The organism is Desulfotomaculum sp. 1211_IL3151, assembly GCF_036763075.1.
Taxonomy (GTDB): Bacteria; Bacillota; Desulfotomaculia; order Desulfotomaculales; family Desulfotomaculaceae; genus Desulfotomaculum.
Map to the genome: position 1 here is coordinate 1 of NZ_JBAIYV010000006.1, position 57671 is coordinate 57671.

At 43.4% G+C, this 57671-nt stretch carries 60 protein-coding genes, 1 tRNA gene, 3 pseudogenes and 1 other annotated feature (1 of these 65 running past the window's edge); of the genes and pseudogenes, 21 read left to right on the plus strand and 43 right to left on the minus strand.

The window, feature by feature from the left end; all coding sequences use genetic code 11:
- Both V6C11_RS00555 and V6C11_RS00560 read left to right on the plus strand, forming a co-directional pair.
- Positions 1–158 (plus strand): annotated as a pseudogene (locus tag V6C11_RS00555) (IS5/IS1182 family transposase); the annotation flags it as partial.
- A gap of 160 nt (positions 159–318) precedes the next feature.
- The gene (locus V6C11_RS00560; RefSeq protein ID WP_333529131.1) at positions 319–2043 is read left to right on the plus strand and encodes an IS1634 family transposase; all 1725 of its coding nucleotides are present in this window, start codon (positions 319–321) and stop codon (positions 2041–2043) included.
- A 118-nt stretch (positions 2044–2161) separates the two neighbouring features.
- Here V6C11_RS00560 and V6C11_RS00565 read toward each other — a convergent pair whose 3' ends face one another.
- Both V6C11_RS00565 and V6C11_RS00570 read right to left on the minus strand, forming a co-directional pair.
- Complete coding sequence (locus tag V6C11_RS00565) at positions 2162–2605, minus strand: hypothetical protein (protein ID WP_333529132.1); 444 nt, start codon at positions 2603–2605, stop codon at positions 2162–2164.
- A gap of 290 nt (positions 2606–2895) precedes the next feature.
- Positions 2896–3693, minus strand: a complete 798-nt coding sequence (locus tag V6C11_RS00570; RefSeq protein WP_333529133.1) for a MerR family transcriptional regulator — start codon at positions 3691–3693, stop codon at positions 2896–2898.
- Between the two features lie 163 nt (positions 3694–3856).
- On the opposite strand from V6C11_RS00570, the pseudogene V6C11_RS00575 reads away from it, so the two are divergent.
- The 5 genes and pseudogenes from V6C11_RS00575 to V6C11_RS00595 all read left to right on the plus strand — a co-directional run.
- Positions 3857–4015 (plus strand): annotated as a pseudogene (locus V6C11_RS00575) (GNAT family N-acetyltransferase); the annotation flags it as partial.
- 65 nt (positions 4016–4080) lie between these two features.
- A complete protein-coding gene (locus tag V6C11_RS00580) occupies positions 4081–4596 on the plus strand; it encodes a GNAT family N-acetyltransferase (RefSeq protein ID WP_333529134.1) in 516 nt (171 codons plus the stop codon).
- A 50-nt stretch (positions 4597–4646) separates the two neighbouring features.
- Positions 4647–5069, plus strand: a complete 423-nt coding sequence (locus tag V6C11_RS00585; RefSeq protein ID WP_333529135.1) for an N-acetyltransferase — start codon at positions 4647–4649, stop codon at positions 5067–5069.
- A gap of 446 nt (positions 5070–5515) precedes the next feature.
- A pseudogene (locus V6C11_RS00590) lies at positions 5516–7581 on the plus strand (thioredoxin domain-containing protein).
- A gap of 57 nt (positions 7582–7638) precedes the next feature.
- Entirely contained in the window at positions 7639–8982 is a 1344-nt protein-coding gene (locus V6C11_RS00595) for an ATP-binding protein (RefSeq protein ID WP_333529136.1), read from the plus strand.
- Between the two features lie 111 nt (positions 8983–9093).
- On the opposite strand, the gene V6C11_RS00600 is transcribed toward V6C11_RS00595, so the two are convergent.
- The 11 genes from V6C11_RS00600 to serC form a co-directional block, all read right to left on the minus strand.
- Entirely contained in the window at positions 9094–9483 is a 390-nt protein-coding gene (locus V6C11_RS00600) for an XRE family transcriptional regulator (protein ID WP_333529137.1), read from the minus strand.
- Between the two features lie 96 nt (positions 9484–9579).
- A complete protein-coding gene (locus tag V6C11_RS00605; protein ID WP_333529138.1) occupies positions 9580–11142 on the minus strand; it encodes a methyl-accepting chemotaxis protein in 1563 nt (520 codons plus the stop codon).
- A 105-nt stretch (positions 11143–11247) separates the two neighbouring features.
- Positions 11248–11976, minus strand: a complete 729-nt coding sequence (locus V6C11_RS00610; protein ID WP_333529139.1) for a metallophosphoesterase — start codon at positions 11974–11976, stop codon at positions 11248–11250.
- 109 nt (positions 11977–12085) lie between these two features.
- Positions 12086–12961 carry a glycosyltransferase family 2 protein gene (locus V6C11_RS00615; protein WP_333529140.1) on the minus strand — a complete coding sequence of 292 codons (876 nt, stop codon included), beginning with the start codon at positions 12959–12961 and terminating at the stop codon, positions 12086–12088.
- 128 nt (positions 12962–13089) lie between these two features.
- A complete protein-coding gene (locus tag V6C11_RS00620; RefSeq protein WP_333529141.1) occupies positions 13090–15300 on the minus strand; it encodes a YcdB/YcdC domain-containing protein in 2211 nt (736 codons plus the stop codon).
- A 149-nt stretch (positions 15301–15449) separates the two neighbouring features.
- A complete protein-coding gene (locus tag V6C11_RS00625; protein ID WP_333529142.1) occupies positions 15450–16025 on the minus strand; it encodes an ANTAR domain-containing response regulator in 576 nt (191 codons plus the stop codon).
- Between the two features lie 14 nt (positions 16026–16039).
- A complete protein-coding gene (alr, locus tag V6C11_RS00630; RefSeq protein WP_333529143.1) occupies positions 16040–17152 on the minus strand; it encodes an alanine racemase in 1113 nt (370 codons plus the stop codon).
- A 121-nt stretch (positions 17153–17273) separates the two neighbouring features.
- Positions 17274–18824, minus strand: coding sequence for an NAD(P)H-hydrate dehydratase (locus V6C11_RS00635; RefSeq protein ID WP_333529144.1), 1551 nt, complete (start codon positions 18822–18824; stop codon positions 17274–17276).
- A gap of 7 nt (positions 18825–18831) precedes the next feature.
- Positions 18832–19209 (minus strand): holo-ACP synthase, encoded by a 378-nt coding sequence (acpS, locus tag V6C11_RS00640; RefSeq protein ID WP_333529194.1) that lies wholly within the window; start codon positions 19207–19209, stop codon positions 18832–18834.
- Positions 19210–19374: 165 nt separating this feature from the next.
- Positions 19375–20319, minus strand: a complete 945-nt coding sequence (cysK, locus tag V6C11_RS00645; RefSeq protein ID WP_333529145.1) for a cysteine synthase A — start codon at positions 20317–20319, stop codon at positions 19375–19377.
- A gap of 285 nt (positions 20320–20604) precedes the next feature.
- Positions 20605–21690, minus strand: coding sequence for a 3-phosphoserine/phosphohydroxythreonine transaminase (serC, locus tag V6C11_RS00650; RefSeq protein WP_333529146.1), 1086 nt, complete (start codon positions 21688–21690; stop codon positions 20605–20607).
- 606 nt (positions 21691–22296) lie between these two features.
- On the opposite strand from serC, the gene V6C11_RS00655 reads away from it, so the two are divergent.
- Both V6C11_RS00655 and V6C11_RS00660 read left to right on the plus strand, forming a co-directional pair.
- Positions 22297–23307 carry a multiheme c-type cytochrome gene (locus V6C11_RS00655; RefSeq protein WP_333529147.1) on the plus strand — a complete coding sequence of 337 codons (1011 nt, stop codon included), beginning with the start codon at positions 22297–22299 and terminating at the stop codon, positions 23305–23307.
- A 1-nt stretch (position 23308) separates the two neighbouring features.
- Positions 23309–24016: a formate dehydrogenase subunit gamma gene (locus V6C11_RS00660; RefSeq protein ID WP_333529148.1), complete on the plus strand. Its 708-nt coding sequence runs from the start codon at positions 23309–23311 to the stop codon at positions 24014–24016.
- Here the strand turns inward: V6C11_RS00660 and V6C11_RS00665 are convergent.
- The gene (locus V6C11_RS00665; protein ID WP_333529149.1) at positions 24000–24209 is read right to left on the minus strand and encodes a hypothetical protein; all 210 of its coding nucleotides are present in this window, start codon (positions 24207–24209) and stop codon (positions 24000–24002) included. The genes V6C11_RS00660 and V6C11_RS00665 overlap by 17 nt on opposite strands.
- A 165-nt stretch (positions 24210–24374) precedes the next feature.
- On the opposite strand from V6C11_RS00665, the gene V6C11_RS00670 reads away from it, so the two are divergent.
- The 3 genes from V6C11_RS00670 to V6C11_RS00680 are packed head-to-tail and all read left to right on the plus strand — an operon-like array spanning position 24375 to position 26368.
- Complete coding sequence (locus tag V6C11_RS00670) at positions 24375–24848, plus strand: DUF2975 domain-containing protein (protein ID WP_333529150.1); 474 nt, start codon at positions 24375–24377, stop codon at positions 24846–24848.
- A 10-nt stretch (positions 24849–24858) separates the two neighbouring features.
- Positions 24859–25080 carry a helix-turn-helix domain-containing protein gene (locus V6C11_RS00675; RefSeq protein WP_333529151.1) on the plus strand — a complete coding sequence of 74 codons (222 nt, stop codon included), beginning with the start codon at positions 24859–24861 and terminating at the stop codon, positions 25078–25080.
- Between the two features lie 40 nt (positions 25081–25120).
- Positions 25121–26368 carry a DUF4153 domain-containing protein gene (locus tag V6C11_RS00680; protein WP_333529152.1) on the plus strand — a complete coding sequence of 416 codons (1248 nt, stop codon included), beginning with the start codon at positions 25121–25123 and terminating at the stop codon, positions 26366–26368.
- A gap of 381 nt (positions 26369–26749) precedes the next feature.
- Here V6C11_RS00680 and V6C11_RS00685 read toward each other — a convergent pair whose 3' ends face one another.
- A complete protein-coding gene (locus tag V6C11_RS00685) occupies positions 26750–27043 on the minus strand; it encodes a hypothetical protein (protein WP_333529153.1) in 294 nt (97 codons plus the stop codon).
- Positions 27044–27706: 663 nt separating this feature from the next.
- Between V6C11_RS00685 and V6C11_RS00690 the strand changes: the two genes are divergently transcribed.
- Positions 27707–27782, plus strand: a tRNA-Met gene (locus V6C11_RS00690).
- A 69-nt stretch (positions 27783–27851) separates the two neighbouring features.
- Here the strand turns inward: V6C11_RS00690 and V6C11_RS00695 are convergent.
- Together V6C11_RS00695 and V6C11_RS00700 are read right to left on the minus strand one after the other, a co-directional pair.
- Positions 27852–28070, minus strand: a complete 219-nt coding sequence (locus V6C11_RS00695; RefSeq protein ID WP_333529154.1) for a hypothetical protein — start codon at positions 28068–28070, stop codon at positions 27852–27854.
- A 113-nt stretch (positions 28071–28183) separates the two neighbouring features.
- A complete protein-coding gene (locus V6C11_RS00700) occupies positions 28184–28645 on the minus strand; it encodes a hypothetical protein (RefSeq protein ID WP_333529155.1) in 462 nt (153 codons plus the stop codon).
- A gap of 450 nt (positions 28646–29095) precedes the next feature.
- On the opposite strand from V6C11_RS00700, the gene V6C11_RS00705 reads away from it, so the two are divergent.
- Positions 29096–29617 (plus strand): tyrosine-type recombinase/integrase, encoded by a 522-nt coding sequence (locus V6C11_RS00705; RefSeq protein WP_333529156.1) that lies wholly within the window; start codon positions 29096–29098, stop codon positions 29615–29617.
- Between the two features lie 97 nt (positions 29618–29714).
- Here the strand turns inward: V6C11_RS00705 and groL are convergent, their stop codons facing one another.
- The 3 genes from groL to V6C11_RS00720 form a co-directional block, all read right to left on the minus strand.
- Complete coding sequence (groL, locus tag V6C11_RS00710) at positions 29715–31343, minus strand: chaperonin GroEL (protein ID WP_333529157.1); 1629 nt, start codon at positions 31341–31343, stop codon at positions 29715–29717.
- Between the two features lie 56 nt (positions 31344–31399).
- A complete protein-coding gene (groES, locus tag V6C11_RS00715) occupies positions 31400–31684 on the minus strand; it encodes a co-chaperone GroES (RefSeq protein WP_333529158.1) in 285 nt (94 codons plus the stop codon).
- A gap of 307 nt (positions 31685–31991) precedes the next feature.
- Positions 31992–32480: a MogA/MoaB family molybdenum cofactor biosynthesis protein gene (locus V6C11_RS00720; protein ID WP_333529159.1), complete on the minus strand. Its 489-nt coding sequence runs from the start codon at positions 32478–32480 to the stop codon at positions 31992–31994.
- Positions 32481–32591: 111 nt separating this feature from the next.
- Between V6C11_RS00720 and fdhD the strand changes: the two genes are divergently transcribed.
- Positions 32592–33380, plus strand: coding sequence for a formate dehydrogenase accessory sulfurtransferase FdhD (fdhD, locus tag V6C11_RS00725; protein WP_333529160.1), 789 nt, complete (start codon positions 32592–32594; stop codon positions 33378–33380).
- Positions 33381–33433: 53 nt separating this feature from the next.
- Here the strand turns inward: fdhD and V6C11_RS00730 are convergent, their stop codons facing one another.
- The 4 genes from V6C11_RS00730 to V6C11_RS00745 form a co-directional block, all read right to left on the minus strand.
- Positions 33434–33817, minus strand: coding sequence for a winged helix-turn-helix domain-containing protein (locus V6C11_RS00730; protein WP_333529161.1), 384 nt, complete (start codon positions 33815–33817; stop codon positions 33434–33436).
- Between the two features lie 8 nt (positions 33818–33825).
- Positions 33826–35760, minus strand: a complete 1935-nt coding sequence (locus V6C11_RS00735) for a molybdopterin biosynthesis protein (protein ID WP_333529162.1) — start codon at positions 35758–35760, stop codon at positions 33826–33828.
- 24 nt (positions 35761–35784) lie between these two features.
- Positions 35785–37017, minus strand: a complete 1233-nt coding sequence (locus V6C11_RS00740; protein ID WP_333529163.1) for a molybdopterin molybdotransferase MoeA — start codon at positions 37015–37017, stop codon at positions 35785–35787.
- 117 nt (positions 37018–37134) lie between these two features.
- Positions 37135–37314 (minus strand): hypothetical protein, encoded by a 180-nt coding sequence (locus V6C11_RS00745; protein WP_333529164.1) that lies wholly within the window; start codon positions 37312–37314, stop codon positions 37135–37137.
- Between the two features lie 140 nt (positions 37315–37454).
- Here V6C11_RS00745 and hemZ point away from each other — a divergent pair, with 140 nt between their 5' ends.
- The gene (gene hemZ / locus V6C11_RS00750) at positions 37455–38921 is read left to right on the plus strand and encodes a coproporphyrinogen dehydrogenase HemZ (protein WP_333529165.1); all 1467 of its coding nucleotides are present in this window, start codon (positions 37455–37457) and stop codon (positions 38919–38921) included.
- 11 nt (positions 38922–38932) lie between these two features.
- On the opposite strand, the gene V6C11_RS00755 is transcribed toward hemZ, so the two are convergent.
- From V6C11_RS00755 to V6C11_RS00825, 15 genes are all read right to left on the minus strand, one after another.
- A complete protein-coding gene (locus V6C11_RS00755; protein WP_333529166.1) occupies positions 38933–39508 on the minus strand; it encodes a 5-formyltetrahydrofolate cyclo-ligase in 576 nt (191 codons plus the stop codon).
- 60 nt (positions 39509–39568) lie between these two features.
- The gene (locus V6C11_RS00760) at positions 39569–40000 is read right to left on the minus strand and encodes an ACT domain-containing protein (protein ID WP_333529167.1); all 432 of its coding nucleotides are present in this window, start codon (positions 39998–40000) and stop codon (positions 39569–39571) included.
- 24 nt (positions 40001–40024) lie between these two features.
- Positions 40025–41329, minus strand: coding sequence for a phenylacetate--CoA ligase family protein (locus V6C11_RS00765; protein WP_333529168.1), 1305 nt, complete (start codon positions 41327–41329; stop codon positions 40025–40027).
- 201 nt (positions 41330–41530) lie between these two features.
- Positions 41531–41773 (minus strand) — a binding site (T-box leader).
- A 267-nt stretch (positions 41774–42040) separates the two neighbouring features.
- Positions 42041–43063 (minus strand): tRNA (adenosine(37)-N6)-threonylcarbamoyltransferase complex transferase subunit TsaD, encoded by a 1023-nt coding sequence (tsaD, locus tag V6C11_RS00770; protein WP_333529169.1) that lies wholly within the window; start codon positions 43061–43063, stop codon positions 42041–42043.
- A gap of 80 nt (positions 43064–43143) precedes the next feature.
- Positions 43144–43617 (minus strand): ribosomal protein S18-alanine N-acetyltransferase, encoded by a 474-nt coding sequence (gene rimI, locus V6C11_RS00775; protein ID WP_333529170.1) that lies wholly within the window; start codon positions 43615–43617, stop codon positions 43144–43146.
- A gap of 8 nt (positions 43618–43625) precedes the next feature.
- The gene (gene tsaB, locus V6C11_RS00780) at positions 43626–44330 is read right to left on the minus strand and encodes a tRNA (adenosine(37)-N6)-threonylcarbamoyltransferase complex dimerization subunit type 1 TsaB (protein ID WP_333529171.1); all 705 of its coding nucleotides are present in this window, start codon (positions 44328–44330) and stop codon (positions 43626–43628) included.
- A complete protein-coding gene (gene tsaE, locus V6C11_RS00785) occupies positions 44311–44820 on the minus strand; it encodes a tRNA (adenosine(37)-N6)-threonylcarbamoyltransferase complex ATPase subunit type 1 TsaE (protein ID WP_333529173.1) in 510 nt (169 codons plus the stop codon). Before tsaE ends, tsaB begins: the two co-directional genes overlap by 20 nt.
- A gap of 172 nt (positions 44821–44992) precedes the next feature.
- Entirely contained in the window at positions 44993–45400 is a 408-nt protein-coding gene (locus tag V6C11_RS00790; protein WP_333529174.1) for a response regulator, read from the minus strand.
- Positions 45401–45525: 125 nt separating this feature from the next.
- On the minus strand, positions 45526–46683 hold the full coding sequence (locus tag V6C11_RS00795) for an amidohydrolase (RefSeq protein WP_333529175.1): 1158 nt from the start codon (positions 46681–46683) through the stop codon (positions 45526–45528).
- A 26-nt stretch (positions 46684–46709) separates the two neighbouring features.
- Positions 46710–47414: a gamma-glutamyl-gamma-aminobutyrate hydrolase family protein gene (locus V6C11_RS00800; protein WP_333529176.1), complete on the minus strand. Its 705-nt coding sequence runs from the start codon at positions 47412–47414 to the stop codon at positions 46710–46712.
- Positions 47415–47599: 185 nt separating this feature from the next.
- Positions 47600–47950, minus strand: coding sequence for a type II toxin-antitoxin system PemK/MazF family toxin (locus V6C11_RS00805; RefSeq protein ID WP_333529177.1), 351 nt, complete (start codon positions 47948–47950; stop codon positions 47600–47602).
- Between the two features lie 7 nt (positions 47951–47957).
- Positions 47958–48233, minus strand: coding sequence for a CopG family ribbon-helix-helix protein (locus V6C11_RS00810; RefSeq protein WP_333529178.1), 276 nt, complete (start codon positions 48231–48233; stop codon positions 47958–47960).
- Positions 48234–48297: 64 nt separating this feature from the next.
- Positions 48298–48813 (minus strand): acetolactate synthase small subunit, encoded by a 516-nt coding sequence (gene ilvN, locus V6C11_RS00815; RefSeq protein ID WP_333529179.1) that lies wholly within the window; start codon positions 48811–48813, stop codon positions 48298–48300.
- 123 nt (positions 48814–48936) lie between these two features.
- The gene (locus V6C11_RS00820) at positions 48937–49311 is read right to left on the minus strand and encodes a zinc ribbon domain-containing protein (RefSeq protein WP_333529180.1); all 375 of its coding nucleotides are present in this window, start codon (positions 49309–49311) and stop codon (positions 48937–48939) included.
- Positions 49312–49327: 16 nt separating this feature from the next.
- Complete coding sequence (locus V6C11_RS00825) at positions 49328–49783, minus strand: N-acetyltransferase (RefSeq protein ID WP_333529181.1); 456 nt, start codon at positions 49781–49783, stop codon at positions 49328–49330.
- A gap of 191 nt (positions 49784–49974) precedes the next feature.
- Here V6C11_RS00825 and V6C11_RS00830 point away from each other — a divergent pair, with 191 nt between their 5' ends.
- On the plus strand, positions 49975–50304 hold the full coding sequence (locus tag V6C11_RS00830) for a YmaF family protein (RefSeq protein WP_333529183.1): 330 nt from the start codon (positions 49975–49977) through the stop codon (positions 50302–50304).
- Positions 50305–50360: 56 nt separating this feature from the next.
- Here V6C11_RS00830 and V6C11_RS00835 read toward each other — a convergent pair whose 3' ends face one another.
- The 3 genes from V6C11_RS00835 to V6C11_RS00845 all read right to left on the minus strand — a co-directional run bounded on the left by V6C11_RS00835 (position 50361) and on the right by V6C11_RS00845 (position 53283).
- Positions 50361–51002, minus strand: coding sequence for a rhomboid family intramembrane serine protease (locus V6C11_RS00835; protein WP_333529184.1), 642 nt, complete (start codon positions 51000–51002; stop codon positions 50361–50363).
- Positions 51003–51436: 434 nt separating this feature from the next.
- Entirely contained in the window at positions 51437–51769 is a 333-nt protein-coding gene (locus V6C11_RS00840) for a hypothetical protein (RefSeq protein ID WP_333529185.1), read from the minus strand.
- A gap of 80 nt (positions 51770–51849) precedes the next feature.
- Entirely contained in the window at positions 51850–53283 is a 1434-nt protein-coding gene (locus V6C11_RS00845; RefSeq protein ID WP_333529186.1) for a glucose-6-phosphate isomerase, read from the minus strand.
- Positions 53284–53533: 250 nt separating this feature from the next.
- Between V6C11_RS00845 and V6C11_RS00850 the strand changes: the two genes are divergently transcribed.
- The 3 genes from V6C11_RS00850 to V6C11_RS00860 are packed head-to-tail and all read left to right on the plus strand — an operon-like array spanning position 53534 to position 54709.
- A complete protein-coding gene (locus V6C11_RS00850) occupies positions 53534–53833 on the plus strand; it encodes a spore coat associated protein CotJA (RefSeq protein ID WP_333529187.1) in 300 nt (99 codons plus the stop codon).
- A gap of 30 nt (positions 53834–53863) precedes the next feature.
- On the plus strand, positions 53864–54118 hold the full coding sequence (locus tag V6C11_RS00855) for a spore coat protein CotJB (protein ID WP_333529195.1): 255 nt from the start codon (positions 53864–53866) through the stop codon (positions 54116–54118).
- An 18-nt stretch (positions 54119–54136) separates the two neighbouring features.
- Positions 54137–54709, plus strand: a complete 573-nt coding sequence (locus V6C11_RS00860) for a manganese catalase family protein (RefSeq protein WP_333529196.1) — start codon at positions 54137–54139, stop codon at positions 54707–54709.
- 90 nt (positions 54710–54799) lie between these two features.
- Here the strand turns inward: V6C11_RS00860 and V6C11_RS00865 are convergent, their stop codons facing one another.
- Positions 54800–56209, minus strand: coding sequence for an NAD-dependent malic enzyme (locus tag V6C11_RS00865; RefSeq protein WP_333529188.1), 1410 nt, complete (start codon positions 56207–56209; stop codon positions 54800–54802).
- Positions 56210–56426: 217 nt separating this feature from the next.
- On the opposite strand from V6C11_RS00865, the gene trkA reads away from it, so the two are divergent.
- On the plus strand, positions 56427–57671 hold the 5' portion of the coding sequence (gene trkA / locus V6C11_RS00870) for a Trk system potassium transporter TrkA (RefSeq protein ID WP_333529189.1). The gene runs 105 nt beyond the window's last position; only the first 1245 of its 1350 coding nucleotides appear in the window; its start codon is at positions 56427–56429; its stop codon lies off the right edge, out of view.

Below are 57671 nucleotides of genomic sequence, written 5' to 3' on the forward strand. Positions count from 1 at the left end.
TCCCGGTCGACGATTCGGTGAGACTCTTAAACAGTATGCTGGAAAGGATGGATTACAGAAAGTTGCATGCTACGTACTCCCGGCTGGGGAGAATCGAGAGATCACCGGAAAGCCTTTTTAAAATCATCGTTTACGGATACATGAACGGCATCTATTCCCATAGTTTTGCAGTTACCTTTTAATATACAGTGTCCTAAACCCAGTAATCACAGGTGTTTAGGGCTTTTTTATTTTGCAAATTAATGCAAATATATATAGCGCATTGGCGCGTATTGTGGTATAATAGGATATATTGTTTAAGAACGGTAGGGATTACTTATGTATCTTAAAAAAACACCACAAAAATCCGGGAGAATCTATCTTTCCATCGTTGATGGTTTTTACGACAAACAAAAAGGCTATTCCAAACAAGTAACTATAGAAAAGCTTGGGTATCTTGATGATCTCGAGAAAAAATATGACGACCCCATTGCGTTCTTCACAGAAAAAGTCAACAACTTAAAAAAGGAAAAACACCTACAAAAACTACCCGTTTCTATCAGCTTTTCCCCCGACGAAAAGATTGATAATACCATTACCTACCGCAAAAATTTTGGTTATTCTGTCCTCAGCCAAATCTATCACGACCTTGGGATTCATAACTTTTTGATTAACAGGCAACGTAGTACAAAAATGGAGTTTAGCTCCAATAACATTATGAAACTTCTTGTTTTTTCAAGGCTTCTTAATCCATCCTCTAAAAAAAAGACTTTTGATGCCAGAGACCGCTACTTTGATAATACCGACTATTCCCTTGATGATGTATATCGCTGCCTTACATTTTTTAATAAGCACAGCAGCTCACTTCAACTATGGATAAATGATAAGATTAAACAGTTGTATGGACGTGATTCCAGCCTGGTTTATTATGATGTTACTAATTATTATTTCGAAATTGATGATCCTGACGAATTAAGAAGAAAAGGGGTTTCTAAGGAGCATCGCCCCAACCCGATTGTACAGATGGGTTTATTCATGGATGCTGCTGGAATACCTATTACCTTTCAGCTTTTCCCTGGTAATACTAGTGACTGCCTCACCTTAAGACCTAATTTGTCACGTATTCAAAAAGATTACAACCTGGGTAAGGTAATTGTGGTGGCTGATAAGGGAATGACCACTGGGGATAATATTTACTATACCCTTTCCGGTAAGAATGGATATGTTTTTAGTATGTCAGTACGCGGGGCAGATAAGGAACTTAAAAATTATGTTCTTAATGAAGAAGGCTATGAATGGTATGGTTCTGAATATAAGCGAAAGTCCCGTCTATACCCTAGAACAATTCTTGTAACAGCTAATAATGGTAAGAAGATTAAGAAGGTTGTTGATGAAAAGCAGGTCGTTTTTTATAGTGAGAAATATGCAAAAAGAGCAAAGGCCGAACGCGAGGCTACGATTGCAAAAGCATTGGAACTTATCAATAACCCAAGTAAATTTAACCGTGCCACTTCCTATGGTGCTGCAGGATATGTAAAGAATATCAAGTTCGACAAAGATACCGGTGAAATTACAACACCGCAAACAACACTAAAGTTTGATGAAGATAAGTTATGTAGAGACGAAGCCCTTGACGGATACTATGCCATAATAACCAGCGAATACAAGGAATCTGCGGATCGCATCATTGAAATATATCGTGGATTGTGGAGGATCGAGGAATCGTTTCGTGTTACCAAAAGCGATCTGGAAGCCCGTCCAGTGTACGTTTCTAAAGAAGATCACATACAAGCTCATTTTCTCACCTGTTTCATAGCACTTGTTATTGCAAGAATTATCGAAGTGAAGCTTAAACATAAATATGGCATAAGACGGATACTTGAGAGCCTTAGTAAGGCGGATTGTACACATATGAAACAGAATTTTTATTTGTTTGATTATTACGATGATGTTCTAAAAGATGTAGGGGAATTATTTAATATTGATTTTTCCAAAAGGGTACGGAGCCTTGGAGAAATAAAAAAAGTTTTTGCCGGTACCAAAAAGGGTAAAAATACGCTATGATTTTCAGAAAAAGCAAAACAGGGCGTGTTGCAAAACGTTTATTTGAAAACGTAGGGCGACACGCCCTTGATCGTACTTGAACTAATTGCAGCATTCATTTGTAAAAGCCAGAACTTCTTCAGTGCCCTCGAACCTGTCCCCGGTGGGGTAGTGGCATCAATATGGGTGTCGCTATAGAAGGTGAAGTAGTCGCTGGCTCGCTACCAAAAAGAACTGCAGTGGCACCCATGAAACCAGAATAGGTGTAGGTCAGCCCATTACTACTTTCGCAGCCAGGCACGTTGACGGTTACTTGTACTGTTTCTAAACTCGTTGATGGAGGAACGGTAGCGGTAATTTCTGTATCGCTGACCACAGAAAAGGCAAGGGCAGGTTCCGGTAAGGACACAAGACTATCTAGATTCACCTGCAAAGTCAGTTCGGCTAACGTTACAGGAACTTTGGCTATCACCGAACCACCAACCGTAGTAACGGGTAAGGTGATACTGGTGCAACTTGGTTCGGTTTTATTGATCACCTTTACACAGATCACTTTTGCGATTGAGTACTTAAAGGGTGACATAGCTACCCCTCCAAGTATTAGTTTATATTAGCAGGTTATTCCATGATGGTTTCAATGGTTACTGTATGAATGCCTAACACACAAGGACCTTCATTATGGAAAGTCCTTGTGTGTTCCCTACAGCTTTTTAGCAAAGTCTAATTGTACTGGTTATCAATGGCCGGGCAACAGGCCAAGCATCCCAACAAAGAAGAGGCGCGAGCCGAAGCGCTAAGCAAAGAGAAGCTTTTGTAAAGCCAAGGCAGGGAGACTCCGCAGCTTCCCCCTGCCTTTCCTGCTATCCCGCGCAATTACTTTTTGATGGGAAAATAAATTTCGGTTACATATTCACTGGGCGGAACATTGTCGTCGCAGCCTTTGACATACAACTCAAAGGGCGGTCCGGCAACGACATACCCTTCTCTTTCAATCCATTCCATAAGCGCCGTATAGCAGGGAGTGAAATCGTCATAGGGGCCGATATGGGTGGCAAAGCAGCAAAGCCCCGGAGCAAGCTCCCGCAACTGCTCGCCGCTGCCGCCCGCTACCTCCACCCCAACCTCGATATCCGTGCATTCATGATTGAATTCCACGTCATGGTAGACGGACAGGAACGGTCCGGCAGGCTTCAACCGCTTCTTTTCCAACCCAGCGCATAATGCGCCAAAGGCTTCTTCAAAATCCCGGACACTCATTTTCCGTCTTAAGGAATAAATGGTTTTGGGGTGAATTTCCACGGTTTTCACTAAATAATTGGCTTGCATGATATTCTCACACCTTTCTATTTTCTCAATGTCCTGCTCCATTTGCAGCAGGAGGTGCCGCTGATCCTCGATTTGCCGCAGGAACTCCTCTTTTTTGGCTTGCAAGAGTTCGGCCAGGCGACTGTTGTCCCTGGCGGCCAGAACAGCAGCAATCTCAGGCAAGGAAAACAGATACCGCTTCAGCCTCGAAATCAGCAGCATGTCCCGAAGCTGAGAAACCTCGTAATAGCGATAGCCGGAGTCCCGGCTGACAAATCCGGGCTTGAGCAGCCCGATCTGATCGTAATAGCGAAGCGTTTTTGTCGACACCCTGCTGATTCTGGAGAATTCTCCGATTGTTAGCATAGAATCACCACCTCGATGGCATTTGAACATGTTCTCATTGGAGTATACGGCTTCCAGTTAGGGCAAAGTCAAGCGCTCTTTCATATTTTTATAAAATTATTTATCCATCCGACAAAGAGGAAGGGCAAAGGAATTTGCCTATGAATAGTACAAGTATAGTGACCTGTTATTGCTGGCGGACGAGCAGGACGATATGGTAGATGAGTATCTTGAGTGAGGTGAAATATTTGTTTTGCATGACGAAGGAGTTAAAGCCGAATGCGTAGTCACAAAAGAAGCGACTGGGACTTATGAAACAAAAAATATTGCGGTTCAGCCGGATTGCCGATATGATTTATCTGAAAAGGGAACGATGAAACCAAGCTTGAAATTGATTGAGGTGATTCTATGGTTATAAAGCGAGCAACGATTCAAGACGTGAAAACGATCAGTCATATTCATGCTTCCAGTTGGAAAGGCGCTTATAGAGGCATGATTCCCCAACAGTATCTTAATGAATTACAAGATGATTTTTGGGTAGATGCTTTTCAAGGCTGGATTGAGGCTAATACCGTAACTGTACTGCTTATTTATGAACAAGAATCAGCCGTTGGCTGTATTGCCTACGGAAAGTCAAGAGATAAGAAATTGTCTGAATGGGGAGAAATTATTTCGATTTATCTTTTGCCGGAGTATCTTGGAAAAGGATATGGGCATAAACTCTTGAAAGCCGCCCTGGATGATCTGGAAATTGACGGATATAACGACGTTTATTTATGGGTTTTAGAAAATAACGAGACAGCTAAAAAATTTTATGAGCGAAACGGCTTCACGTTCAATAATGAGAAATACTCCTTTGAAATAATGAAGGAGCCTTTTGAAGATATGCGTTATGTTTTTAGTTTCAATAGCATCCAAGTATAAACATGCTTAGAATCAAATGAAGTTGAATTGTTTATAAAATAGGGGTAAATATGATTAGAAGGTTCAAAATTGATGAATTAGACATAGTTATGAAAATATGGCTTGAAAGCAACATAAAGGCTCATGATTTTATTAGCAAAAGTTACTGGCAGGGTAACTATGAAATGGTTAAAGAGATGTTGCCAAATGCAACAATATTCATTTACGAAGATAACAGTATAATTCAAGGATTTGTTGGGTTGATGGAAGGTTATATTGCTGGGATATTTATTAATACAAGTAGTCGATCCCAGGGCATAGGAAAAGCTTTACTTGATTATGTCAAGGCTAACCACTCTGAATTGTCGTTGCAAGTTTATAAAAAGAATGTTCGTGCGATTAAATTTTACCTAAGAGAAGGTTTTTCGATTTCAAAAGAGCAAATTGATGAAAGTACTGGTGAAGTAGAGCTTATAATGAATTGGACAAGATGAATAGCAAGTTATCCGAGCTTGGCCTATATTTTTCTCTATCAAAAATAGGGAGTGTACGGAATTTTGTGTAATTGGTTTGTTGTCGCATAAATTTGGGAAGGCTTATGATGGCTCTTACCTGTCGGGAGGGTAAGACAAATGCTGAGGAGCAACCTGAGCGCCCCACAGGGTTCTGCCGGAGATAGCTGAGGATATTACTCCTAGCTTTCTTCTTTTTATAGATATAATACTTTGATTTTTTCTATTGCTTCCAACGAAATTATTCTGTACTAAATCACCACTTAATAGCTTTCCAATGTCAACTTCTATCAATTGTAACCAATAAATATAATTATTTAAATCAACGCTCCGTAGAGTTCAGAATAAATCATAATTTATCTTCAAAAATTAAATACCATAATATTGATGAAGCAAAGTATAGCCTGAAATAATGTAAAGGTGTATAAATTATAAATAAGGGACAATCTGTGTTGCAACATGCCTATAATCCTGTAAACTGGTTTTCATGGAGTTGCCATGCTTTTGAAAAGGCTAAGCAGGAAGATAAACCTATCTTCTTATCTATTGGGTATTCCTAGCGTTGGTTATAGTTAAGGCTACTTGACATTGGTGCCACGTCATGGAGCGGGAATCCTTTGAATCGGAGGATGTGGCAAAGGTTTTAAATCAACACTTCATTTCGATCAAGGTGGACCGGGAAGAACGACCGGATATTGACCAAATATACATGAACGTATGCCAGGCACTAACCGGGGCAGGCGGCTGGCCTTTAACCATTATCATGACCCCAGAACAAAAGCCATTCTTTGCAGGAACCTATTTCCCGAAACACTCGAACGATGGCCGTCCCGGTCTAATAGGGATTTTAGAGCAAATTTCAGGCATGTGGCAAGGGGAACGCTCCCGCTTGCTGGAGATTGGCGATAAACTCACCCATCATATGCAAGCGGAAGCCACAACCGCACCCGGCCAACTGCCTGCGGATATCCTTGATCAAACCTACCGCCTATTTGAAAAGAATTATGATCAAAGCTACGGTGGTTTTGGCAACGCACCCAAATTTCCAACTCCTCATAATTTAATGTTTTTATTACGTTACTGGTACAAAACCGGCGAAAAAAAGGCTTTGACCATGGTGGAAGAAACCCTGGATGCCATGCACCGGGGCGGCATTTATGACCACATGGGCTTTGGTTTTGCCCGCTATTCTACAGATAAAAAATGGTTGGTGCCGCATTTTGAAAAAATGCTCTATGATAATGCCCTGCTGGCCTTTGCCTTTATGGAAACCTACCAAATCACAAAGAATCCCCGCTTTGGACGAATTGCCAAAGAAATTTTTACCTATGTTTTAAGGGATATGACATCTCCAGAGGGTGGCTTTTATTCCGCCGAAGATGCAGATTCCGAAGGCGTGGAGGGAAAGTTCTATGTCTGGCAGCCAGAGGAAATTACAGAATTACTCGGTTCCATAGATGGCGAACTTTTCTGTGGATACTATGATATTACAGCTAAGGGTAATTTTGAGGGTGCCAGCATACCAAATTTAATCGGTCAGAATCCTTTGAAGTTTGCTGAGGAATTAGATATTTCTTTAGAAGATTTAGTGGAAGGCCTGGAAATCTGTCGGAAGATATTATTTGAAGCACGGGATAAAAGGATTCATCCCTATAAGGATGATAAGATCCTAACCTCCTGGAATGGTTTGATGATTGCCGCCCTAGCCAGGGGTGCCCAGGTATTTCAAAGTAACCTTTATTTAGGGGCTGCTGAAAAAGCCATGGGCTTTATCTTTGATAAACTACATAGACCAAATGGTCGCCTAATGGCCCGGTATAGGGAAGGTGAAGCAGCCCACAAAGCCTATTTGGATGACTATGCCTTTGTTGTTTGGGCACTGCTGGAACTCTATCAGGCCACCTTTGAACCCCGATATTTGCAAAAGGCAGTGAACCTGACCGAGGATATGCTTGACTTGTTCTATGATAACGACCATGGCGGTTTCTATTTTTATGGTAAAGACAGTGAAGAATTAATCAGTCGCCCTAAAGATACTTACGATGGAGCCATCCCCTCGGGTAATTCAGTGGCCACAGTCAACCTTCTAAAATTGGCTCGGCTAACTGAGAACTCCCGCTACGGAGAACTAGCAAAGCAACAGCTACAGGTCTTTGCCGAAGATCTGGCAAGATATCCGGCTGGTTACTCTTTCTTTATGATGGGTGCCTATTTAGAGCAGGAACCCCCTCTGGAAATAGTACTGGTGGGGGCCAAAGAAGATCCTGTATTAAAACAAATGATGATCACCCTACAAAAAAGTTTTTTACCCAATGCCTCTGTAACGGTGCGTTATGATGACAATTTTGCCGACCAATGGGGTGAATTATTGCCCTTGATAAAGGATAAGACTCTCGTGGCCGGTAAGACTGCGGCCTATGTTTGTCAAAACTTTTCCTGCCAAGCCCCCGTGACAAAACTTGCTGAGTTGCAAAATCTAGTGTTAAAAAAATAAAGGTCCCCGGTTAAAAAAGGTAGAATAAACTGGATAGAACACTTTAGGGGGCATAAAATGGATAAGAGTAAAATCGTCAAGCTTCATCACGCACTAAACTGCCTGACTCTATTTCAGGGGATCACTGAAGACAAAGCAATTCAGCACCTTAACAAAATAATTAGCACGATCATGGCTAAGGATGTCTCCTCACCTGTGGATTTATTGGTAGATTACCACAAACTAATCGGCATTTTACTGAAAGAAACCGTAGATCCACAACTTCCAAAAGTGGGTAACCCCTGGCAGAACCATTTTTTAAATCAGGTTCTGTTTAACGATAATTTATATGCTCGGGAATTTGTTGCCCGGCAAAGCCTAATTTCCACTGTTGAGGAAGCCTTTTTACACGACCTTAGAAAATTGCAAGTTATTTGTCTGGAAGGTATGCAAATTTTAGAAGATTTCTTTGGTCAGACACCGGGTGTTTTTCCAGCCACCACCAACCCATTACCCAACACACCGGGAAACCATCCCCTATCCGATCTGCTTATGGAGCTCAAGCAAAAGCTTCTTTCCGGTGAAAGCTGGTCCGATCAGCTAGCCGCCTTTAAAACCTTTTATCAAGCAGCCGGCTTTGGCCAATTTGCCCTTTACCGGGCCTTTCGCTGGGAACCAGGGCCTGCTGGCTTCCACTTGGCTGGGATTGAAAAACCCGATCCCATCCGGTTACAGCAATTAATTGGCTATGAACGTCAAAGAAAACAGGTTTTATCGAATACCGAGCGGTTATTAAATGGACAAGGTGCCCATCATTTACTTTTATATGGGGACAGAGGCACAGGCAAATCTTCTACAGTTAAGGCACTGCTCCATGCATATGGGCCAAAGGGCTTACGCCTGGTGCAGGTTTCCCGTCAAAATTTAGCTGGACTGCAGAGTTTAAGCAGGTATTTAATTAAAGTGCCCCTAAAATTTATAATCTTTATTGATGACTTATCCTTTGAAGAATCCGAAACGGATTACAAAGAATTTAAAACCCAACTGGAAGGCAGCCTTGAACAGCAACCAGCCAACGTCTGCATTTATGTAACTTCGAACCAACGTAATTTGGTAAAAGAATATTTTAGTGATCGACACACCAAGGTCGTTGATGGCGAGGTGCATACCGGGGATACCTTGCAGGAGAAGCTATCTCTAGCTGATCGTTTTGGCATAAAAATTACCTATATGGCCCCAGACAAAGAAGCTTTTCTGGAAATCGTTCGGCAGTTGGCCCTGCAGGAAAAGCTTAACATTGATGAGCCAACCTTAGAACGGCTGGCCCTAAAATGGGTACTCTGGCACAATGAACGCTCAGGCCGTACTGCCAGGCAATTTATCGACCATATTAAAGGCAGGGATGATTTGGATATTTTCTAATACCCGATTATCAATACTTGTCATCTAGCGAATGACAGAACAAGGGAGTGTTGCTTGCTACTTATAAAGTAGTTTGCAACACTCCCTTTACACATGGCTATTTAGCTGTGGCTAAAAATCCATTTGACTTTCCTGTTCCAACATAACACTGATCATGGCATCCAATTCCTCATCGGTTATGTCTCTTTTGGCCTGCTCTTTGGTAACCCTAAGAAATGGGGCAAGCTCACCATTTAACAATTTTTGCTGATCAAATACATTTAAGCGGGATAGAATTCTTTTCGGGCCAACAACATCATCCCCAAGAAAATAATATACATTAATGCCTGTGGCAAGGGAGATGGCTTGCACAATGGCGATATGGGAAGTTTTCTTGGGGTTAAATTGCTTTAGTCCTTCAATATCCGCCAGCTCTAGCATGGTTCTGCCAGCCAGTTCTTGAATAGACATTTTTCTTAGTTCAAGCATTTCTTCAACCCGTGGAAAAATATTTTTTGCCAATGCAGTTCCTCCTGACAATTTTGTAGTGTTCATTCTTATTTTAATGGTAGGAACCTGCCACTGCAACCCTTGTAGAGGAATACCTTACCTTATGACTTAAACCTTGAACATTTTTACTAGGTTCTGGAATTCATTGCCCATGCGAGCCAAATCCTGCGATGCACTGGCAATTTCCTGAACGGTGGCACTGGCTTGCTCCGTTGCGGCAGCAAGGTTCTGGGCACTGTTGCTATTCTTTTCGGCCCCCTGAGCAATTTCCTTAATGATAATCACAGTTTGCTGCACCTGGTCTAATATTTCTTTTAATGACTGCCCCGCAGAATGAACAACCTGGGTTCCTTCATGGACCTCCTGAACACCCAATTGCATATCCTTAACAGCTTGCCCAGTCTCCTGTTGTATTTGACCAATGATTAGACTAATTTCTTTAGCAGCCTGGGAGGATTGTTCGGCCAACCGCCTTACCTCTTCAGCAACCACTGCAAAACCCCTACCTTGATCTCCTGCCCTTGCTGCCTCTATGGCTGCATTAAGGGCCAGTAAATTGGTCTGATCTGCAATACCAGTAATGACCTCCGTAATTCTACCGATCTCCTGGGAGCGATCACCCAGTTTAACAACCTGTTCGGAGCTTTTGTCCACCTTTTGAACAATGGAGTTCATTTTATCCACTGCTTGATTTACAGCTAGGTTACCCTTTTGGGCTGCCTTTTCCACTTCCTGAGAAACACCCACCGCATTGTCTGCACTGGCTGCTTCCTCCGTTGTTATACTGGCCAATTCCGTTGTGGTACTGGTAATTTCCTCAACCGCAGCACTTACTTCTTGGCTGGCCGCCGAGAGTTGCTGACTATGGGCCGCCAGATTATTGCTCTTATCAACCACTTGCCTGGTCATGTCGTGCAGGTTATCCACCATGGTATTAAAGGCTCTGCCCAGTTGTGCCAATTCATCATTACCAACAACTTCTACCCTTTGGGTTAGATCACCCTGGGCAACAAGACCCGTTTCCTGCAGCATCCGGTTGATTGGTCTGGTAACTGCCCTGGAAGATAATATACTAAACATGATACCCATCAATATAGCAATTACTCCAAAGACCTGGGCAATTTTTTTGGTTTCAACGCTTATTTGCATGGAACGATTTTCAGCATCTTTACTTTCTTGTTTTTTATAATTAACATAGGACGTTACTTCTTTCTTTAGTTGGTCGGACAGTTCATCATAACGTTCTTCTTTAATTTTTTTTGCCTGGTCATTTTGTCCATTCTCCACAAGGGGAATTATTTCAGACATAAAAAGTGTACCCAATTGCTTATTTAATTCATGTACTTTGGTAATTCTATCCAAGTTAATTTTTTGCCTGGTTAGTTTAATGAGTTCTTCCTCTTTTGACAATGTGAAATTCAATTTTTCTTCATAATTTTCTTTGTCTATCGCCTCTCCTGTTATTACATACTCCTTGGCTAGACTATTTTGCTCCTCAATATACATGTCAATGTCTAAGCCTTGCATGGTACGAACGTTATGCTGTTGTAAACCTTCAATTTCCTGAGTAATTTGGTGTACTTTGTAAACCATGGCACCTGCTAACAAACCTGCAAACAACAGGATAACACAGTAACCCAATACAATTCTTGTGGTTAATTTTAATTGCACATGCTCCCCTCCCCGTTCAACTTTTAAAACTTTGATAGGAAATATATGACAAAACCATATCTAAAGCAAGTAATTTTTTCAACTGTTTTGAGTCCTTTTTCATAATTATTTTTCAGTAATCAAAACCGGGTTAAAATTTAAAAAATCAGCACTAACCAAATGAAATTTTATCCCCCAGATTTCATCCGGCAATCGGTAGTTTTTTGCCCGATCATGCAGGTGTCCATAAACTACTCTGTTCACTTTAAATTCGCAAAGAATATTGATAAATTCAGAGGGTTCGTGGGTTTCGTTGGTGGGCATAAAATGCATCATTACAATAATTTCATCGGGATTTCCTTGAATACTGCGTAGGGAGTTTTCCAAACGGATTAGTTCCCTTTTGTAAATCTTCTCGTCTTCTTCGGTAAACTGGTGACTATTGGGGCAGGTCCAGCCCCTGGTACCACAAATAACTGTATCCCCCACAACCATATGGTCATTTTGAATTAATTTCACATTTTGAGGTACGAATTTGCGGGTCTTGGATATCCCCTGCCACCAGTAATCATGATTCCCTGGTATAGCAAAGATGGTTCCTGGCAGCATCCCAAGAAAATCTACATCATAGCGTGCTTCTTCTAACCGGGTGGCCCAGGAAATATCCCCAGGCATTAGTATGATATCTTCAGGAGCTATCTTTTTACACCAATTATGATAAATTTTTTGGTAATGCCTGTGCCACTCTTGGTTAAAAATATCCATCGGCTTGTGCAATTTTACCTCATCCCAGTTTTGGGGATTTACCGGATTCTTAAAGGAAAGGTGCAAATCACTGATTCCATAAAATTTCATTGTACATTTCCCCTTTCCCCGCAAATTCCACTATATGGCAACTGGACATATACATTTTTTGGTACTTGAGCATATCTTATCTCTCTGGTTCTGGGGTTGTCAACCAGGGTTATAAAGGAATTTGAAATTTATTTATAAACCAGTCATCATTGTACTTTCTCCTTTTTAAATACCTTTCCCTCTGTTTTAAAATATTGCTTTCCAATACTAATTCGGAAACCAACATACCAATATCCTTTAAATAGTTGTACATATTAATAACTTGCCCCGCCCTTTGCCAATTAAAATGACTGAAGGCCATACGAATACCATTATAAGCATATTCCTCCATGGTAATAGGATAGGGATGCTTACTACGAAAATGGTGTTCTACAACCACCGCCGGATCTACTTCAACCCTATAACCAAATAGCCAGAGCTTCATTGAGAACTCTGCATCTTCAAAACCATAGGTTCGAAAGCCTGTTTCAAATCCTTCGACGTCATTAAATACCCTCCTTGTTACCGCCACACAGCCCCCCGGTGCAATGGGTACCTCTGTAATTTCACCGGTGCTGGGCAACCACTGAGCCTCCAATTTTTTATTCCAGGTCATACCATAGCCAATGGCATGGGTCATACCCATATTGGCAATTCCCGGTGAAACAGCGCCCGCGCCCCGTTCCAATAGGCCCTCAGCCAATATTTCCAGCCATTCCGGTTCCACAGTTATATGCGCATCACAAAACACCAGTATTTCACCGGTGCATTTCTTAACACCTAGATTTCTAGCATTGGCAGCCCCAACGCCATTAGTATTAATAAGTTTTACGCCCGGATAATTCTTACTCTTATTTAAAAATGCACAGCAACCGTCCGTGGAATCGTCGTTAACAACAGTAATATCAAAGGGAATCCTGCAAGGTGTTGACAAGATGGATTCTATCGTTTCCTTAATCCGTTTTCCTTCATTCTTACATGGTATAATGATCGACACTTGGGTCATGTTTTTCCCCCCTAATTGTTCTTTTTATCATTCTATGACTGGGGGAACGCTGTTTATTATTCAACAAAAATTTAAAAAGTGAGCGTCACTTGCTACCCAAAAGCAGCTTTGCGACACTCACTTAACAATTATTTTTGAACTTTTAACATCCGAACCAGGGAGATGGCTGCATGACCCCGGCTGACATTTTCATTCGGAACATAGTTTCCTTGATTGTCAGTCTGGAGACCCAGTCCAAGGCTCAGTGCTGCATAACCCCTTAATTGGTCCGGTACCAGCTGGGCATCTCTGGTTGGCAGGGTATATATCTGGGCAAGCTTGGCAACGCCATCATAATCCAAGGTATTAATCATCAGTTTTGCCAATTCCAGCCTGGTTAGTTCCTTAGCCAAATCCTTGGTGTCATCCGGCTGAATAATACCTAGGCTGACCGCAGCGTTAAGGAGACGCTTTTTCTCTTCCTCCTTGTCCTTACCTTCCTTTAACAAATCATAGGGTCCTGACACATACCAACCCCGGCTGGCTACTAACATTTCCAATGCCTCAATCTTAGTTATATTGCGGTCTGGGTAAAACTTTCCATCGGCGGCTTTGACAATATTAGCCTTAGCCAATTGCTTAATGGCCTCTGCCCCAGGGTGGCCACTGATATCTGTAAAATCAGTCGTTTCTTTGGGAGCAATGACGTCGCCCCTGGTATTTAGGTATTGTCCGGATTTAGCATCCAGCAGATAAGAAGGGCGATCCTTCAGCCTGTATACCAGATTAACCTTTGGTTGATTGGCACCCCTGTCGGTATTGATATACTCCAGCCCCAGGCCACCGCCACTTAAAAATATGGAAGAAGCCTTGGCGTGGCCTATCTCTTGAGATTTATCGGGAAATTTAACATCCCACCAGTTCATTTGGTAGTTGGTAATCTCCCCAGTATTGCCGTCAACTTCAATTTCAAAACCATTGTTTGTAAAAGGTATCCCATTTACAACCCGGAGGTAGGAGAAATGATAGTTTCGCGTAATCCCTTTTTCCAGATAATCACTGTTCAGGCTATTATCCAGCTTTATCTCTGCCAGTCGCTTCGGCTGCTGCTTTTTAATAAAGTCTTCAGCCTTTTGTCTGGCTTGCTCCACGCTAACGGCAGGTGCCGCTGTCTTTCTTTCATCAAAGCCCTTTTTCCAAATATTATAATAAACAAGCTCACCGGTTACAGCATTCACTGCCGCACTGATACTTTGCACATCTGTTGTATTTTTTTCATTGTTCCAGTGGAAAGTCCATTGTTTTTGTTCTGGATATTGATAATCCTGATTTAGCCTACTTTCCATCAGCTTTAATTCAGCGGGCACGGAAACAATATTTTTCACCTTGTCCATGGCCTTTTCTGCACTGAGAAGGTTCTTTATTTTATCAACTTCTGCCTGCTCCGCTGGTGTCATTTCATTTCTGCTGGCACTTTCCTTTTTGGCTTCTCCACCCATAGCACGGTCATAACCCTCATATAATTGACCCTCAACAACCTTACCGGTAAAGGCATCAACCATTAAATTGGCACCTTTTTTCACTCGATACACCAACTTGACCGGCGTATCCTTGGCACCGTTTGTCCAGGGTCGGTAATAAACCAGCTCTATGTTTTGGCCGATGACCTTTTCGGCTTCAGTTGGTGAGATCCTGCCAGCGGCAGAGGGGAAGCTGGTCTTTTCGTCCCAGTTAAGACCAAAACCTAACAGTTCACCCGTGTCGCCGCTTATACGAATATAGATATTGTTGCCGGGAAAGACAATACCATTGGCAACTCGGTTAAAGTTATAATAGTATTCCACTGGCCCCCTATCGCCAAAGCCATAAAAGGGTTGATCCTGATTCGAGACCAATTTTATTTGGCCAGCGTAAGCAGGCAATAATTTTTGTATCCATTCCTTAGCAAATTTGGCCGATTCATCATAGGAATAACGGGGTAAACCACTGTACTTTTGGCCCGGGGGCAATTCTTCCCAACGATCCATGCCGAATATTTCCCCAGTTGCAGCATTAACCCGCACGGAAATATTTCCCCGGGGTTCGGCACTGCGTGTCCAATTAAGATGCCACTCGGCTCTCTCGCCGTAGGTATTAAAGCCACTTTCAAACCGCTCATAGTCATTGGAAATAGTAAAGGTATCCTTCGCCTTAGCGATGGCCTGATCCAAGGGAAACTTAGCCTTAGCCAGGTCTCCGTCAACTGATGAAGGTTTTGTAGCAATGACAGCGGACCTTTCCTCCGCAAAGGCAGCAGGATTAAACATTAAGCCACCGACAAGACAACCAGCCACAATTGCACTGATTATTTTTTTAGCCAAGCATATTCACTCCTTAACCGATCTTTATTATATAGACGTTCCACCTATCCTTCGTGTAACTGGTTAGCCAAAATATTCTTTTAGGAAAAAAAGACAAGGGTTCAATCCCCTGTCGCTCCCTCTTTAGCCATCTTTCAGTTTGCTAACAGCTAAGGGCATTTGCCGTAGGTGTTAATAACGGCCTCCGCAACGGATTTAATGGAAGTTCTTTTCTTCATTGCTGTATGCTGAATGGCCTTATAGGCTTGTTCTTCGGAAAAGCCCTTTTGTTTTATCAGCAGCCCCTTCGCCCGCTCAAGAATTTTACGGGTCTTTAGGGTCTCCTGCAATTCATTAAGCTGCTGCTGCAGCTGTGAAAATCGCTTATATGAGGAAACAGCCGCTTCGATGGCGGCATAAACCTGATCCTCCAGGTAGGGTCGCATTAAAAATGCCGCAGATACATCCCTTGCCCTTTCTACAAGGCCCTTATTACCTTGTGAAACCAACAAAACCACCGGGGCCAAGTTTTCTTCGCAAATAATTTTTGCCACCTGCATACCATCCAACACGGGTAGGTAATCATCTAACAGGACAACCTCTGGTGATGTAGATCGAACCGCTTTTAGCGCATCCATGCCGCTGGTTGCCTCTGCTATCACCCGATAACCAAGGCGTTTAAGAGTTTGCTTCAATTGATGTAATTCTGTGTTGTCGCCGCAGGCCATGACAATCCTTCTGTCCATAGTTCATCTCCCGGTCAACTCATATATACCCTTGGTACCCTGCTACCTACCCAGCAGACCACTTCATAATTAATGGTTCCCAGCCATGCTGCCATTTGCTCAACTGGTAATGCAGCAGCCCCAAAAATGACAACTTCATCATGAATTTGTACCCCAGTAATCTTACCGACATCAATCATGCATTGGTCCATGCAAATTCTACCAATCACCGGGGCCCTCTTACCTTGAACTAGAACTTCTCCCTTAGAGGATAATAACCGGGGATAGCCATCTGCATAACCAATGGGAAGGGAAGCAATCACCGTTTCCCTGGGAACGGTGTAGGTACAGCCATAGCTAATCTTTGTGCCAGGTCCTACATGCTTAATATGGGCAATGCGTGTCTTTAAGGTCATGGCAGGTTGCAACGCAATCTTATTTTTGTCTACCTCTTCGGATGGATAAAGGCCATACATAATAATCCCGGGCCGCACAAGATCCAAATAAGTCTCTGGGCATTCCATGATGGCTGCACTGTTGGCACAATGCCGTAAGGAGAAGCTGATTCCCATTTCCTGAAGCTGCTGCAATACAAACATAAACCTTTCAAATTGCCCGCGGGTATAGCTTTTGTCCTCTGCATCGGCGGTTGCAAAATGGGTATAGATCCCCTCGGCATTTAGACCCGGCAGGTTGTAGGCTACGGCAATTGCAGCTACCCCTACCCTATCGGGGGTAAAACCAAGCCGCCCCATACCGGTATCTACCTTAAGGTGTACAGTGGCTTTCATTCCTTTGCTGCAAGCCACAGCAGATATTTGCTCGGCTAAATCGGATCTAAACACGGTTAAACAAATATTCAGATCCAAAGCATCACTAATTTGCTCCGGAGAAATGTATCCTAAAATTAGTATCGGCACTTGGATGCCAGCCCTACGCAGTTCTTGAGCCTCTGATAATCTTGCTACACCAAGCCTTGTGGCTCCTGCAGCCAATGCCGCCTGGGCCACCGGCACAGCACCGTGTCCATAGCCATTGGCCTTAACCACAGCCATAATTTCCTTATTGGGTCCAATTACTCTGCGGACCTCTCTAATATTATGTCTGATGGCTTCTAAGTTAATCTCTGCCCATGTGGGTTCCAACATTGATAAACGCCACCATCCTATTTTTTCCTTTATTTTAGCATAAATAAAAAGAAATTGCTTGCCACCGACCAAGCAATGTCTGTATTTCCTACATAACCCTGCGTTAGTAATTTAGATCAACTTAACTTTCTATTTCTTTAAAAGCTGCGGATAAATAATTTACAATATCTCCGGCCAAAGTACTGGCTTGGCTTAACTCTTGGGCTGCCAAATCTCCGGCAGAACCATGCAGGTACGCTCCGGCAGCGGCTGCCTGGAAAGGAGTAAACCCTTGGGCTAGCAAACCTGTAATCAAACCAGTTAACACATCACCGCTGCCACCAGTAGACATGCCAGGATTACCCGTAGGGTTGATACCAATCTCTCCTGCGGGGGAAGCAATGATGGTCTTTGCCCCCTTTAGTAAAACAACGGATTGCCACTTCTTTCCTGCGGCACTGGCTAGCTCAAGCCGCCTTTCCTGTACTTCAGGACTGGTTAACCCTACTAAACGAGCCATTTCGCCGGGATGGGGTGTCATTATAACGGGTACCTGTAGGCCTTCCAAAACGGCAGTATCCCCTGCCAGAGCGTTTAAGGCATCTGCATCCAACACCACGGGAATGGTCAGCCGGGTCAGCAAATTGCGTACAAATTCCACTGTCTCTGGGTGTGTGCTAAGTCCTGGACCAAGGGCCAGGACATTTGCGGCTGCACAGGCCTCTAAAACTGGTTCTACCGCAGTGACTGCCAGGGTTCCCGCCTCGGTTTCCGGCAATCCACTGGTCATTGCTTCATCCAAGGTGGCGGCCACTAAAGGCTGTATACTTTTAGGTACCCCAAGGGTGACCAACCCGGCACCACTCCTTAATGCTCCCCGGGCTGTCATACGGGCAGCCCCAGACATATTTCGAGAACCTGCCACAATGAATACATGGCCATAGCTTCCCTTATGGCTATCCTGCTTTCTGGGCTTAAACCATTGGGAAATCAATTGTCTGGTAAGTAATTGTCTGGAGATATTCTTATTTTCGATTAAATCCTTTGGTAAGGAAATATCCACCACGTGCAGTGTACCGGCAATGGATGCACCTGGTTCTAACACTAAGCCTAGTTTTGGCAGTCCAAAGGTTACGGTATGCTCTGCCTTCATGCAGGGGCCCTGAGCCTTTCCAGTGTCGGCCTCCAGGCCTGAGGGAATATCCACCGCCAGTACAGCAACCGGACTGGTATTGACCAGATTAATCACCCTGGCCACCTTTTCATTTACTGTACCACGGAACCCCGTGCCATACAGGGCATCAATAACTAAATCGGTATTTAATAAAGCCACCTTGACAATGTTGATACCATTAACCTGGTTGACTTGATAAACAGGTTGTCCCATCCTTTGCCAGACGGTTAGGTTAACCTTTGCATCCCCCTGAAATTCCTCAGGATCTGCCATTAGCAGGACCTTTACCTGAGCACCCAAGTTGTACAGATGTCTCGCAATTACCAGTCCATCCCCGCCGTTATTCCCTTTGCCAACTAGAATCGTGAATACCTTATCAGCAACCTGGGGAAAGATCCTTTGAATGATCCTAATCACCTGCAAACCCGCATTTTCCATTAGAACAATGCCAGGTATACCGTACTCCTGTATGGCCTGACGATCAATTTCTCTCATCTCTGCCGCTGTCACTACACGCACAATTATCCTATCCTTCCTTTTCTTTGCCAACTGCCACCGCAAAGGCAACAGCCCTGCCACGGTCATGGGAAATACTTACCAATACCCGATGAATACCCCTTTTTTCTGCTATTTCTAAAGCTGGGCCGGAAAATTTCACCTCTGGCTTGCCTAGGTAATTGGGTAAAATCTCAATATTGGTCCATCTCATTTCCCTTAGGCCAGTCCCCAGGGCCTTCATTATTGCTTCTTTGGCCGCAAAACGCCCGGCCAAGGAGTGTATTTTTCCTTGACAGTACTTCTGTTCCGCCGCAGTAAAGACACGGTCTAAAAACTGCTGTCCAGAACGGCTGACGGCCAACTCAATTCTTTCTATTTCAATAATATCCGTACCGATCCCCTTCATCATACCACCTTCCCCCCTGATATTTCCACATGACCTGGGATAGTTCCTTTCGCAAACGATGACATGCTTTAGCATAAAAAGTTAAATTTTGTTACTTTTTACTAGCAAAAATCTAAAAGGGTTCCTCCTATAAGAAGAACCCCCCTTTGCTAATTATTGATTTGATTAAAAACCTTCCTTCGGTGACTCTTCCTTAAACAAATCCGTAGATAAATAACGTTCCCCCGTATCGGGCAATAACACAACCACCATTTTCCCCTTATTTTCTGGCCGACGTGCCACCTCCAGGGCAGCATACATTGCTGCTCCGGCAGAGATCCCCACCAGAATTCCCTCTTCCCGGGCTAATCTTCGGGCGGTTTCCATGGCCCTTTCACCCTCTACCTGAAAAACTTCATCTACCATTTCGAGATTAAGTACCTCAGGAATAAAACCTGCCCCAATGCCCTGAATAGGGTGTGATCCCGGCTTTCCTCCAGATAATACCGGCGAGGCAGCTGGTTCCACTGCCACAGCTTGCAAGGAAGCTTTTTTCTCCTTAAGATAGGCACTGATTCCAGTAATGGTGCCGCCGGTTCCTATACCGGCAACAAATATATCCACATTCCCACCCGTATCCTCCCAGATTTCCGGGCCAGTAGATTCCCTGTGGGCCCTGGGGTTGGCTAGGTTGGCAAACTGCTGCAGAATCTTGGCATTACTCATTGTTGCCACCAATTCCTCAGCCTTGGCGATAGCACCCTTCATACCATCAGCCCCAGGGGTCAGGACGATTTCTGCCCCGTAGGCCTTTAATAAACTGCGCCTTTCCTGACTCATGGTTTCCGGCATGGTAAGAATTAATTTCATGCCCATGGAAGCACAAGTCAGGGCTAAACCTACCCCCGTATTACCACTGGTGGGCTCAATTAAAATTGTATCCTTGTTGATGGCACCGCTCTGTAAGGCATCGGAAATCATAGCATAAGCAATTCTGTCTTTCACACTACCGCCCGGATTAAAGAATTCCACCTTGGCCAGTACTTCAGCATCTATTTCCCTCGTAATGTTATTTAGCCTGACAAGTGGTGTATAACCAATGGTCTCTAAAATACTGTTGTACACCGGCATCTTAAACCCTCCATAACAAAATTTATGTACCCTTAGGTTAGTATTGCATATTAACCAAGTAATAATCCAGCATGATCTATGAATTTTAATTCGTTATCTGTTAGATTATATCCATATTTTATCACTAACAATTAGTTTGAAAATCCCTAATTGAACCCCCACTCTATATAAATAGAAAAGCCGACCCAAACGCATGTCCGGTCGGCTTTAATTGTATTTTATATAGCAATATTGTCAATATTTCACTTGAATTAACTGTAATCTCTTCAATATTTTGGTGTTCATCTATTTAAGATTGTTTGCTTCAAATTCTCTCATTAATTCAACCAACTTCTCAACACCTTCAATCGGCATTGCATTATAAATAGATGCACGCATGCCTCCAACCGTTCTATGACCTTTTAGGTTCACAAAACCTGCAGCTGTGGCTTCCTTAACAAATTTGGCATCCAGATCTGCATCACCAGTTACAAAGGGAACATTCATAAGGGAGCGGTCTTCTTTGACAACCGTACCCTTGAATAACCGACTCTGATCCAGGAAATCGTAAATAATCTTTGCTTTCTTCTCGTTGTATTCCTTCATTGCTGTTAGACCACCGGATTTTTTCAGCCACTTGAAAACCTTACCGCAAATATAAATTCCATATGCAGGCGGCGTATTATATAAGGACTTTGCATCGGCATGGGTCTTATACCGCAACATGGTTGGCGTACCCGGAAGCACATCCTCTGTGATTAGATCTTCTCTGATAATTACAATTACTACACCTGCGGGCCCTACATTTTTCTGAACCCCTGCATAAAGAACACCATATTGGGTTACATCTACCGGCTCTGATAAGATACATGAGGAAGCATCGGATACCAATATTTTGCCCTTTGTATTGGGTATCTTTTTAAATTTAGTTCCGTAAATGGTGTTGTTCTCACATATATAAACATAGTCAGCATTCTCTGAAATCGGGAGGTCAGAGCAATCAGGGATATAGGAAAAAGTTTTATCCTCACTGGATGCAATTTTATTAACCTTCCCAAATTTCTGGGCTTCTTGGTAAGCCTTTTTGGCCCATTGCCCGGTAACGATATAATCTGCAACACCGTTTTTCATCAGATTCATAGGAATCATCGAAAATTGAAGGCTCGCACCACCCTGAAGAAACAACACTCTGTAGTTGTCGGGAATATTCATTAAATCTCTTAAATCTTGCTCTGCAGTAGTAATAATTTCCTCAAAGGGCTTTGAGCGATGGCTCATTTCCATAACAGACATTCCTGTACCGTTATAATCCAGCATTTCATTGGCAGCTTCTTTTAAAACTTCTTCCGGCAATACGGCTGGGCCTGCTGAAAAATTATACACTCGTGACATCTTCGGTTCCCCCTAGTTATAAGTATTATTTTTAATCCTTCATCATTGCTAGCTCTGAATTTTTTGTGGTAATTCATCCTTTTTCTCTTAAAGAGTAACACAGCAATTCTAAAGCGGTTATTCTAGATTATATTGGAATAAGTTAGTAAATTCAATGTAATTTCTACAATATTTTTATGCTACTCGTTGTGTTTTTTGTTGGGTGTTAAAAAATGTGTCCATTTGAAGCTATGGGCACCGGAATTAAATGGAGCAACCGCTTTTTCCAGTAGCATTGGTTTAACCGGAAAGGAAAGCACGATATCATCCCAGGAGTAGTATGCCGCTGCTGAGTGATTTGCATTACCATTGACTAAAGTTACTACGTAATTGATGTATATGCAACAAAGGCAGTGAGTTTCGCCCTTGTTTCTATGTCACTCGATTCAGATTGTACAGATATTCCCCTGACGCTATAAACTCGAAGCAAACCGTAAGCACCATCCCCTCGGTTTACCCAGAACTTTGCCAGTGCCAGTGAACTTAGCTATAAAAATATCCGTCCTGGTTATAATAAATCCAACTATTTAAAATGGATACTTTTCTATGCCGGAAGGGGACAATAACTTGAAACGAAAATGGGCCTTTTTTCTAACTTTAATCACTGGTTTGGGCTTATTACTATTATCAGGATGTGCTGCTGATGAGGAGATTATTGAAAATGCCTCCTATATCGGTTCGGATGCCTGTATCAGTTGCCACCAAAATATTGCCGATCACTATGGCATGACAACCCACGCCAAAATTTTTACAGGCATCGATAAATATCCCGTAAACTGGAATCAAAACGTCACTATCTGGGCTAGTGCCGAGGGGGAAGATCCCCAAAGTACAGAATTGAATTTGAAAAACTCCCTAGGGGTAATGCTGGATCACTATGTGGTCAGTAAGATAGATGGAATTCCAGGTTTTCACAGAATAGCTGCTTTAGAGAAAACCGATACTGGTTATGAGCTGCAACCCCTAGATATAAAAGATGGGAATGACAAGGAGTGGGTGGCCAAAAGTTATTCTAATTGTGTAGGTTGCCATAGTCCTGGATTAAGCGTTACAGGAGTAGGAGCAAAAAACCTTGAATCCGGGCTAAGTTGTGAGACCTGCCACGGGCCCGGAGCTGTCCATGCCCAAACAAAAAAACCAGAAACTATTATTGCGAATCAGAATGCCTGTATTACGTGTCATACTCTTGGAGAGCCAGCGCAAGCTGAAGATGGGGATTTTTTGATTGCTGATACCCATTACGGGGTTCGGAATTGGTTTGTTTCTGACCATTACACCAGCGGTTATTTAGCTTGTTTAAGTTGTCATACTCCCCACAGCACGAATAAACAGGGGAACATGCTAAAACAAGACTCCTTTAAAGACAACTGTGCTACCTGTCATGGACGGATGAAATTTAATCAAGATGAAATTATGTGGAAAAACCCTACCGATCTTCGCGGTCATTTCACCCGGGATCATAGTTTTGGTAAACTCCTATATGAAGATTTAGGGGATAAGCCAGAAACTAAGGAAATTGAAATAACGAACCCCGAAGCGATTAAAACAATCAAAAACTCATCCAAAGGGGGTGAGTAAAATGATTACCCTAAACAATCTTTATATCCAATATATTGGGTTGTTAATATTAATAGCAATCGTCGGAACGCTTATGATAACGGTGGCTCATTATATTGCAATTGGCCCTAATGCAAAAGGTTTAGGTAAATTAAAGCCGGAAATACAGAGACTTAATTTTCTGGAAATATCGTCCCATTTTATAAGAATGGCTAGCACGATCATTTTAGCCATTACGGGTATAGCCTTTGCTGTTTACAACACCCTCGGTCTAAGTTATCAATTTATTTTACATATCCACCTTTTCTTTGCTGTACTCTTTGCCCTTTCTTCATTCGTATCCATCCTAATCTGGATTAGAGATAATACCTTTAAAAAATATGATTGGGAATGGTTTAAGGTAATGGGGGGATATCTAACCAAAAAAGAAATCCATCCTCCCGCCGGCAAATTTAACGCAGGACAAAAGCTTTTTTACTGGCTTACCACTTTTTTAAGCATTTTTATCATATTTTCCGGCTATTTATTAACTTACCCTGCTCAATTCTCTGTCTACATGGTATTATGGGCATCCATTATTCATGGTGTTTCAGCGGTTATGCTAATAGCGGTGGTTATAGGTCATGCTTATTTAGGTAGCTTTGCTAACCCTGGAACAATTGGGTCTATCGCCCATGGTATGGTAGCCAAAGAATGGATTAAACTTCATCATCCTAAATGGGGCGATTGATGCGTGTGAGAATGTTATAAATTTTGCAGCTAATGCCTAGATCACTAAAAGGATTTAGGATGTTGATAACCATCTCTTTATCATCCGTTATCTTAATCCAATTCGCTGACCGTCGGTGTTCATACCGACGGTTTTTCTTTTTAGACATGATACCCTCAAGTCCATTTTTGGTTACCGCTTCCCAGAGCAGCAATCCCTTACCGCCTACTCTATTTTGGTATACGTTCCCTGCTCTTTATCTTTTTAAATAAAACGTCTATTATAACAATAAAAATTAAACTATAAACAATAATATTTTATTGTAAAACAATAAATACCGTGTTAATATTAAACTACTAAAAATGAGCGAGGTGCTTTTATGAAACCTGAAACACTCTTTTTAAAGATTGCTGTTATTCTTATGGGCCTTCCAGTCCTTGTCTTGTGCCTATTGGGGTTGTTTTGGTTAGCTAAAGATACCGTAAATCCAGATTATGCCCCTATGCTATATCCCATTGTAATCGGTATGTATAGTGCGTCGATTCCTTTTTACTTTGCTTTGTATCAAGCGATTAAGCTATTAAGCCATATTGACAAAAACAAAGCATTCTCGGAATTATCGGTTCAGAATCTAAAGAATATAAAATACTGTGCAATCGCAATCAGTACCTTGTACGTGCTAATCATGCCATTTGTCTATCTCTTCGCCGAGCAGGACGATGCTCCGGGTCTCCTTATAATCGGAATGGTCATTATCTTTGCTTCAATGGTGATAGCAGTCTTTGCTGCTGTTCTTCAAAAGCTATTAAAATATGCCATCGACATAAAATCAGAAAATGATTTAACGGTTTGAGGTGAATAACATGGCCATTATAATCAATATTGATGTGATGCTAGCTAAAAGAAAAATGAGCGTAACTGAACTTTCGGAGAAGGTTGGAATAACCATGGCTAACCTATCCATCTTAAAAAATGGAAAGGCAAAGGCGATTCGATTATCAACTCTAGAGGCAATTTGTAAGGCTTTAGAATGTCAGCCTGGAGATATTTTAGAATACAAAAGTGACGATGACCGTCAAATATAATAACGTATGGTTAATAAACAAGGATTAGGGAGGTATAACCGTGGACATTAGCAATTTGATTATAGAAAATATTGCTAACCCCCATGAGCTGGAGAGAATATATAGAAAAGAACCCGAGGCTTTTAAAAAGTCTATCTCATACACCTGGAAAAAGAACCCTAATTCGCAGGTTCTTGCGGTTTGGTATGAAAGATTGTATTTCAAGGAGACAGTAAATCCAGAAAAACCTTCCTTGTTTCGGAAGGATTTCTTATCCATGGGCATTTTAGCAATTCTGGCCGGGATAAGTACCCGGGTAATTTTGCATTTTGTCGAACAGCAAGCAATAGCCCCTATTAACCTTATTTTTGGTATCGTTCCCTTTATTGCTGCCTATTTTGTATATAATAATACGCCTAACAAAAAGGTTCTTTACACCCTTGCATCGTTATTCCTAATCTCTGGCTTTTATTTTAATATGCTGCCATTGGAGCAAAAAGACAGTATTATCCTGGCTTATTTACACCTTCCTATTTTCTTATGGGTACTATTAGGTTTAGCATTTACAGGAAATGAATATGGCCTAGGCAGTGCAAGATTAGCCTACCTTAAATTTAATGGGGAATTTTGCATACTCTATGCCAGCATGGCAATCAGCGGCATGCTACTAACAGCATTAACCATGCAGTTGTTTAGAATGATCGGCATGAATATATCTGAATTCTATTTTGAAAATGTCGTTTTATTTGGAGCCGCCGCCCTCGCTATTGTGTCGACACACCTGGTATCAAGGAACCTTAAACTTGCTAAAAATATTGCACCATATATAGCCAAAATCTTTAGTCCTCTTGTACTGGTTACTTTGTTGGTCTATCTTATAACGGTTATTTGGGTTGGTAAAAATCCATTCTCGGACCGCAATTTCCTTATCGTCTTCAACGGAATACTCCTAAGTGTATTGGCCATCACCATATTCTCCATTACCGAAAGCAGCACAGACGAGAAAAAGAACATTTCTAGTTATATAAATTTTGCCCTAATCGTTCTTGCGCTTGTCATTGACAGTGTGGCGTTATCAGCCATCGTGTTCAGGCTTTCTTCTTTTGGCATTACACCCAACCGACTCGCTGTGTTAGGAGTAAACATCCTTATCTGGACCAATCTAATTTGGATTATGCTCTCCTATATGCGTTTTCTACAAAACAAAACAGGACCTTTAACCATCCAAAATGCCGTTACCACATATTTGCCTATCTATGGACTCTGGGCAGCTTTCGTTACCTTTACTTTTCCTTTAATTTTTTCTTAGAAAAGTTAAGACAGGCACTGGTTTGGGCCAGAAGAATATGTTACTGGAATTCTATTTAATTAAATGACCACATCAGCATAAGCTGATGTGGTCATTATTGTGACCAATGTGGTCAAAATGTGATCATAGAGCAATCTAAGAATTCTTCAACCCTTGATTTTACCGGGTTTCAGGCATTTATTATATCATGCCGCCCATCACATACGAGCTGTAACAATTATTATGTGAGTGCGTTAAAAGTGCTGAAACAAAAGGATTTGTTAATTTATTACTGTAACATCTACGATGATTTTTAATATGTATTTCATAGCCTGCGTGAGCATTTTGTGAGCATTTAAAATTCGGATTATCATTGCTAATTAAGGGCTTAAGCTATTCTATTTATGTTTTCTTTTTAAACATCTGCCGTTCCTTTTCCCGCATCTCTGCCAACACATCAGCCACCGGCCTTCCGTATATCCTAGAGTGCCTTTTGGTTAAGAAAGAATTATCCTGACTCTCATATCTATTCCCCACCAGATCGGGAGCGTTAACTAAAAACGGTTCCCGGTACTCTCCTTTTCCATCTAACCAGCTAGCAATATACTGAAACCTTGCGGTTCCTTGCATGGCCGTCTCAGGCGTAAAGGTTGGGTAAAGGTAGTTCTCCGTTCTCCAGTCGTTGATACACGGCATCGTTTGTATTCTTGAATATATGCCAGTTAAGCGAACTACTTAAAAGAATCTCCACAAAAGCACTCGGTAACCGCTTGAAGTTGAGGAACAGAAACAGTGGTGCTACCAGATACTTAGGCCCCTCTGCCAGTAGACGCTTGCAAAAGTGTATTAGCCCGGGCGACAAGAATTGGTGGGGCTCATTAAGCACCAACCACGTAGGAGCTCCTACTCCGCCCATAGAAAGTTTAGTTAACAAGAAGAATACTCCTGGGTCTATTATATCTTTTTAATCCACTTAACCATACCAAAATACAAATTGCTGATATAATAGTAACATCATACAATACTACAAATATTTCTAAGTACGTATTTTTAATCTCTATCATAGTTCATTCTCCTCGTAAATAATATTAAATTTCTAATATGGTTTAATCCTTCAGCACTATCTTTTTATTCGGTCATTATTGAATGAAAGTGAAGGCGAATAATTTAAACTTCTCTTACATCTCTACACCCTTGCATGTCAAGGAAACAATTAGAAACCGCCATCACTGGCGGCTTTCTCTTACAAAGATGACACCCTTCTATCTATAGTTTGCTTTCGTACGACAAGTTGAATCATTATGCACTACCACGCTAAAGTTGACAAATAAAAAATCCGTGATACAATTAACAAGTTGCCGCGGGATAGAGCAGTTGGTAGCTCGTCGGGCTCATAATCCGAAGGTCGTAGGTTCAAGTCCTGCTCCCGCAACCAAGAAAATTAACCCTGCCGAATGGTGGGGTTTTTGTATTTATCCTGGCATAAGAAAAGAGCCCGGAGGCTCTATTTTACAATGTAACTATAGATAATATTCCTCTTATAATACCTTACCTCTCCTACAAATAACTCTCCTGGCTTTTTTAGATTAGGTAATCTAGAGTCTAAGTTGCAATTAATCTCTTCTATTTCTGCTACTTTAAAGTAATTTGCGTGATCTCCAGTTAAAATACCTGAGCAAATTTGTCCATCAATAGTCTTTATAACTATACGGCTCCCTATCATTTAAAGCACCTCCCCTCCCGCAAATTTCGGCAAAAGGAGAACAATTTCCTGCAAAACAAAAACTGCCATCACCTGGCGGTTCACACTACTACTTATGCCATTATAGGGCCTTTTTAACTACCAAATGTTGCATATTTGTCGCATGTTTCATTTGCTAACCCTAACTCTATTGCAATGGCAAGTAATATCCCATTTATCCAACGATATAATGTCGCCCTATCGCAGCCAATTTCTAGTGCTATACCAGCATCAGTTAGTCTTCTTGGACGTTGCCAGTACTTTAGTACTACCAGTTTAACCTTTTCTTCAGGTAACTCTCCAATAACTATATTAATAGCTTTTATTACCTGCTCCATTCTTTTTATTCGCTTGTTAGTAAGAATGGCAATTGCTTTGGCTTCAGCTGGTCTCCCAATACGATGGGTAAATGCACTTGTATTACCACCAACATCATCAACCATCGTAGGTGCTCCTTCTGCAATATCCTCTTTAAGCTCTATTAATTCCATTTTCGTCTGAGGATAATCCCTAAGTTCTGCCTTTATATATGCTTTAATCTCCTTTTTTAGTGCCATCTTCCCCCACCCCCACGATTATGATATACTGAAATTACTAGATCTCAGCTCTGCCCATGCGGGTGGGGCTTTTGCTTATTCCGGTTGAGTTCCTATAAGTTTTACCTTATGTGGTTCATCACAATATCTGTATTTTACTTCAGACCTCTTCGGATGTAGAATTTAACCATAGCAAGAAACAAATGACTCAAACCGAAAAGAGGTGCAACAAAATGCGTAAACTAATCGAAGAACTTCTCTTCATTGCAGATGTTGCTTTTGAATATGCATGCAATAAGCGCAAATAGACTTACTACTAAACTCCTTCCTGATTTAGGGAAGGAGTTTTTTGTTGTAACATCATAGATGGAATGTTCACTAATGTTATTAAAATGTTACAGGGATTAAAGATTTTGTATTGAATGAGACAAGAATAACAGTTTTGATATCTTATGTTTTTGAGGTGTATTAATGAAACGAACAATAATTATTTTATTACTGCTTTTTACCTTGACTGGTTGCAAGGAAAATGTCAAATCTAATGAAATGTACTTCTTAACAAGTGCCAAAGAAATTACTTTTGAAAAGTATAGTACCGTCATGGGCTTACCAGAGAATCAAATTCTAATAACAAATGACCCTACCGAAATTAGTAAAATTATTAATTCTATCCTAAGTGAAAAAGACTGCGATGAAGATTATATCTTTGCAAGGATTCAAAAGCATCCTGGATTACCGGAATATATTAAGAAGATAGAATACAGGATGGAAAGGTTGTTAAAGCTGGCTGGTTTAGACGAGAGCCTTACCCCCCACTCCTTGCGTCACACTCATACCTCATTATTGTCAGAAGCTGGTGTGGGCCTGCCTGAGATCATGGAGAGGTTAGGGCATGAGGATGACGATACCACCAAGAAAGTATATCTGCACGTTACAAAAACAATGAGAAAAGAGGCTGCCCAAAAGTTCAGTAAACTAATGAGCAACCTCTAATCTGTAACATCTTTTCATAGCCTGCGTGAGCATTTTGTGAGCACTACGGGCTACTTATATCGTTGGCACCAGTAATTACACGGGTTTTAAGGCCGTTTTACATCATGCCGCCCATTCCACCCATGCCGCCCATACCGGCCATTGGGTTGCCGCCGTCTTTTTCGGGCTTATCGGCGACTAGTGTCTCGGTGGTCAGAACCATGGCTGCGATGGAAGCAGCGTTCTGTAAAGCGGAACGAGTCACTTTGGCAGGGTCGATAATACCGGCAGCGATCATATCAACATATTCTTCGGACATGGCATTGAAACCTTTGCCAGTGGTACGAGCTTTTTCTACTACTACAGAGCCTTCAAAGCCTGCGTTGTTGGCGATTTGACGTAGGGGCTCTTCCAGGGCACGCTTGACTAGATCTACACCAGTTTTAGCGTCACCTTCCAGTTGAATGCTGTCTAGGGAAGAGATGATATTTACAAAGGCAGCACCACCGCCGGGTACGATACCTTCTTCAACAGCTGCACGAGTAGCGTTTAGAGCATCGTCGATGCGCAGCTTTTTCTCTTTCATTTCAACTTCAGTGGCTGCACCAACTTGGATAACAGCTACACCGCCAGCCAGCTTGGCCAGACGCTCTTGTAGTTTTTCGCGGTCAAATTCGGAAGTGGTATCTTCGATTTGCTTCTTAATTTGAGCGATACGTCCCTCAATACTAGCTTGCTCTCCGGCACCGCCAACAATGATGGTTTCTTCTTTCTTAACCCGAACTTGACGAGCAGTACCAAGCATTTCTAGGTCAGCCTTGTCTAACTTGAGACCGATATCTTCGGTAATTACGGTACCACCGGTCAGAATAGCAAGGTCTTCTAACATAGCCTTACGACGGTCACCGAAACCAGGAGCCTTAACGGCTACTACATTAAGAGTGCCGCGAAGTTTGTTCAGCACCAGGGTAGCCAGTGCTTCACCTTCCAGGTCTTCACAAATCAGCAGTACGGGCTTGTTGCCGGTTTGTACAACTTTTTCCAAAACGGGCAGCAGTTCTTGTACGGAAGAAACTTTCTTATCGGTGATTAAGATGTAGGGATCGGTGAGAGCCGCTTCCATCTTATCCGTATCCGTGATCATGTAAGGAGAAATATAACCACGGTCGAAGTTCATACCTTCAACAACCTCTAAATTGGTCCCAATACTCTGGGATTCCTCAACGGTAATAACGCCGTCTTTACCCACTTTTTCCATGGCTTCGGCAATCAGGTTACCGATGGACTCATCGTTAGCAGAAACGGTAGCAACCTGGGCAATCGCTTCTTTGCTCTCAATGGGCTTGGCCATTTCTTTAATTTCTTCAACGGCCTTTTCTACTGCCTTTTCAATACCACGCTTGATAATCATGGGGTTAGCACCGGCGGCTACGTTCTTGAGACCTTCACGTACCAAAGCTTGGGCCAAAACAGTAGCAGTGGTGGTGCCGTCGCCGGCAACATCGTTAGTCTTGGTGGCTACTTCTTTAACCAGCTGCGCACCCATGTTTTCAAAGTGGTCTTCCAGCTCAATTTCACGGGCGATGGTTACACCATCATTGGTAATGGTGGGAGCACCAAATTTTTTCTCAATGACTACGTTACGACCCTTGGGTCCAAGGGTTACTTTAACAGTTTCGGCCAGAGCATTAACGCCTCTTTCCAGTGCCCTGCGAGCTTCTTCGCGGAAAATAATTTCTTTAGCCAAGGTTTTGACCTCCTTAGAATCTTAAATACTGGGTAAGTACAAAAACAGAAAATAAATTATTCAATAACAGCCAGAATGTCCATTTCACGCAGGATTAAATATTCTTCTTCGTTTAGTTTAATTTCGTTGCCAGCATACTTGGAGAAAAATACTTTGTCCCCTGCTTTTAAATCAAGGGCAGCACGCTGACCATTTTCCAACAGACGACCGGGGCCTACAGCCACGATTTCACCCTGCTGGGGTTTCTCCTTTGCAGTATCAGGCAGTACAATACCGCTTTTAGTTTTTTCTTCCTGGGGCAGTGCCTTAACGACTACCCTGTCACCTAATGGTTTAATCACAAAAAACCCCTCCTTTGAAATATTTAAGGTTTTTAGAATATACGGGTAAGATTTTTGTTAGCACTCATCTGTGTTGAGTGCTAACACCTAATAAATATAATATAGAACAAGAAATTTAAAATCAAATACCCCGTAAAACAAATACAACCAATTATGTTGCTTATAATCCATAATACGGGTATTTATCTTTTAATTTCTCCTTCTACATTACATTTACATTGGCTTTTATCTATTATTTCCCTCACTAGGTATTTTTGCCCTATTCCTGGTTATTTTATGCAATGTTTTTAACAAATTTTAGATTATTTTAAAAATGTCCGCATTCCCCACCACGGCCTGTCAAGATCTCCAGGCCATGGGGCAATACCGGTAAAATAACCTCCAGGCATTCCCTTACTCCTTTTACGCTGCCAGGTAAGTTAATAATTAGGGTTTTACCTCTGGTGCCACTGACTGCTCTGGATAACATAGCCTTGGGGGTTTTTTTCAGGCTTTCAGCCCGAATGGCTTCTGCCAATCCTGGCACCTGCCGAGCGATAACGGCAAGGGTAGCCTCCGGCGTATTGTCTCTGGGTCCCAACCCGGTTCCACCCGTGGTGAGAATCAAGTCCATACCCGCCTGATCAGCAAATTCGACGAGCGTATTTTTTATAACCTCCGGATCATCCGGTACAATGCAATATTGTTCCACATTCCCTAAACCCTTGACCATTTCTCTTATTGTGGCACCGCTAATATCTTCCCTTTGCCCCTGGGACCCTTTATCACTCATGGTGATAATTCCTATTTTGTACATTTGCTCCCACCTCACGTTTTGATCTAATCTTCACATATTGGCTGCGTTGGGGTACAATAAAAGTAACTGAATTTTGCTTTATTATGCTTTTACCTTCTAGGGGGTTATCAAATGGTCAAGCAATCAAATAAAACAACTTCTCAAATTATACGTATTAAAGGCGACAAAATAATAACCACCGAAGACTTTCTTGTGCGGGAAGTACCCATAACACTGTTTCTAAATGATAAAGAGTTTGTTACAATGGTTTGTTCTCCTCAGGCAGTGGAAGAATTGGCCATCGGGTTTCTTTGCTCGGAAGGCCTTTTACAATCACTGGATGAAATTAAAAACATTTGGTATGACGAAGAAAACGGCATTGTTTACCTGGATGCGCCAGGTATCGAGGCCGAGTCTAAGTTTCTTAAACGAAACATAACCAGTTGCTGTGGCCGGGGACGACCCGTCTTTTACTTCGTCAACGATGCAAAAAGCATGAACAAGGTAACCACCGATCTAATGATAACACCCGGCATGGTCTGGGATCTCTCTGACCGTCTAGAGGAAATGTCTACCCTTTTTCAGGAAACAGGTGGTGTTCATAATGCCGCCTTATGTACCCCCACCGAGGTTGTTTATTTCTATGAAGATGTAGGACGTCATAACGCTGTGGATAAAATATTTGGTCGTTCCTTTTTAGACAAAATTCCTTTGGAGGATAAGATCCTGGTCTTCAGCGGTAGAATTTCTTCGGAAATCGTTATCAAAATTGGCAAAATGGGATTGCCTGTAATTATCTCCCGCTCTGCCCCGACAGATCTAGGTTTAGAAATGGCCAAGCAGTTAGGCATCACCGTGATAGGCTTTGCCAAGGGAGAAAAAATGAATGTCTATACCTATCCCGAGCGGATTTTGGGATAGCTTTGGAGTATTACTTATGGATCGGCCATGGGCCAATGGGCGTGTGCCATGGCTCACGGCCCATTCCCAAAGCACTCATCAAAAGTCTCCTGACAAACCCTTTCCACCTTTTCCCGAAACTCACCAAAGCACTTAACTAATTTGTTGCCTTCAGGTGTCAGTGTAGCACCGCCGCCGAGATCCCCGCCAACTTGGGTTTCTACTAGCAAAACCCCCCAGCTTTTTTCTGCCCTTTTGATTTTTCCCCAGGCAGCCCGGTAAGACATACCCATTCTTTTAGCTGCCTGGGCTATGGACCCATAATCGTGCACATTCAAAAGAAGATAATAGAGCCCATCGCCAAAATTGGTCTCCCCCTTTTCCAGCCACACTTTACAGCCTGGTCGAAAAGGTTCTGCCGGAGGCCGCTTCAGGTTGTCCGGGTCATTCTTCTTCATACTTCCTCCTAGATCCCCTGACGATACATAACCCCACCGCAATCCCGCAGGTCATAGCCACCCAAGGCTGCCACCTGGTGTCTGAACTCTGGGGTTGCAATCACTTCCAACAATCGTTTGATATAAGGGGTATCCCAATATTCACCTGGAATACAAAGGTCATAACGTTCTTCCACCACTGGCACAAAATCTAAATCCAATGCCTTAGCCGCCGCCAGGATACCCAATGAGGCATCGGCGGCACCACTGGCCACTGCCGCTGCCACTGCCATATGGGTATACTCTTCGCGGTTGTAGCCATAAATGCTATCTGGATCAATATTAAGTTGCTTTAGACGGTAGTCCAACAAGATCCTGGTACCGGCTCCCCGCTGTCGGTTAATAAAGCGAATCCCTTCCCGGGCCAGATCTTCTAAACCTTGAATCTCAAAGGGATTGCCCTTAGCCACCATCAGGCCCTGCTGACGGTAGACTAAATTCACCAGAACGACCGGACGATCCCCCAACAATCTTTGAATATAGCTCACATTGTAATCACCCGTCTCTTCATCCAATAGATGGGTTCCAGCACAGTGACATTCGCCCCGCTTCAAGGCCGAAAGACCTCCCAAACTGCCTACATTGGCACTGGAAAGGCTGGCTTCGGGAAACCTGCGGCGCAGATGATTGGCTAAAATATCCAGGGACATATCATGACTTCCGATGACCACCGTGGTCTGTCTTACTTCTTCCAGTGGCCGCATCAGTTCTACCTTAACGGATTCCCCCGCTCGGTAACCCTCCGAAAGCCTGGGAACTCTTAGCATGCCATCGGCCCGAACCAGGGACATGATGACCCCCGCGCCCCTAGAGATGGGAGTGGCGATTAACTTCTCACCTACCTGACCCATCTTTACCCGGATGAATTCCTCTACCCCCATGGGAGATGGCATCTTGCGTGAAACAATGGCCTCGGCGGTGACCGGATTGGGCGGGATCGAGCCTAACATTTTATAAATAATGGGACGAACAAATAACTCCATGGCCAGATAGGCTGAAACCGGATAGCCGGGTACACCAATTACGGGCTTGCCATGGATTTCACCCAATATAACGGGTTTCCCCGGCTTTATGGCCGCACCATGGGTTAGCAGTGTGCCCAGCTCCCGCACCAGCTCCGCGGTATAGTCCTCCCGTCCCGCGGAAGACCCCGCATTAATAACAACAACATCTGCCTTTGCCACTGCTGTAAGAATCGATTGCTTTAATTCGCCCCAGTCATCAACAGTAATCGGCCAACGCAGGGGTTCACCGCCCCAGGTTTCAACTAGGGCACCAAAAACCCTGGTGTTATACTCTACTATATCACCGGGCTTGAGAGCCCCCCCGGGTTGAACCAATTCTGTACCAGTGGGCAATAAAGCCACCTTGGGTTTGGGATGAACTTTAATTTTACCGATGCCCCCAGCCAAAATTCCCCCAATATCCATTGGTCGAATTTTATGATTCGCTGGCAGAATCATCTCGGTGGCCACCACATCTTCCCCAATGGCCCTCACATGTTGCCAGGGTGCCGCTGCGGAGGTTATTTCAAAGACATCCTCTGCCACAAAGTGAACATCTTCAATCATAATCACTGCATCACAACCAGCAGGGATCGGATCGCCCGTATCCACCACCTGAGCTTTCTCACCCAATTGAATCGTCTTAGGTGCAGCATCGGAGGCCCCAAAGGTAATGGCGGAATCCACCGCAATACCATCCATGGCCGAAGCATTGTAATGGGGTGAAGAATGAAAGGCAAAGATAGGTTCTGCGGTAACTCGCCCCAAAGCTTTCTCGGTAACAATCTCCTCTGGTGCAAGGGGAGCCAAAGTGCCTTTTTCCCTGAGGTGCTGGAACAAACCCTCTAATGCTTCTTCCCACGGGCGATCATCCAGATATACATCACGTTTATTTCTCATGGCTTAATCTCCTGTTCTTTTTATCTAAAAAAGCCATACATCTAGTAATTCCCCAGCTTCTACCCCTTCTTTACCCAGGGGAATGTGGGCCACGCCGTCAGCTTTCACCATGGTACTGATCAGTCCTGACTTACCCAACACAGGATCAGCCACGACGGTGCCATCATCCAATCGGCGCAGAGCAACCCTTACAAAATCCTCTCGTCCGGTGGCGGAGTGTATATTTCGAGTAATGGCTGCCCGTAAGGGATAACTTCTATCGGTCACCCTGTGCAGGGTTCCCTTAATGATCGGTCTTGCTAATAGGTCAAAAACAACCATGGCTGAGACTGGATGACCTGGTAAACCAAAGACAACCTTCCCCTCCACCACAGCCCCAATCGAAGGCTTGCCCGGTCTTATAGCAATACCATGGAATAATAGCCCCGGATTGCCCAAGGTTTCGATAACCTTAGCCGTAACATCCCGGGCACCCACCGAACTGCCACCGGAAATCAGCACCATCTCATTTTCCTCGAGAGCGGTTAACATAGCCTGTTGCAAAGCAGCAAAATTATCTTCAATAATTCCGTATAGAGTGGGGCTCCCCCCAGCCTCTAAAACCTGCCCATAAAGGGCATATGAATTGATATCTCTCACCTTGCCGGGGCTAGTGGGTTTTTCCGGGTCAATTAGCTCGTTTCCAGTGGATAGAATACCAACCTGCACAGGTTTTGTCACCGCTACCTCTGTAACACCTACCGCCGACAATAGGCCCAGATCCTGGGGGCGCAGTCGGTGACCTGCCCTTAATACAACACTACCCTTGGTAACATCCTCCCCCCGCCGCACCAGATTGTCTCCGGGTGCCACTGGTTTGGTCACACCAATGGTTCTTTCATCTAACTCCTCTGTATATTCCACCATGACCACTGCGTCAGCACCGGGGGGCAGCATGCCACCTGTGGGAATAGCCCAGGCTTGTCCCGATCCGATGGGACCCAGGGCCTCTTGCCCCATCAATACCTCTCCGGTCACATCCACATAGGATGGTAAACTTTCAGAAGCCCCAAAGGTGTCTCTGGCCCGCAGGGCATAACCATCCATCGTAGAGCGATCAAACCCCGGGACATCCTCTTGGGCAATAATATCTCGGGTTAATATTCTATTTAATCCCTGTAGAAGTGGTACCGTTTCTTCACTCTGCCAGGCAGGCAAATGGGAAGCTAAGGCACCTCTGGCCTGCTGCACGGTGAGTACATTAAATAATTCCGCCAAAATGATTCCTCCAAAGTCTATCTTGAAAAATGGCCATGGGCCATGGGCTTTAAACCATCATCTATGTCATCCTCTGATGGTGTTGTCAGGATGCATGGGAATTTCCCTAGATTTAGTTTAAAAACAACCCAATTCGCAAGCCTTTATTTTTATTTTTAACTCATCACAAATATCCCCCACAACCTTTGGGGGTACATCATTATCACTGGCAATCTTTCTAGCAGCAGTACAGGAGAGTTTACCTTCCTTTGCTGTTGCTTTAATACTTTGTAGGATTTTTTCTTTTTGTTCATCCATTGTGAAATCTCCCCTCATATTGGAATGCAGCCTATTTGTGTTATTATTACAATACAATGTCAAAATATCCTGCCGATTCCAGTAAGTGCTATGTTGTTTTTGCATAACGATGCCGTTATTTGTAAAAAGGAGAGAGAAACTTGATTATTGGACTTTCTAATACAGCCTTTGAATATAGGGGAACGATTCAGGACATTATTTGGTTATTTTACCCAGGTGCCATATTCGTTGAGTCTGAGGGAGATTTTTCGCTCCATTTAAACCTAGGCCAGGCAAAAAAACTTTGGGCAGAGGCCCAACTATTTGCGAATGGTTCAGCCCTGGCCCAGAGGGAAGAAGGACTACCCCTGGCAGCAGAGGAAACCCCCAATGAACTAAAACGACTGGCCCGTTTGGCCGTGTATAGGCTATTGTCTTCCTATAGCAAAAGAAGTCCCTCCCCCTGGGGTATTATGACTGGCATTCGACCCACCAAGGTGGTGCATCGCTTACTTGATCTTGGCTGGGACCAAGAGACAGTAAAGACTTACTTACAGGATCATTATGCCCTTCGCGCAGATAAAGCAAAACTAATCACCTCCGTAGTGGCGGTGCAGCGTCCTTTACTTTTATCAAAGGAACAAACTAAAAAATTGCTTGGTATCTACATCGGCATTCCGTTCTGCCCTTCCAGATGCCTTTACTGCTCATTTCCTTCCTACTCCATTAAGCGTCACCGGGACATGGTAGACCCTTTTTTTAAGGCATTGCTTACAGAAATAAAAGTCATCGGAGAAACAATAAAATCCCAGGGGCTTCTTGTGCAAAGCATCTACCTGGGAGGTGGCACGCCAACCAGCCTAAATTATGATCAGCTTCAGCTGCTGCTGCAGGCTATCCAGCAGCATTTGAAAACCCCCGGCACCCTAGAAATAACGGTGGAAGGAGGACGTCCTGATACATTAAACGATGATGTTTTTGCCCTGCTAGCTGATGCCGGGGTAAATCGGCTGAGCATCAATCCCCAGAGCATGAACCAAAAAACCCTGGATGTAATTGGCCGTGCCCATACCGTTGAGGATATTTATCGTTCCTTCGAATCAGCTAGGAAATATCCCTTCTCTACTTTAAATATGGATTTAATTATTGGTTTGCCCGGGGAAACAGTTAAAGATGTGGCTAGGACCATAAACCGTGTGCTACAGCTTAAACCAGAAAATATAACAGTCCATGCACTGGCCCTCAAACGGGCTTCTAACCTCAAGCAGCGTTTGGCTGAATTTCCTCTGCTGCAGGCCGAGGAGGCAGTGGCCATGTGGCAGGAAACTGCCCAGGGTGCAGCAGCCCTTGGCCAACGACCCTACTATATGTATCGTCAGAAGCAAATGGTTGGTAATCTGGAAAACATCGGCTATGCTCTGCCTGGCCACGAATGTATTTATAACATTCAAATGATTGAGGAACGACAAACCATTATTGGTCTGGGAGTTGGAGCTGGCTCCAAGTGGCTAGACCCGGAAACCTTAACCTTAGTAAATGAGTATAATGCCAAGGACCCCAAGCAATATGTGGAACGGCTGGATGAATATATTGTGCGTAAACTAAAACATCTCAAGGAAATCTTCTAAGGGACAAAGCCCTAACACTCAATGATCCTCTTTTCCGTGATAATATATTGCACTGGCTGATCGTACTGTCCCATCCGGTTTGAAAAATCTTGCTTAACTTGCAATTCATAGGCCAAAGCCACGGTAACGGCACCTTTTTTAAGGCGGGGTATGAAACGGTCATAGTACCCGCCGCCGTAGCCCATGCGGTTGCCTTTATGGTCAAATACTGCCCCCGGCACAATAACGAAATCAATCTCCCATGGGTCAATGGGTCGTACCTTATCTGGTGCAGGTTCTAAAATACCATAGGAACCACGGGTAAGGTCGGAAGGGTAATTCACCAACTGAGAAGGGGTCATGGAGCGGTCTACTGTGTTGGCCACAGGAACCACGACCCTTTTCCCAACACCCAAAGCATGCTTAATTAAGCTATTCGTTTTTACCTCATTTCGAAAGTCCAAGTAAACCATGATTGTACCGGCCCCTTGGTAAAGATTCATCCCAAGCAATCTTTCTATCACCTGGCCGCTTTTTTCTATAACTTCCGCTTGAACAAGGGCACTACGTGCTTCCAATACCTGTTTTCTAATTTTATTTTTCTCCATCCTCGTAACCTCTGTTATTAAATAGTATAAAATCCTCCCCCTTTGGGGGAGGATTTTATACTAAATTTGATATACCTTATCACCTGGTACCACACGGACCCCATTCTCCTCTAGTACATGAATGGCCTCATCCACTTGCTCTACCCGGAAGACAATTAAAGCCGCACTGGAATTTTGCGTAACAAAGGCATATAGGTACTCAATATTAATCTCTGCCTTTTCAAGATACCGTAGAATTTGGCTCAAGCCGCCTGGCTGATCCGTAACCTCTACTGCTATGACATCGGTGGAACTAACGGTAAACCCGCCTTCCTTTAAAACCTGATAGGCCAATTCGGGCTTGTTGACAATCAACCGAAGAATACCAAAATCCGTGGTGTCAGCAATGGAAAGAGCCCGAATATTAATGCCATTGTTCCCCAGTACTTCGCTCACATTGGCCAGCCGACCCTTCTTATTTTCCAGGAAAATGGATATTTGCTGTACTCGCAAATGAATACCCCCTTCTTTTTAATTTTACGCTTCCCTTTTATCAATTACCCTTTGGGCCTTGCCTTCACTTCTCGGTAAACTTCTAGGCTCTACTAGTCTTATTTTAGCAGAAATACCCAACACACTTAATATGCGCTGCCGCAATCTTCTTTCCAAAACCTCCAGGCCTGCCACCTTATCCGAAAACATTTTCTGGGATAACTCTACTTGGATCTCCAGATCATCCATGCCCGCTTTGCGATCTACCACAAGAAGATAATGGGGCTCTGTTTCACCAAATTCCAGCAGCACACTCTCAATTTGAGATGGGAATACATTGACACCCCGGATAATCAGCATATCGTCGGTGCGGCCAGTTATGCGCTCCATACGCAGGTGGGTTCTGCCGCAGGCACACTTTTCTTGATGCAGGGCTGAAATATCTCTGGTTCGATAACGGATGACAGGGAAACCCTCTTTGGTCAAGGTGGTGAAGACCAACTCACCCTTTTGACCATAGGGAACGGGTTGCTCGGTCTCAGGATCAATAATTTCTGGGATAAAATGATCTTCAAAAATATGGAGTCCATTTTTACAAGGACATTCCACAGCAACTCCAGGACCTAATACTTCACTTAAACCATAGATGTCATGGGCCCTAATACCCAGTTTTTCTTCCAGTTGGGCCCTCATATTATCAGACCAAGGCTCTGCACCAAAGATACCAACCCTTAGCCGCAGGTTTTTTAGATCAATGCCTGCCGCATGAATTTCCTCTGCCAGATACATCGCATAAGAGGGTGTGCAGGTTAGAATGCTGGCACCAAAGTCTTGTAAGAGCATAATTTGACGAGACGTATTGCCGCCGGAAATGGGTACGATGGTAGCTCCTAAACGTTCAGCACCATAATGAATTCCCAGTCCACCCGTAAAAAGCCCATAGCCGTATGCATTTTGCAGCACATCTTCTTTCGTGCCACCGGCAACCGTAATGCAACGGGCCACCAAGTCAGACCAGATATCCAAATCCTTTTTGGTATAGCCTACCACGATGGGTTTTCCTGTGGTTCCAGATGAAGCATGCATCCGTACAATTTCACTGCGGGGTACCGCAAAAAGGCCAAAGGGATAGGTATCCCGTAGATCTTTTTTAGTAGTAAAGGGCAGATTTTTTAGGTCAGCCAAAGAATTTATATCCCCAGGAGAAATTCCTTTCTCTTGGAAGGCCTGACGGTAAAAAGGAACCGAAGTATAAACCCTTTCCACCAGCCTTTTCAGCCTCTTTAACTGAATGTCTGCCAGTTGATCCCGCGACATTGTTTCATGATGAACATCCCAATATAAAGCCATCTCCTATACCCCCATTTTACCAAATTTTTATAGATCTTATTAAATTAAATAAGAGAACTCTTAAAAAAATAAAAAAATCCCCGTCCCAGCAAGGGACGGAGATACATCCGCGGTACCACCCTAATTGGCCATAGGCCCTACTCACAGATACGGGAGCAATCACCCCGGTAAAGACACCAACAAAACAAAAAACCCCAATCCCAAAGGGACGGAGTTGTTTCCGTGGTACCACCCTACTTGCTAAGAGCCACTTTACCGGTACGGGATATGATCCGATACCTTTTCCCTTTTAACGGCAGGAAGCCCCGTCTGCACCTACTATTCTTTCAGCACAGAAACTCCGGAGGGAACTTCAATCAACCATACCATAAAGAAGCTTCCAGTCTCGACTTCTTTTCCCTGTAAGGCTGGGAATGATTTACTTTTCTCCATCATCGACTTTTCATATCAACTTAAACATTAAGTTACCATAATCTTAGCCCTAAGTCAATAAATTTTACTGTTCGGTTGCTGTGCTTTAATATACACAAGAAAACCCCTTATTTTATAAGTTATTAACAGACTTATCCACATTGTCCACAGGCTTTCTTCCACCGAACAGTGGATAAAGCATCTTTTGGCCGTGGTCCGTGGGACTTGAGCCCTGGGCTGTAAACCTTGGACCTTTGCCTTTGTGGATATATTTTTTCCGTCAGCTTTTTTAATGTACAGCTAGTATTTCTCCTCCCCCAGCGGCAAGCCTGGGACGGCATTTAGGGTTAATGGTGCAAAATCACCCCGGAGGTATTTATAGTAACCTGCACAGGCTATCATGGCTGCATTGTCCGTACAAAGATTGAGGGGTGGAAAAAACACCTGATAACCAGCTGAGGCAGACCTCTCCTGAAGTAATTGCCGCAGCCCTTGGTTTGCTGCCACACCACCCGCCACAACAATGGTTTTAACACCCGTTTCATTGGCTGCCTGGATGGTTTTATCCACTAGGACCTCCACCACTGCCCTTTGGAAGCTGGCAGCCAGGTCGGCTTGGTTTATCTCTTCGTTTAACATCTTGGCTCTATTTAGATAATTAAGTACAGCGGATTTTAGACCGCTAAAGCTAAAATCAAAACTCCCCTCTTCCAGATAGGCCCGGGGAAATTTGATTGCCTCAGGATTTCCGGTTTTGGCCAGTTTATCAATTAGCGGCCCCCCAGGGTAACCCAACCCCATGGAACGGGCTACTTTGTCAAAGGCCTCTCCCGCTGCATCATCACGGGTACGTCCTAGAAGTTTATATTCGCCGCGACTGGGCAAATATACTAGATCGGAATGCCCCCCAGATACCACAAGGCAAAGCAGTGGAAACTGTAACTCAGGCTGGGCTAAAAAGTTGGCCGCAATATGTCCTTCTAGGTGGTTAACACCAATTAAAGGAATATCCAGGCTATAGGACATCGCTTTGGCAGCGGCCACCCCCACCAGCAGCGCCCCCACCAACCCGGGACCATAGGTAACGGCCACCGCACTAAGCTCCGTGGGACCTATTCCCGCTTTGTCCAACGCCTCAATAATAACCGGGTGAACATTTTCCAGATGTTTTCTGGAAGCCACCTCTGGTACTACACCACCAAATTTTTTATGTATCTCAATCTGGGAAGCTATTATATTGGAACGCAGGTCGATCCCATCAACTAGTACCGCTGCGGAGGTTTCGTCACAGGACGTTTCAATACCTAGGATTGTTATGCTCATACTTTCCTCCAATGTTTTTTTATAATTAAAGGTGCGAACCCCTTTCCCTGCCGGAAAGGTCCCTCGCTAATAGCTAAGGGCTATTCAGGGCCATAATCTGGGAATTTCACAAGATCCATCCACATAATAATGGCGTCCTCGTTTGTATCCGTATAGTACTTTTTGCGGAGCCCTCTTTCCTTAAAGCCCAGTTTCTCGTATAGCTTACGGGCTATATAGTTTGAAGGCCTTACTTCTAAGGTCATACGCACGGCACCCCTCATAACTGCCTGACGCATCATTTCCAGCATTAAAACCTTACCTAGCTGATTCCCCCGGCAATTAGGCTGAACAGCAACATTTGTAATATGTGCTTCGTCAAGAACAAGCCACATACCAGCATATGCAACCACTTTTTCTTCTTTGTCTAAAGCTACCTGATAGCAAGCAAAATTATTTTGAGTAATTTCATAGGTAAAGGATTGCTGGGTCCAGGGCGTTGGAAAAGACACCTGCTCAATTTTCAGAACTCCCGGAATATGTTCAATTTTCATCTCCACCAGCCTATAATCCATAGCTTCACCTACTTCCCGCATTTTGCGGCTAACTTTACCTCCGCTTCGGATAAACGGATATAGTCGGCCTTAAGTTCCAAAGGCAATACGCCACCCCCAGCTACCATTTCCAGGTAGCCTAATTCAGCCACCGCAGCACCCCTGGGCAGTTGGCTAGCCTGTGGGCCAAATGCTGCCCGATCCCCCATTAGAGTTTGTATTTCTTCTTGATAAACTGGCACAGCATCCCCTATAAAAGTGATCTTCCCCGGCCATTTATCTAACCTTTGTACTAACTCGGAAATACGAATGGCCAGGGGCCCCGACAAATTCTCCGGTCGCCCAACTCTCCCCTTAAAGATATTGGCATAAACTTCATTTTTACGTGCATTTAGTATTGGACAAAGGATTTGATCCCTGGCAACCAAAGGCAAAGCCAAGGCTTCTAAGGTGGACACCCCAATAACCGGGATTTGCCAAATCCAAGCAAGGGTTTTAGCTGTGGTCATGCCGATTCTCAAACCTGTGAAGGAACCAGGCCCAGCGGAAACCGCCACCCCATTTATTTCCTTAGGGGTAATTCCTGCTTCCTCGATAACAGCCTTAATCATAGGCAATAAATTAACTGAGTGGGTGCGTCGGTTGTTTACCAGACGTTCCGCTAAAATTCGTCCATCCTCTACCACAGCTACCCCAGCCACTGGTGTTGCTGCCTCAATTCCTAGAACAAACAAGTTTAGTCAACTCCTCTACTAGCTGCAAATAACGACTTCCCACAGGTTCAAAACAAATGCTGCGGACTGACTCAGCATTTGAACCCCTAAATAAATTTATATTTAACCTTTCCCCAGGCAGAACCTCCTTTACCCTTTCAGCCCACTCAACCAGGCACACACCTTGTCCATAAAAATAATCTTCATAGCCCAAATCCTCCATATCCTCTGGACCACCCAAACGGTAGACATCAAAATGATAGAGAGGCAATCTTCCTTCATATTCGTTAATTAAGGTAAAGGTCGGACTTGTTACGGTATTGCTAATGCCTAGTCCCTTGGCCACTCCCTGAGAAAAGGCTGTTTTCCCTGCCCCAAGGTCTCCGTTAAGACATAGGATATCTCCAGCCATCAAAAAAGCCGCCAACTTTTCCCCTAATAATTTTGTTTCCTCCGGAGAATGGGTTTTGATATTAAACTTTTCCATCGTTTCTATTTCACCTTCATTCATTCCATCTAAAATCTAAAACCTACCCGACCATAAAGGGCATCCCCTATCTATTTTTTCCAATCAGCCGAACACATAAAATCAAAAACCCCTTTATTGACAAACTATGGTTATTATATCCAAGATCCGAATCCTGTCAAAGCAACTTTTCCATAAAAAAATAAAACTATGCTACTTACGCATAGTTTTCAATACAACTTTGTTGATAGGAATCCTCATTCATCGGTAATTTATCCAACAAATTTTTAACCTCTTCGACATCGAAGGGTTTACTCATACACTTCATAGCACCCTTTTGAATAGCAATGGTTGCTGTATCTTCGGCACTATAGGCTGTCATCATAACTACTTCTGTCAGAGGAGCAATCTTTTTAATTTTGCCGAGGGCCTCTAACCCCCCCATAATAGGCATTCTTACATCCATGAAAACTAAATCTGGTTTAACCATACGAACTTGATCCACCGCTTCGACACCGTTTTGTGCCGTATAAACCCTGTGCCCCGATTCTTTTACCAATATTTCGAGTAGATAACGCACCCCCGCTTGATCATCTACAATTAAAACATCCAGTTTAGGTTTCATTTTTCTACTCCTCCCGACATTATGTGACATAATTCCATATTAGGTACATATTACCATTTACTACTGTGTTTCGACGGGAGTTTGCCAAATCCTTCTAAGAAATAAATTTTTTTAGGAAATTTTTCCTATATCGCCAGTACAGGACAGCCATTTACAAAAACCCTTTCAACTTGATGTTTTGGGTCAAATAATGGTTTGTCAGTAATAATAACATCTGCATCTTTGCCAGTTTCCAGTGATCCCACCCGATCGTCAATGTTCAATAGTTTAGCTGCGTTTATCGTAATCGCCTTGAGGGCCTCCTCTTCTGGCAGTCCTCCTTTGACAGCTAGGCTGGCCGATAAACTTAGCAAATTAATTGGTACAACCGGATGATCCGTCATAATGGCAAAGGGTATCCCCTTATCATATAAAGTCATGGCCGTTGCCAAACTTCTGTTCATCAGTTCAACCTTGGCTCGGTTACTAATGATGGGTCCCACGATAGCCTTCACGCCGGCTGCAGCTAACTGGGGTGCAATTAAATGCCCTTCCGTACAGTGCTCTATCACCAGTTCTAATTGAAATTCCTTAGCAATTCGAATGGCGGTCATAATATCATCTGCCCGATGAGCATGAACGCGCAAGGGGATTTCCCTCTGTAATACCCGAACAACAGCCTCCATCTTTAAATTCCTCTCCGGGGGCAGCGAGTTTTCCTTAGCTGCCCTGTGGATCTTTTCCTGGTAGGTTTGGGCCGCCACCAAAGTTTCCCTAAGCAGGGCCGCCGAGGCCATCCGGGTAACCGGCATCTTATTACCGTTTCCATAAACCCGCTTCGGATTTTCACCGAGTGCACATTTTAGTCCTGCAGGAAAACGTATAATCATTTCATCAACGACTATTCCTGCGGTTTTCATAATAACCATTTCGCCACCTATGATATTGGCACTGCCAGGCCCCGTAACCACGGTGGTAACCCCCCCTGCCAGGGCATCCAGAAAACCTAGATCAGCCGGGTTTACTGCATCGACGGCCCTCAAATGGGGTGTTACGGGGTCCGCTGTTTCATTGGTGTCGTCCCCTTCTATGCGATAGGTTTCCTCCATTATGCCAACATGGGTGTGCGCATCAATTAGCCCTGGCATGACAAATTTACCTGTGGCATCAATGATTTCAGCTTGCTTGGGCAAATCTATATCGGATCCCACCTGCAGTATTTTCCCGTCATCGACTAGGACAATCCCTTTGGGTATAGTCGGTCCGTTCATGGTATACACTGTTCCATTGATAATCGCCAGCATCAATACTCCCCGCCTTCATAAACCAGTTAGTTATTTTTTGAAGCCTGAATAAAGCGCTTAAACAATTCAAAAACACGTTCATTTTTATACCACATGCATTCTGGGTGACACTGTACCCCCAGTACAAAAGAGTGGTTTAAACTCTCAATCCCTTCCACTACACCATCTAGGGACCGGGCATTAACAACAAAACCTTCCCCCACTGTACCAACAGCCTGATGATGATAGGAATTGACCACGATTTTCTCCCCCCAAATCTCCGCCAAGCGACTGCCAGGTAATATATTGATGGTATGTGTACCATACCATTTGGGGGCTTGTTGACTATGTTTTACCGGGTCTTGAATCGCCGTCCCGATATCTTGCAGAATGTTACCCCCGACCGCAATATTAAGTACCTGAATGCCTCGGCAAATGGCCAGCAGCGGTAAATCCTGGGCCAGAGCCAGACGGGTAAGGGCCAGTTCGAATTTATCCCTTGCCGGGCAAATCTCTCCCATATTTGGTTGCGGCTCCTCACCAAATAAAAGAGGATCAACATCAACACCACCCGATAAAATAATGCCGTCCATGGACTTTAACAAGGATTTTGCGTTGTTTTCCGACAAAATGGAAGGTAAAATTACTGGCAATCCCCCAGCTGCCTCCACAGCCTCTACGTAATACTGTCTTAATAATATATTGTGGTTTTGCTCATCATAGGAACTGGTAATGCCAATGATCGGAACCATCTCAAACCTCCTTTTGTAGCCGTCAGCTTTTTTTGCTTATGAAAACTTCGTTATTCTTCGCTGTCGCTCAGGATGACATGAATTGGCTAATAGCCGAAATACCCCTAGCCATAAGCTAACAGCCAATGACTAACGGTGATGGTTAATAAAAATACACCCCTTAGCGGAGTGTATTCATTACACTGTTAGATTTCCACCAGCCCAAGGCTAATTTCAACTGCTTGATCTACCTTATTCATCAAATCATCGTTTAAGGAGGATACTTTCTCAAATAGCCTGCTTTTGTCAATGGTCCTTAGTTGTTCCAAAAGTACCACCGAATCCTTCTCCAACCCACTAACTTTGGCAAGAATTTCTACATGGGTAGGCAGTTTTGCTTTGGCAATTTGCGAAGTAATAGCAGCAATAATGGTAGTGGGACTATATTGGTTCCCAATATCATTTTGTAAAATTAATACCGGCCTAATGCCTCCCTGTTCAGATCCGACCACAGGGCTAAGGTCAGCATAAAAAACATCTCCCCGTCGGATTTGCATGAAAGTTTTATCCCTCCGCTTTGGCCAGCCCAAAACCACTGGAAACATTTTCGATATGCTGGTATTCTATGGCCAACGTCAGATTCAATTTAGCCATTTCCAAATAGCCTTTTTTCATTTGCTCTCTTAAAAGGCGACGTTTACGCTCAGCAATATATAATTTCATTGCCTCCCGAATAAACTCGCTGCGATTGACTCTTTCTTCCTCGACGATATTGTCTACTTCTTCCAGCAGACTGTCGGGTAGGCTAATCATGATTCGTTTAACCTGTGCTTGTGACACCTACCGGACCCCCTTGTTCCATACTTAATACTATATGTTAAATATATACCCAAAAGTGGGTAAATTATGTTAGATCATTGTCCGGGGCATCCTTAGCAGCACTTGGTCCCCTATCCAGACAAATCTTCCCTGTACGCACCATTTCAACGATGCCGTGTTCCAGAAGCATATTACAAAGGGCGTCAATTTTTTCCTCATTGCCGGTTAACTCAATTACCATTGTTTCATTGTTTACATCGACAACATTGGCTCGGAAAATATCTACAATATTTACAATGTCGGCACGCCGGCTTGGCTCATCGGCTCTTACTTTAATTAGAGCCAACTCCCGGTCAATGGAATCAGAAACAGCCAATTCATGAATTTTAATAACATCCACCAGTTTACTAAGCTGCTTAACCACCTGATAAAGGATATTTTCATCACCCTGAACCACCAAAGTAATTCGGGTAATATTAGGATCTTCCGTATAACCCGCAGCAATACTCTCGATATTGAACATCCGGCGACTGAGCAACCCAGAGATTCTTGCCAAAACCCCAGGCTTGTTTAATACTAGAACGGCCAAGCTATGTCTCATAGATAACTCTCCTTATCCCCCAAGACCACTATATTTTAACACTCTGTTATAGCGGCTAGAGTTATTTTTTCTACACACACGTTCTATATCCCTGTATATAAATGTATGTAAAATGTGGTAATGCTATTCGACAACTTTGGTACCACAGTTTGGGCAGAATTTACCTTCCTCCGGTAACTCTGTATTACACTGTGGGCAAGCAGGTGGTTTAGGTGACAATTTATCTATTTGTTCCTTAAAGTTCTGAATTTCTTCTTCAATACCCTTGGTACTTTGACACAGTCTTTCTATTTCCTCCACCAGTTGCTCTTCGCCCTTAAACTTACGGTAATAAAGCTCGCCAATAGCCTCAATGTTGTTTAGAATAATTTTTTCCAGCTTACTAATTTCATAACGCATTTTGGTGACTTCCAACAATTCTCCGGATTTTTTAGTTATTCCCTTTGCCTTTTCCCCAATATCTTTTGCTTTTTCACTAATGTTTTTAATGAATTCCATCCTTCTACCTCCTTTTTTAGGCCAGTTCTAAAATAACTGCACTCTCTTCACAGTTGGGAAACTGGGGGCAGTTAACGCATTCCTTCCAAACCTTTTGAGGTAACATCTCCTTATCAATTAAGTGAAAGCCACACTTAGCAAAAAAACCCGGCTTATAGGTAAGGGAGAACACTCTGGGTAATTCCAGTTCCTTTGCTTCTTTTAAAAAAACCTGCACCAGGGACTTCCCCAGCCCTTGGCGTAAATATTCCGGTGCCACTGCCAATGCTCTTATTTCAGCAAGGTCACTCCAAAGAACATGTAGTGAACCTGCAGCCACAATCTTATTGTCTATTTCTACCACAGAGAATTCTCTTATCCCCTCGTAAAGAAACGTGCGTGCCCGAGCCAACATTAATCCTTCTGCTGCATAATGGGTAATTAATTTATGTATATCCTCTACGTCAGATATTTTGGCTTTCCTTATAAGCACTGTTACACCCCTTAGTAATAAGAATATATATTGTAATATATCAGTTGTATTCGCTTTATTGTACAGATAACCTGCTATATTCAACAAATTTCACGAATGATTTTAAAAATATTATTGTAAGAAATACGGTTTAGGCGGGAACCCGAAGTAAAATCTACACATAAAATGAACCAGGAAGGAGGAAAGCTTATATGTCAGTGGTTGTTGCTAACCCCACCCCCTTACATCAGCACCTATTCACTGGTAGCACCATGACAGATGAAAACCATAGCCATAGTTTTTCAGGAGTTACCGGGCAGGAAATTATTTTGCCCAACTGTTCTGAGCTAGACCATGTCCACGAAATATTCATAACACACTGCTCCTTTTTAAATCTTCATAACCATCAAATAAAAGGTATCACCGGTCCCCCGATATGGGTTTCAGAAACCCAACACTATCATACTATTTGTGGTTGCACACTACCTTGTGCTGCGGATGACCATACTCACAATTTCTTCGGTGCCTCTAGGATTTTCTAAATAAGATACTTATATAGCAAAAACCCCGTCGTTTTTTAACGTCAGGGTTTTTTACCTTAATCCCTATACTTTTGAAAAAGTTTAACCATTAAGGCTCCCGCGACAAAGCCACCAATATGGGCAAGAAAGGCTACTGACTGGGCACCTTGGAAGGTTTGATTCAATATTTGCAAGAGAAACCAAAATCCTAAAAAGTATAAAGCCGGTATATGAATAACTTGAATAAAAATAAATATCGGAATTAGGGTAAGCACCCTGGCATGGGGAAACAAAACAAAATATCCTCCCAATACACCAGCGATGGCACCACTGGCACCAATCAGTGGTGAAGTTGAAGTGGGATCAGAGAAAACATGGGTTAGCGTTGCAATATAACCGGTAAGGAGATAGAACAATAAAAAGCGAAATTTTCCCATGCGATCCTCAACATTGTCCCCAAAGATCCATAGGTATAGCATGTTACTCAAAAAATGCAGCCAACCACCGTGTAAAAACATTGCCGTGGTCATTAGAAGCAGCTGTCCATCTAATCCATAATTAAATAATTCTGCCGGGGTAACACCAAAGGTAAAAATAAGGTTTTCCATGGCGGGACCCAAGGACCACTCAAACAACCAGGCCAAGGTATTTATTATTATAAGGGTTACCGTAACCAGAGGAAATCTCCTCGAAGGGATATTATCCTTTAAGGGAATCACACGTTTAACCTCCAGTTTTTAAATATTATATATCATATTATGTTTAGATTTATGGCAGCGTCATAATATTTTAGAAAAATAATAGGGGAGGGTCGCAATAATACTTTTTTAGTAAGAAGCGACGCCCCCCCTTTATTAATACACCTCATGATTATATGGCATCTATTAAAATTCCCTGGGCCATGAGCCATGGTCCTTACGTCATCAGCCGTCAGCCCTTCGTCCATAACCAAAAGACTTTCAGCCTTTAATAGCACAGCAAAAGAATAAAAATTTAATGTCATCCTAAGCAATAGCGATGGATCTTAGGGCTAACCTTTCCATGCCGAAAAGATCCTTCGCTATCGCTCAGGATGACAAGCTGATGACTAATGGCTGATGGTTCAAAGCCTCAGGCCCCTGGCTCATGGCCATTTTTCAGGATCGTTCTCACGCTAATGCTTGGGACATGGATTTAAAGGGTTAAAGTCTTTCATATACTTGGGCTGTACTTCCCGCCAGGCCTCACCAATGGGCTGCAGATACTGCTCCCCTATCCTTTGCACCTCTCGTTCAAAATCCGCTGCAGTACCTTCACCTTCCACAAGGGTTTGCATCCTTTGGTCGGCATCTTCAGTGAATATCTTATAGGAAATTTTGCCGTTCGCTGTTTCTAGCTTGGCGAATGCTTTAAGGCGTTTGCCTTCAATATCCCCCACCATAATTTTATGGACTTCTTCACCCGGTGTTTTGTAAACATAAAAATCTTGTTCCGGCAGACGTTGCATCGTTTCTCCTCCGTCTCTTTCAAATGTTAAGTTTTCTAATTCTAGCATGCCGCCATTTCACTGGACTCATTCTTTGCATATTAAATGATAAATTCTTTTTTCTTTACGGGGCGGGCTTCTAATTCCGCTTTTTTATCTTCATAGCCTGGTCTACCCAGTAAGGCATAGGTGGCATTCTTGCCTTCCTCTACGCCGGGCTGGTCAAAGGCGTTAATCTTGAGCAGTTCCCCCGTAAAGGCTGTTTCGATTTCAAGTAACTGGATTAACTGTCCAACGGTAAAGGAATTTACCTCCGGTAAGGTAATGGTAAAATTAAGGCGCTGGGATTTCATTAAAGCATATTCCGTAGCCATTTGCTCCGCCGTAATTAGTTCAGAAAGTGTATGCCCTCCCAAAAAGGCTATTCCCTGAATTTGCTCGAAGACCTTGGGAATGTTACATTCCTTACGGTATCGACCAACTGCTAAAAAGGTAACAACTTTATCAAAAGGCCCCTCCGTGTATAACTGCACCTGTGAATGCTGATCTGTGGTTCCCAGGGCCTTAACAGGCGTTTGACCAACAAATACTTCTTCTCCAGTTAGGTCCGTGCGCTTGCCTAGACTTTCCGCCCAAAGCTGGGCATACCAATCGGCAAAATATTTTAATGAATCCGTATAGGGCATCATTACTGAGATATTCTTACCTCTACGCAGGGCTAGATACTGTAGCGTACCCAACATGTAGGCTGGGTTTTGGTAAACATCTTCCCCCTGGCAAATTTTATCCATAAAAGCAGCTCCAGCTAATAGCTCTTGGATATCAATGCCGCATACCGCCGCCGCCAGTAAGCCAACCGGGGAGAGTTCGGAAAAACGTCCACCCACACCCCTAGGAATAATAAAGGTCTTAAAGCCCTCCTGTTGGGCAATCTTAATCAAATTTCCCTTTTCGGCATCGGTGGTGGCAATCATGTGTTTGGCATACGGATGGCCAATTTTCTCTTGCAATAACTTATAAACAATCATAAACTGTGCCATCGTCTCCGATGTGCTGCCTGATTTGCTAATCACATTAAAGACCGTCTTGGCAGGATCAATAATATCAAGGAGATCATGAACCCGTTCGGGATCTACGTTATCCAAAACGTAGAATCTAGGACCCCGACGTTTTTCCGCAGGCAACTCATTATAATGCAGGTGATTAAGGGCAGTTTGCACTGCCAACGGACCAAGGGCAGACCCCCCGATTCCCAGCACCACAAAATTTTCACACCAGGTACGTAATTCTTGGGCTGTCCCTAGAATATCCCGAACAACTTCCGCTTGTTCAAAGGGTAGCTTTCTCCAATCCATTTCTCCCCTGGTCCCTTTAGCTACCATGTTTTGATGTGCTTGGGAAATTTTCACAGCCATAGCATCAATATGCTCTTTACTAAACCCTTCCTCTGAGCCAACAAATTCCTCCATCATATTGTTAAAATCAATAATAAGCTTCATTTCATCCTGCCACTGGGGTTGCTGATACCTCATCATCACAAACCTCCTCAGAAAATACTTTCTATATTTTACTATAACAAACCTAATAATTCCTCCGTAAATATTGTGATAGTTTACCCCATTTTCTGATGCTATTGTCCAAAAATATATGCTTTGTTAGGCAAAGAACCAGGATTATGAAACCTCATCGGATATCCTTTTTTATTAAATCTGTAACATTACGGCTATTTTTACATAATGTGGTAGCAGAAAGAGCTTTATAAAATCTAAGTCTGGAGGTATGAATATGTCCAAGGATGACAAAAAAAATGATCAAGCTAAGGCCCAGGCGGCATCAATGGGACCAGTGGCTGGTCAGCCAGGTATGGGGTACTCCGGTTTCCCAAATATGAACCCTCCTTTCCCCAATATGCCCGGCACACAACCAGGTTTTTGCCCTGGGACACCCTTCCCTGGAATGGTTCTGGCCCAGGCCTATATCCTCATTCAACCCTGTGGCAGCCCACAATTTGACCTGAGAAAAGCACTTGAAGTCGGAACCCTTTATCCCGACCTTTATAGACCCTATCCCTATCCCCATAAATAACTGGAGGTGAATACGGTGGATCTTAATGCTATGCCTCAAAATCAACTCCTTCTGCAAATTATGCAACTAGAATTTGCTGCCGTTGAATTAAACCTTTTCTTAGACACTCACCCTGATTGCCAGGAATCACTGGCACAATTTAATCAGATTCATCAACAATTGATGCAGTGTAAACATGCCTACGAGCAGATGTGCGGCCCACTGATTAATTTTGGTTTTTCGCCAAATGTGGGTAACTGCTGGAGATGGGTTGAAACCCCCTGGCCCTGGGAAATTAAATATTAACGGAAAGGATTTGTGAGTATGTGGCTATATGAAAAGAAGCTTCAAATACCAGTCAGAGTTTGTGGCCCCAATCCACGCCTTGCCAAATACGTCATTACTCAATATGGCGGACCCGAAGGGGAGCTATCTGCCTCATTAAGATATTTAAATATGCGTTATAGCATGCCTACAAATAAAGCCAAAGGGGTATTAACGGATATCGGCACCGAGGAACTGGCCCATATGGAGATTGTTGCCACTCTGGTCTACAAATTATTGGAAGGTGCCTCCGTTGATCAAATAAAAGCTGCGGATTTAGGAGGACACTATGCCACCCACGGCAAAGCATTGTTTTGGCAAGATCCCAATGGGGTTCCTTGGGTTGCCGCCTATGTATCCGCCACCGGCGACCCGGTTGCCGATCTGCACGAAAATTTAGCAGCCGAACAAAAGGCCAGAGCAGTCTATGAAAACCTAATCCGGTTGTCGGATGACCCAGAAGTAACCAATGTTTTACGCTGGCTTAGGGAAAGAGAAGTTGTACACTTCCAACGCTTTGGTGAAACTCTAATGGATGTTCAGGAACATATGAAGCAAAAGAAGTTTTACTAAACGCCTTTGACCCCCCCTTTGATAGCCTCTCGTTACATGCCAAAGGGTTTCCGTGCTCCAGCCACGGAAACCCCTTTTCGTCTTGGTCTTTTATTCTATGTTCGTAATGACCTTCCTAGCCACTCCCGTTTGCTCTGCCACTTCTTCAACAGCCTTTGCCACTGCTGCAGCAACTTCCTCATTAAACACGGAAGGAATAATATTTTCAGCATTTAGCTGCTCTTCACCCACAATACGGGCTAAGGCATAGGCTGCAGCAAGACACATTTCATTACTAATGGTTTTGGCATGACTGTTCAATGCGCCACGGAAGATGCCAGGGAAAGCCAGGGCATTGTTAATCTGATTGGGGTAATCAGACCTGCCAGTGGCAATAACCCCTGAAATATCATAGATCTTCTCTGGTTCTATTTCCGGTTCCGGGTTAGCCAAAGCAAACACAATCGGTTTTTCAGACATATTAAGGATATCCTCCCGACTCAGTAACCCCGGTCCTGAAACCCCGATGAAAACATCGGCATCCTTAATAACCTCTTTTAAACTACCGTGAATACATTCTTCATTTGTATTTTCTGCCAGCCAAATTTTTGCTGGCTGCTTGTTTGGAACATCTCGGGCAAGGGCCCCATTTCTGTCACAAACAATGATGTCACTTACCCCCGCAACCTTTAGCATTTTACAGATAGCCATACCAGCAGCTCCAGCCCCACTTAGTACGACCTTAACTTCGGCTAGTCGCTTTCCTACTACCTTAAGGGCATTGATCAATCCTGCCAGGGCTACGGTGGCGGTACCACGTTGGTCATCATGAAAAACTGGTATATCCAGCAGTTCATTTAGTTTCTCTTCAATTTCAAAGCACTTAGGTGCAGCAATATCCTCTAGATTGATCCCGCCAAAGGCCGGTGCCAGGGCTACCACTGCATCAATAATCTGCTGGGGTTCATGTACATCAAGACAAATAGGCACCGCATCAACATTGGCAAACTGTTTAAATAACACGGACTTTCCTTCCATCACCGGCAAAGCAGCCGTCGGCCCCAGGTTGCCCAATCCCAATATGGCAGAACCATCCGTAACAATGGCCACTGTATTACCTTTCATCGTTAATGAATAGGCCATATCCGGTTCTTTCGCTAGAGTTTCCGATATTAGTGCCACTCCCGGAGTATACACCAGGGACAGATCTTCCCAGTTTTGAACGGGTCTTTTAGCATTTATCTCAATTTTACCACCCAAATGCCTGGTAAAAACTCTATCCGCCACATGAATAATTTGGACAAAGGGAAATTCTTTCAGTGTAGCCAACATCGTGTCAAGATGGCTTTTATCCTCCAGGCGTATCATCAACTCTCTGGTTGTATGGGAAGGAGTAGCCGAAACCAAATCAATGGCACCAAGACTGCCACCTTCTGAGGCAATAATACTTAGTACCTGAGCCAAATTGCCAGGTCTGTTAGGTAGTTTTATTCTGATCGTTACATTAGGAGAAAGTACCATGTTGAAAACCTCACTTTGTTATGTTTTTGCTGCCGTGCTTCCATGGAATGAATAGCTGCATTTCTTAAAAATATTACAGATAAAAACCTAAAATTAATTATAATCCTATTTTGAATTTTTATTAGGTAAATTTCTAAAAATAGTTCTTGATTTTTTCCTAACGATACAGTATTACAGTATTATATAAAATTAACTACCGAGGGGTTGGCCGATTATTATGAAAATTACCATTATCGGTGCTGGAAAAGTAGGGTTTGAGACAGCCCGCCGTTTATGTGAAGAAGGCCACGATGTTCTGGTGGTTGATAAGGATGAAACTAAGCTGGCAAGGGTGGACGAACAGCTGGATGTTATGATTTTAAAGGGAAATGGAACCACCGCTCAGGTACTAAGGGATCCTTATGTGGTTGACAGTGATTATTTGTTAGCTGTAACTAGCAGCGATGAAGTTAACATTATTGCCGGTATGACAGGTAAACGACTGGGCATCTCCAAGTGCATTGTCCGGGTACGGGACCCCCATTATGCCATGGATTCTTCCTTTTCTAGAGAGGATTTGGGACTTGATTTAATCGTCAACCCGGAATTTGCAGCGGCCCGGGAAATTGTTCGTATGCTGACGATGGCCTTGCCCGTTCACACCGAGCCCTTCGGTCAAGGCAAAGTACAATTGGCCGATATTGCTGTGGATGAAAAAATGCCTCACCTTGTTAATAAACATATTAAAGATTTAGATATGCCGCCTTCCTGCTTAATTGTTGCTATTTCCCGCCGGGGAGGTATGATCGTTCCTGGTGGTATGGACATCGTTTTACCGGGTGACACCCTTTATGTATTGGGGTTACCCAGCAGTATTGACACTTTGGTATCAAAGGTTAAAAAATGCCGCCAGAAAAAGATGCATAGCGTTTTGATCCTTGGTGGCGGCCGCTTAGCCTATTACTTAGGAAACAGGCTCTGTTCCCTTGGTATGGCAGTGAAGGTTATTGAACAGGATTACAATAGATGCCAGGAGTTGGCTGAAAGATTACCGGAAGCTCTTATTTTACATGGCGACGGTACCGATGTGGATTTACTAAACCGGGAAGGCATTGAGGAAACAGACGGTTTTGTTGCTGTGACCGGTTTAGACGAAGAAAATTTGCTAATATCTTTGTTAGCAAAACAAATGGGGGCTAAAATGGTGGTGGCTAAGGTTAGTCGAGCCAGTTATGCACCCATTGTCGAAACCCTTGGTGTGGATGCTGCCGTTAGTCCCCGTTTAATTACGGCCTCGGAAATTGTTCGCTTTATCCAGGGCGGCAGGCTATTATCATTGGTTATGCTGTTAAATGGCAAGGCAGAGGTGGCGGAATTAATTGTTCCCTCCAGCAGTCGTATTATTGGTAAACCATTGGCCAAATTGGGTTTGCCAAAAAACATTATCGTGGGTGCAATTTTAAGGGGCAATCATGCCATTATC

Excerpts from the sequence above, each read along its gene's own strand:
- tsaD (WP_333529169.1), bottom strand. The coding sequence starts at position 43,063 with ATGAGCATAACAATCCTAGGTATTGAAACGTCCTGTGACGAAACCTCC.
- V6C11_RS00755 (WP_333529166.1), bottom strand. The coding sequence starts at position 39,508 with ATGGAGAAAAATAAAATTAGAAAACAGGTATTGGAAGCACGTAGTGCC.
- V6C11_RS00625 (WP_333529142.1), bottom strand. The coding sequence starts at position 16,025 with ATGGACAGAAGGATTGTCATGGCCTGCGGCGACAACACAGAATTACAT.
- V6C11_RS00685 (WP_333529153.1), bottom strand. The coding sequence starts at position 27,043 with ATGCCGTGTATCAACGACTGGAGAACGGAGAACTACCTTTACCCAACC.
- serC (WP_333529146.1), bottom strand. The coding sequence starts at position 21,690 with ATGTCACGAGTGTATAATTTTTCAGCAGGCCCAGCCGTATTGCCGGAA.
- V6C11_RS00830 (WP_333529183.1), top strand. The coding sequence starts at position 49,975 with ATGTCAGTGGTTGTTGCTAACCCCACCCCCTTACATCAGCACCTATTC.
- V6C11_RS00720 (WP_333529159.1), bottom strand. The coding sequence starts at position 32,480 with ATGTACAAAATAGGAATTATCACCATGAGTGATAAAGGGTCCCAGGGG.
- V6C11_RS00730 (WP_333529161.1), bottom strand. The coding sequence starts at position 33,817 with ATGAAGAAGAATGACCCGGACAACCTGAAGCGGCCTCCGGCAGAACCT.
- V6C11_RS00675 (WP_333529151.1), top strand. The coding sequence starts at position 24,859 with ATGGCCATTATAATCAATATTGATGTGATGCTAGCTAAAAGAAAAATG.
- V6C11_RS00700 (WP_333529155.1), bottom strand. The coding sequence starts at position 28,645 with ATGGCACTAAAAAAGGAGATTAAAGCATATATAAAGGCAGAACTTAGG.
- V6C11_RS00805 (WP_333529177.1), bottom strand. The coding sequence starts at position 47,950 with ATGCAAATCCGACGGGGAGATGTTTTTTATGCTGACCTTAGCCCTGTG.
- fdhD (WP_333529160.1), top strand. The coding sequence starts at position 32,592 with ATGGTCAAGCAATCAAATAAAACAACTTCTCAAATTATACGTATTAAA.
- V6C11_RS00560 (WP_333529131.1), top strand. The coding sequence starts at position 319 with ATGTATCTTAAAAAAACACCACAAAAATCCGGGAGAATCTATCTTTCC.
- V6C11_RS00800 (WP_333529176.1), bottom strand. The coding sequence starts at position 47,414 with ATGGTTCCGATCATTGGCATTACCAGTTCCTATGATGAGCAAAACCAC.
- V6C11_RS00820 (WP_333529180.1), bottom strand. The coding sequence starts at position 49,311 with ATGGAATTCATTAAAAACATTAGTGAAAAAGCAAAAGATATTGGGGAA.
- V6C11_RS00595 (WP_333529136.1), top strand. The coding sequence starts at position 7,639 with ATGGATAAGAGTAAAATCGTCAAGCTTCATCACGCACTAAACTGCCTG.
- V6C11_RS00615 (WP_333529140.1), bottom strand. The coding sequence starts at position 12,961 with ATGACCCAAGTGTCGATCATTATACCATGTAAGAATGAAGGAAAACGG.
- V6C11_RS00795 (WP_333529175.1), bottom strand. The coding sequence starts at position 46,683 with ATGCTGGCGATTATCAATGGAACAGTGTATACCATGAACGGACCGACT.
- V6C11_RS00855 (WP_333529195.1), top strand. The coding sequence starts at position 53,864 with ATGCCTCAAAATCAACTCCTTCTGCAAATTATGCAACTAGAATTTGCT.
- V6C11_RS00765 (WP_333529168.1), bottom strand. The coding sequence starts at position 41,329 with ATGGCTTTATATTGGGATGTTCATCATGAAACAATGTCGCGGGATCAA.
- V6C11_RS00580 (WP_333529134.1), top strand. The coding sequence starts at position 4,081 with ATGGTTATAAAGCGAGCAACGATTCAAGACGTGAAAACGATCAGTCAT.
- V6C11_RS00850 (WP_333529187.1), top strand. The coding sequence starts at position 53,534 with ATGTCCAAGGATGACAAAAAAAATGATCAAGCTAAGGCCCAGGCGGCA.
- cysK (WP_333529145.1), bottom strand. The coding sequence starts at position 20,319 with ATGCCGGTGTACAACAGTATTTTAGAGACCATTGGTTATACACCACTT.
- V6C11_RS00610 (WP_333529139.1), bottom strand. The coding sequence starts at position 11,976 with ATGAAATTTTATGGAATCAGTGATTTGCACCTTTCCTTTAAGAATCCG.
- V6C11_RS00705 (WP_333529156.1), top strand. The coding sequence starts at position 29,096 with ATGAAACGAACAATAATTATTTTATTACTGCTTTTTACCTTGACTGGT.
- acpS (WP_333529194.1), bottom strand. The coding sequence starts at position 19,209 with ATGAAGGGGATCGGTACGGATATTATTGAAATAGAAAGAATTGAGTTG.
- V6C11_RS00695 (WP_333529154.1), bottom strand. The coding sequence starts at position 28,070 with ATGATAGGGAGCCGTATAGTTATAAAGACTATTGATGGACAAATTTGC.
- V6C11_RS00865 (WP_333529188.1), bottom strand. The coding sequence starts at position 56,209 with ATGGTACTTTCTCCTAATGTAACGATCAGAATAAAACTACCTAACAGA.
- V6C11_RS00570 (WP_333529133.1), bottom strand. The coding sequence starts at position 3,693 with ATGCTAACAATCGGAGAATTCTCCAGAATCAGCAGGGTGTCGACAAAA.
- V6C11_RS00860 (WP_333529196.1), top strand. The coding sequence starts at position 54,137 with ATGTGGCTATATGAAAAGAAGCTTCAAATACCAGTCAGAGTTTGTGGC.
- V6C11_RS00840 (WP_333529185.1), bottom strand. The coding sequence starts at position 51,769 with ATGCAACGTCTGCCGGAACAAGATTTTTATGTTTACAAAACACCGGGT.
- V6C11_RS00660 (WP_333529148.1), top strand. The coding sequence starts at position 23,309 with ATGATTACCCTAAACAATCTTTATATCCAATATATTGGGTTGTTAATA.
- tsaE (WP_333529173.1), bottom strand. The coding sequence starts at position 44,820 with ATGAATGAAGGTGAAATAGAAACGATGGAAAAGTTTAATATCAAAACC.
- V6C11_RS00745 (WP_333529164.1), bottom strand. The coding sequence starts at position 37,314 with ATGGATGAACAAAAAGAAAAAATCCTACAAAGTATTAAAGCAACAGCA.
- ilvN (WP_333529179.1), bottom strand. The coding sequence starts at position 48,813 with ATGAGACATAGCTTGGCCGTTCTAGTATTAAACAAGCCTGGGGTTTTG.
- V6C11_RS00790 (WP_333529174.1), bottom strand. The coding sequence starts at position 45,400 with ATGAAACCTAAACTGGATGTTTTAATTGTAGATGATCAAGCGGGGGTG.
- rimI (WP_333529170.1), bottom strand. The coding sequence starts at position 43,617 with ATGGATTATAGGCTGGTGGAGATGAAAATTGAACATATTCCGGGAGTT.
- V6C11_RS00845 (WP_333529186.1), bottom strand. The coding sequence starts at position 53,283 with ATGATGAGGTATCAGCAACCCCAGTGGCAGGATGAAATGAAGCTTATT.
- V6C11_RS00565 (WP_333529132.1), bottom strand. The coding sequence starts at position 2,605 with ATGTCACCCTTTAAGTACTCAATCGCAAAAGTGATCTGTGTAAAGGTG.
- alr (WP_333529143.1), bottom strand. The coding sequence starts at position 17,152 with ATGTTGGAACCCACATGGGCAGAGATTAACTTAGAAGCCATCAGACAT.
- V6C11_RS00585 (WP_333529135.1), top strand. The coding sequence starts at position 4,647 with ATGATTAGAAGGTTCAAAATTGATGAATTAGACATAGTTATGAAAATA.
- V6C11_RS00735 (WP_333529162.1), bottom strand. The coding sequence starts at position 35,760 with ATGAGAAATAAACGTGATGTATATCTGGATGATCGCCCGTGGGAAGAA.
- V6C11_RS00670 (WP_333529150.1), top strand. The coding sequence starts at position 24,375 with ATGAAACCTGAAACACTCTTTTTAAAGATTGCTGTTATTCTTATGGGC.